The sequence below is a fragment of the Blautia sp. DFI.1.216 genome (assembly GCF_020594215.1).
GTDB lineage: Bacteria > Bacillota > Clostridia > Lachnospirales > Lachnospiraceae > Blautia_A > Blautia_A wexlerae.
In genome coordinates, this window is the sequence record NZ_JAJDML010000003.1 from 1 (window position 1) to 57671 (window position 57671).

Annotated in this window: 45 protein-coding genes, 1 tRNA gene and 1 pseudogene (1 of these 47 running past the window's edge); 10 read left to right on the forward strand and 37 right to left on the reverse strand. The window is 42.2% G+C overall.

Features of this window, described 5'->3' with window-relative positions:
* On the reverse strand, positions 1-709 hold a 709-nt coding region (locus LJE11_RS01705; protein ID WP_227295404.1), incomplete at its 3' end, for a transposase.
* 350 nt (positions 710-1059) lie between these two features.
* On the opposite strand from LJE11_RS01705, the pseudogene LJE11_RS01710 reads away from it, so the two are divergent.
* Positions 1060-1509 (forward strand): annotated as a pseudogene (locus LJE11_RS01710) (ABC transporter substrate-binding protein); the annotation flags it as partial.
* 132 nt (positions 1510-1641) lie between these two features.
* Here the strand turns inward: LJE11_RS01710 and LJE11_RS01715 are convergent.
* From LJE11_RS01715 to LJE11_RS01725, 3 genes are all read right to left on the reverse strand, one after another.
* Positions 1642-2670 (reverse strand): Abi family protein, encoded by a 1029-nt coding sequence (locus tag LJE11_RS01715; protein WP_227295406.1) that lies wholly within the window; start codon positions 2668-2670, stop codon positions 1642-1644.
* A 168-nt stretch (positions 2671-2838) separates the two neighbouring features.
* On the reverse strand, positions 2839-3300 hold the full coding sequence (locus tag LJE11_RS01720; RefSeq protein ID WP_020993481.1) for a DUF6773 family protein: 462 nt from the start codon (positions 3298-3300) through the stop codon (positions 2839-2841).
* Positions 3281-3502, reverse strand: a complete 222-nt coding sequence (locus tag LJE11_RS01725) for a helix-turn-helix transcriptional regulator (protein ID WP_008706078.1) — start codon at positions 3500-3502, stop codon at positions 3281-3283. Before LJE11_RS01725 ends, LJE11_RS01720 begins: the two co-directional genes overlap by 20 nt.
* 224 nt (positions 3503-3726) lie before the next feature.
* Between LJE11_RS01725 and LJE11_RS01730 the strand changes: the two genes are divergently transcribed.
* The 3 genes from LJE11_RS01730 (at position 3727) to LJE11_RS01740 (ending at position 7444) form a co-directional block, all read left to right on the forward strand.
* Positions 3727-4680: an ABC transporter substrate-binding protein gene (locus tag LJE11_RS01730; protein WP_428845678.1), complete on the forward strand. Its 954-nt coding sequence runs from the start codon at positions 3727-3729 to the stop codon at positions 4678-4680.
* 418 nt (positions 4681-5098) lie between these two features.
* Positions 5099-6211: an ABC transporter ATP-binding protein gene (locus tag LJE11_RS01735; RefSeq protein WP_055059814.1), complete on the forward strand. Its 1113-nt coding sequence runs from the start codon at positions 5099-5101 to the stop codon at positions 6209-6211.
* Between the two features lie 144 nt (positions 6212-6355).
* On the forward strand, positions 6356-7444 hold the full coding sequence (locus LJE11_RS01740; RefSeq protein WP_055059813.1) for a PucR family transcriptional regulator: 1089 nt from the start codon (positions 6356-6358) through the stop codon (positions 7442-7444).
* 190 nt (positions 7445-7634) lie between these two features.
* Here LJE11_RS01740 and LJE11_RS01745 read toward each other — a convergent pair whose 3' ends face one another.
* The 3 genes from LJE11_RS01745 to modA are packed head-to-tail and all read right to left on the reverse strand — an operon-like array spanning position 7635 to position 10290.
* Positions 7635-8693 (reverse strand): sulfate/molybdate ABC transporter ATP-binding protein, encoded by a 1059-nt coding sequence (locus LJE11_RS01745; RefSeq protein ID WP_227295408.1) that lies wholly within the window; start codon positions 8691-8693, stop codon positions 7635-7637.
* The gene (gene modB / locus LJE11_RS01750) at positions 8693-9388 is read right to left on the reverse strand and encodes a molybdate ABC transporter permease subunit (RefSeq protein WP_020993484.1); all 696 of its coding nucleotides are present in this window, start codon (positions 9386-9388) and stop codon (positions 8693-8695) included. The genes LJE11_RS01745 and modB overlap by 1 nt, the downstream gene beginning before the upstream one ends.
* Positions 9389-9390: 2 nt before the next feature.
* Positions 9391-10290: a molybdate ABC transporter substrate-binding protein gene (gene modA / locus LJE11_RS01755; protein ID WP_020993485.1), complete on the reverse strand. Its 900-nt coding sequence runs from the start codon at positions 10288-10290 to the stop codon at positions 9391-9393.
* Between the two features lie 379 nt (positions 10291-10669).
* Here modA and LJE11_RS01760 point away from each other — a divergent pair, with 379 nt between their 5' ends.
* The gene (locus LJE11_RS01760) at positions 10670-10882 is read left to right on the forward strand and encodes a TOBE domain-containing protein (protein ID WP_008706085.1); all 213 of its coding nucleotides are present in this window, start codon (positions 10670-10672) and stop codon (positions 10880-10882) included.
* On the forward strand, positions 10875-11813 hold the full coding sequence (locus LJE11_RS01765; RefSeq protein ID WP_055059812.1) for a substrate-binding domain-containing protein: 939 nt from the start codon (positions 10875-10877) through the stop codon (positions 11811-11813). Before LJE11_RS01760 ends, LJE11_RS01765 begins: the two co-directional genes overlap by 8 nt.
* An 89-nt stretch (positions 11814-11902) precedes the next feature.
* On the opposite strand, the gene LJE11_RS01770 is transcribed toward LJE11_RS01765, so the two are convergent.
* The 3 genes from LJE11_RS01770 to LJE11_RS01780 all read right to left on the reverse strand — a co-directional run bounded on the left by LJE11_RS01770 (position 11903) and on the right by LJE11_RS01780 (position 17383).
* The gene (locus LJE11_RS01770) at positions 11903-12811 is read right to left on the reverse strand and encodes an undecaprenyl-diphosphate phosphatase (RefSeq protein ID WP_055057630.1); all 909 of its coding nucleotides are present in this window, start codon (positions 12809-12811) and stop codon (positions 11903-11905) included.
* Positions 12812-13091: 280 nt separating this feature from the next.
* Positions 13092-16307 (reverse strand): carbamoyl-phosphate synthase large subunit, encoded by a 3216-nt coding sequence (carB, locus tag LJE11_RS01775; RefSeq protein ID WP_055057581.1) that lies wholly within the window; start codon positions 16305-16307, stop codon positions 13092-13094.
* Positions 16307-17383: a carbamoyl phosphate synthase small subunit gene (locus LJE11_RS01780; protein ID WP_022380222.1), complete on the reverse strand. Its 1077-nt coding sequence runs from the start codon at positions 17381-17383 to the stop codon at positions 16307-16309. The genes carB and LJE11_RS01780 overlap by 1 nt, the downstream gene beginning before the upstream one ends.
* Positions 17384-17794: 411 nt before the next feature.
* Between LJE11_RS01780 and LJE11_RS01785 the strand changes: the two genes are divergently transcribed.
* Positions 17795-17878, forward strand: a tRNA-Leu gene (locus LJE11_RS01785).
* A gap of 52 nt (positions 17879-17930) precedes the next feature.
* Here LJE11_RS01785 and LJE11_RS01790 read toward each other — a convergent pair.
* From LJE11_RS01790 to LJE11_RS01835, 10 genes are all read right to left on the reverse strand, one after another.
* Positions 17931-19058: a fibronectin type III domain-containing protein gene (locus LJE11_RS01790; protein ID WP_226852738.1), complete on the reverse strand. Its 1128-nt coding sequence runs from the start codon at positions 19056-19058 to the stop codon at positions 17931-17933.
* 155 nt (positions 19059-19213) lie between these two features.
* A complete protein-coding gene (locus tag LJE11_RS01795) occupies positions 19214-20719 on the reverse strand; it encodes a fibronectin type III domain-containing protein (protein ID WP_055059809.1) in 1506 nt (501 codons plus the stop codon).
* A gap of 138 nt (positions 20720-20857) precedes the next feature.
* Positions 20858-21445 (reverse strand): DUF7575 domain-containing protein, encoded by a 588-nt coding sequence (locus tag LJE11_RS01800; RefSeq protein ID WP_055059808.1) that lies wholly within the window; start codon positions 21443-21445, stop codon positions 20858-20860.
* Between the two features lie 55 nt (positions 21446-21500).
* Positions 21501-22919 (reverse strand): ATP-dependent Clp protease ATP-binding subunit ClpX, encoded by a 1419-nt coding sequence (clpX, locus tag LJE11_RS01805; protein WP_008706095.1) that lies wholly within the window; start codon positions 22917-22919, stop codon positions 21501-21503.
* A gap of 213 nt (positions 22920-23132) precedes the next feature.
* Positions 23133-24548, reverse strand: coding sequence for a S1C family serine protease (locus LJE11_RS01810; RefSeq protein WP_195280146.1), 1416 nt, complete (start codon positions 24546-24548; stop codon positions 23133-23135).
* Positions 24549-24744: 196 nt separating this feature from the next.
* The gene (locus tag LJE11_RS01815) at positions 24745-25689 is read right to left on the reverse strand and encodes a glycosyltransferase family 2 protein (RefSeq protein WP_055151054.1); all 945 of its coding nucleotides are present in this window, start codon (positions 25687-25689) and stop codon (positions 24745-24747) included.
* 88 nt (positions 25690-25777) lie between these two features.
* Positions 25778-27193 carry an LCP family protein gene (locus LJE11_RS01820; RefSeq protein ID WP_144137270.1) on the reverse strand — a complete coding sequence of 472 codons (1416 nt, stop codon included), beginning with the start codon at positions 27191-27193 and terminating at the stop codon, positions 25778-25780.
* A 17-nt stretch (positions 27194-27210) separates the two neighbouring features.
* Positions 27211-28614: an undecaprenyl-phosphate glucose phosphotransferase gene (locus tag LJE11_RS01825; RefSeq protein ID WP_055151057.1), complete on the reverse strand. Its 1404-nt coding sequence runs from the start codon at positions 28612-28614 to the stop codon at positions 27211-27213.
* Positions 28615-28697: 83 nt separating this feature from the next.
* Positions 28698-29654, reverse strand: a complete 957-nt coding sequence (locus LJE11_RS01830; protein WP_008706107.1) for a glycosyltransferase family 2 protein — start codon at positions 29652-29654, stop codon at positions 28698-28700.
* On the reverse strand, positions 29636-31543 hold the full coding sequence (locus LJE11_RS01835; protein ID WP_195280147.1) for a glycosyltransferase family 2 protein: 1908 nt from the start codon (positions 31541-31543) through the stop codon (positions 29636-29638). Before LJE11_RS01835 ends, LJE11_RS01830 begins: the two co-directional genes overlap by 19 nt.
* A gap of 164 nt (positions 31544-31707) precedes the next feature.
* Here LJE11_RS01835 and LJE11_RS01840 point away from each other — a divergent pair, with 164 nt between their 5' ends.
* Positions 31708-32988 carry a D-alanyl-D-alanine carboxypeptidase family protein gene (locus tag LJE11_RS01840; protein ID WP_227295411.1) on the forward strand — a complete coding sequence of 427 codons (1281 nt, stop codon included), beginning with the start codon at positions 31708-31710 and terminating at the stop codon, positions 32986-32988.
* A gap of 106 nt (positions 32989-33094) precedes the next feature.
* Here LJE11_RS01840 and LJE11_RS01845 read toward each other — a convergent pair whose 3' ends face one another.
* From LJE11_RS01845 to LJE11_RS01900, 12 genes are all read right to left on the reverse strand, one after another.
* Positions 33095-34555 (reverse strand): ArnT family glycosyltransferase, encoded by a 1461-nt coding sequence (locus LJE11_RS01845; RefSeq protein WP_227295413.1) that lies wholly within the window; start codon positions 34553-34555, stop codon positions 33095-33097.
* 18 nt (positions 34556-34573) lie between these two features.
* Positions 34574-37018 carry a glycosyltransferase family 2 protein gene (locus LJE11_RS01850; protein ID WP_022380234.1) on the reverse strand — a complete coding sequence of 815 codons (2445 nt, stop codon included), beginning with the start codon at positions 37016-37018 and terminating at the stop codon, positions 34574-34576.
* A 1-nt stretch (position 37019) separates the two neighbouring features.
* Complete coding sequence (locus LJE11_RS01855; protein ID WP_227295415.1) at positions 37020-39527, reverse strand: glycosyltransferase family 2 protein; 2508 nt, start codon at positions 39525-39527, stop codon at positions 37020-37022.
* Positions 39528-39529: 2 nt separating this feature from the next.
* Positions 39530-41722: a class I SAM-dependent methyltransferase gene (locus LJE11_RS01860; protein WP_118614126.1), complete on the reverse strand. Its 2193-nt coding sequence runs from the start codon at positions 41720-41722 to the stop codon at positions 39530-39532.
* 55 nt (positions 41723-41777) lie between these two features.
* On the reverse strand, positions 41778-43058 hold the full coding sequence (locus tag LJE11_RS01865) for an ABC transporter ATP-binding protein (RefSeq protein ID WP_022380237.1): 1281 nt from the start codon (positions 43056-43058) through the stop codon (positions 41778-41780).
* A 272-nt stretch (positions 43059-43330) separates the two neighbouring features.
* Positions 43331-44146, reverse strand: coding sequence for an ABC transporter permease (locus LJE11_RS01870; RefSeq protein WP_022380238.1), 816 nt, complete (start codon positions 44144-44146; stop codon positions 43331-43333).
* Positions 44147-44158: 12 nt separating this feature from the next.
* Positions 44159-44713 (reverse strand): dTDP-4-dehydrorhamnose 3,5-epimerase, encoded by a 555-nt coding sequence (rfbC, locus tag LJE11_RS01875; RefSeq protein ID WP_008706119.1) that lies wholly within the window; start codon positions 44711-44713, stop codon positions 44159-44161.
* A gap of 76 nt (positions 44714-44789) precedes the next feature.
* Positions 44790-46082: a D-alanyl-D-alanine carboxypeptidase family protein gene (locus tag LJE11_RS01880; protein ID WP_227226651.1), complete on the reverse strand. Its 1293-nt coding sequence runs from the start codon at positions 46080-46082 to the stop codon at positions 44790-44792.
* 85 nt (positions 46083-46167) lie between these two features.
* Positions 46168-47298 carry a dTDP-4-amino-4,6-dideoxygalactose transaminase gene (rffA, locus tag LJE11_RS01885; protein ID WP_055057590.1) on the reverse strand — a complete coding sequence of 377 codons (1131 nt, stop codon included), beginning with the start codon at positions 47296-47298 and terminating at the stop codon, positions 46168-46170.
* Positions 47291-48589 carry an ATP-grasp domain-containing protein gene (locus tag LJE11_RS01890; RefSeq protein WP_022380241.1) on the reverse strand — a complete coding sequence of 433 codons (1299 nt, stop codon included), beginning with the start codon at positions 48587-48589 and terminating at the stop codon, positions 47291-47293. Before LJE11_RS01890 ends, rffA begins: the two co-directional genes overlap by 8 nt.
* Complete coding sequence (locus tag LJE11_RS01895) at positions 48586-49548, reverse strand: hypothetical protein (RefSeq protein ID WP_055059801.1); 963 nt, start codon at positions 49546-49548, stop codon at positions 48586-48588. The genes LJE11_RS01890 and LJE11_RS01895 overlap by 4 nt, the downstream gene beginning before the upstream one ends.
* Positions 49548-50483, reverse strand: coding sequence for a glycosyltransferase family 2 protein (locus LJE11_RS01900; protein WP_008706126.1), 936 nt, complete (start codon positions 50481-50483; stop codon positions 49548-49550). The genes LJE11_RS01895 and LJE11_RS01900 overlap by 1 nt, the downstream gene beginning before the upstream one ends.
* A 196-nt stretch (positions 50484-50679) precedes the next feature.
* On the opposite strand from LJE11_RS01900, the gene LJE11_RS01905 reads away from it, so the two are divergent.
* Together LJE11_RS01905 and LJE11_RS01910 are read left to right on the forward strand one after the other, a co-directional pair.
* Positions 50680-51030: a hypothetical protein gene (locus LJE11_RS01905; RefSeq protein ID WP_008706128.1), complete on the forward strand. Its 351-nt coding sequence runs from the start codon at positions 50680-50682 to the stop codon at positions 51028-51030.
* On the forward strand, positions 51023-51361 hold the full coding sequence (locus tag LJE11_RS01910) for an EamA family transporter (RefSeq protein WP_022380121.1): 339 nt from the start codon (positions 51023-51025) through the stop codon (positions 51359-51361). Before LJE11_RS01905 ends, LJE11_RS01910 begins: the two co-directional genes overlap by 8 nt.
* 91 nt (positions 51362-51452) lie before the next feature.
* Here LJE11_RS01910 and LJE11_RS01915 read toward each other — a convergent pair whose 3' ends face one another.
* The 5 genes from LJE11_RS01915 to cdaA form a co-directional block, all read right to left on the reverse strand.
* A complete protein-coding gene (locus LJE11_RS01915; RefSeq protein ID WP_118587391.1) occupies positions 51453-52910 on the reverse strand; it encodes a glycoside hydrolase family 25 protein in 1458 nt (485 codons plus the stop codon).
* Positions 52911-53109: 199 nt separating this feature from the next.
* The gene (locus tag LJE11_RS01920) at positions 53110-55695 is read right to left on the reverse strand and encodes a L,D-transpeptidase family protein (RefSeq protein ID WP_022380119.1); all 2586 of its coding nucleotides are present in this window, start codon (positions 55693-55695) and stop codon (positions 53110-53112) included.
* Positions 55696-55765: 70 nt separating this feature from the next.
* The gene (locus tag LJE11_RS01925; RefSeq protein WP_022380118.1) at positions 55766-56029 is read right to left on the reverse strand and encodes an HPr family phosphocarrier protein; all 264 of its coding nucleotides are present in this window, start codon (positions 56027-56029) and stop codon (positions 55766-55768) included.
* 52 nt (positions 56030-56081) lie between these two features.
* A complete protein-coding gene (locus tag LJE11_RS01930; protein ID WP_118617087.1) occupies positions 56082-57404 on the reverse strand; it encodes a CdaR family protein in 1323 nt (440 codons plus the stop codon).
* A protein-coding gene (cdaA, locus tag LJE11_RS01935) for a diadenylate cyclase CdaA (RefSeq protein ID WP_022380116.1) crosses the window boundary here: on the reverse strand, positions 57379-57671 show its end. Its footprint extends 598 nt past the window's final position; only the last 293 of its 891 coding nucleotides appear in the window; its start codon lies beyond the right edge, outside the window — the gene reads right to left on this strand; the stop codon is at positions 57379-57381. The genes LJE11_RS01930 and cdaA overlap by 26 nt, the downstream gene beginning before the upstream one ends.

Here is a 57671-nt window from a genome sequence, read left to right on the forward strand (position 1 = left end):
CAACCTTTTTCTTCTGTTTCTGATAGTTACGGCTGCCCTTTTCACATCTGGAAAGCTTTCTCTGTTCCCGGGCGAGTTTTTTCTCCGCATTCCGGTAAAACATGGGATATCCGGCCCTTTCACCGGTGGAAAATACACACATTCCATGCATGGCAAAATCAATCCCCAGGAATTTTTCCGCCTGTCTTTTCTCCGCTGTTTGGTTTTCACAGTCGAACAGCAGGCTGGCAAAATATTTCCCCGACGGTTCCCTGCTCACAGTCACCGCTTTCAGTTTCCATCCCTCTGGGATCATACGGTGGAGTTTTATTTTTATCGGCTGCATCTTTGGCAGTTTCAGGAACCTGCCTTGCAGACAGATATTCCCATTTACCATATTTGTTGTATAAGATTTCCGCAAGTGCTTTTTTGATTTATAATGCGGAAAGCCCACTCCCGGTTTCTGGAAAAATTTCCGGAAAGCCCCTTCCAGATTTAACTGTACATTCGCCAGCGCAAGAGAATCTACCTCTTTCAGCCATGGATATTCTTTTTTATATCCGGCCGGCGTATTTTTCAGCATCTTTTTTTCTTCCTGATAATAACGGATCTTATCCGCAAGCATCCGGTTATAAAGAAAACGACTGCAGCCGATTGTCTTCTCTATCTGGGTTATCTGTTCTTTATTGGGATAAATCCTTATTTTTACTGCCCGGTTTATCTTTCTCACCCTGACTTTCTATATACTAATGGATTGTTCCAGCAGGTGCTATATTTCAAAGATTTCTTTTGCTCTCTCTAACATTTTATCGTCCAGCATCTTTCTGCTATATTTCATAACCATGATCGGCTAACAACACAGAATGAGAATTATTATGTACACTCACTTATTGCTTATTTCGACCGTCCAATTTTCAAGAGCATATTGTTCTTTTTTTCTATTATAATATATTTATTGTATCAGAACAAGTGTTTTTGTGATTTTTTATGAATTTGAGCAGACATGCTCGAATGTGCAATTCATCCCATCACCTATAGAGGTGAGGGAATTCTTGCTACGGTTGTTAAAGGAGTATCTGCATGAAAAATAAAAAATGGATCACACTGGCGACAGCAGTCGTTCTGGCGGTGACTGCACTGCCTCTGGGAGTGTTTGCTGCAAAGAAAGATGAGGCGAAGCTTGCAAAAGTTACCTTAAATGAAGTAGCCCATTCCATCTTTTATGCACCGCAGTATGTGGCAATCGAAGAGGGATATTTTAAAGATGAGGGGCTTGATATGACGCTTATAACTGGCTTTGGGGCAGATAAAACTATGACTGCCGTCATATCCGGCGAGGCGGATATCGGATTTATGGGAGCAGAAGCATCTATCTATGCCTATCAGGAAGGAGCTACTGATCCTGTTGTGAATTTTGCGCAGCTTACCCAGCGAGCCGGAAATTTCCTTGTGGCAAGAGAAGAAATGCCGGATTTTAAATGGGAAGATCTGAAGGGCAGGAAAGTCCTTGGCGGCCGCAAAGGTGGCGTACATATATCAATGTAAATTATGAGACGATTGTGATTTTGTGTAATTGGGTGGATGGGTTGAATAGTACGAAGAAATCGCAGAAAATAGAATAGCTTTAAATATAAGTGGAAATATTTTTGCTAATATCTCCACTTATATTTTGCGAAATTTTGTTATTTCTTTCCAGTTACTAGGAAATCCCATATATTCAAAAAGATCATTCAACTTCAAATTTGAATTCTGCTTTTCATATCGGTCAAAAATATGCAATAGTTGCTTTTTAAACAGTAAAAAATCGGTCTTTGGAAGTAGATAACGAAAAGTAATGACTACACTAAACAAGTCATTTTTTCCATATATGTATTTTGAACCGTTTTTAGAAATGCTTAATTTTTCATGTAACAATGTATCTGGAATATCAATATATGTGTGATAGAAAAACAATCTTTCGTTATGAGCACATACATTTCGGTACAGCGTTAATACCTTTAAATATTTTATCATCTCATTTTTCTTGACATCTCCAAAATCCTGACAAATTGCTCCCTGCATATTTTGAGGTAAAAATTCAAACATTTTGGATATCTGACCAAAAGTAAGGGTATTCATAATCACCCATAACGGAATATTATGATATTTGTTACGCTGGTAAACAAGATATTCGTGATCCTTGTTTTTGTTCGCCATCATATCTAGCATTTTGATTAATTTGATAATTCCATTTTTATTTTTGGGAATATTGCCGTAATTATTGGAGTTGAGATATTCTTCTTGACGTTCTCCATGTTTTTTACAGAAGTGATAAGAAATGGACGAACGCATTTTTCTTTCTACGCGACATAAATATTTAAAGAATATTCCACGTAACTCTTCATCAAATTCATAAAGAGCAACTATATCTTCAAAACATGCTTCATTAATGTATTTGCGGGTATGAATATCAATAAAAGGATGTTTGTATCCGCCAATTAATGCATAGTAACTGATATTCTGCAGGGATTCTACCGCAAAATCATCATCTGTAATAACTAGATTTTTTTCATTTTTCAGTTTTTCAACTTGTGCGGTATATGTAATAAACGGTTTGCTCATATGTACCTCGCTGCAAAATGTTCCAGATAAAGAAAAAGGAGAGGGGCCTCGGCACCCTCCCCCGATCGCAGGCTTCTCAAGTTTCTGCAATCTGATCACTAAAGATAATATAACTGATATAACTAAGAAAGTCAATCAGAAATCATCTTTGTTTTAAATTATATTCGGCAAGGACATTTTTATACATTGACCAAGGACCAAGGGGGACGGTGTTTGATGGCTCAAATACAGTCCCCTCTGGCTTTTCCCCAGGTATCATCATTCATCCTCAGAATCATCTTCAAGCTTTTTCAGTCTTTTTTTATAAATTTTAGAAGTAAGCGTTAATGCAAGGAAACATAAAATCTCTATAGAAAAAAACATAATAACTCCAGTTGCAATGGAACCGACGAGTTTGTGATAATTCCGATAAGAAATGATAAACCACAAAATCCCCATAACAACTGCGGCGATGCTACTGGCCATGATATTGTTCTTAAAATTTGGTTTCAGCTTTCTGTCCCAGATTCCGTTTCTTATGCATCCTACTGTAAGATATAAAGCAAGGCACATAAATACGATCCATTCTCCGGAAAGATCCTGTTTGCTGTCATTTCCTATGGCTATCTGGGTCAGTATTACAGCCAGCAATCCCCAGAAAGCCAGCCAGCATCCATTGTGCTCAATCTTCAGAAGTTTCAGTTCCTGTAATTCATCCAGATTACTTTTCGTTTTCTTCATCCTCGTCATCCTCCCAAAATAAATCATCCAGACTCTTATCCAAGATACGGCAGATTCTTCGGCATAGCTTGATTGTTGGATTGTATTCACCCTTTTCGATTGCATTCATAGTCTGCCGCGAAATACCGGCAGCCTCCGCCAATGCCTTCTGCGTCATATCCTTTTGTGCTCGTGCTACTTTGATAGCAATATTCTTTGGCAAGCTTGCTTCACCTCCCTGATGACTATAAGATATCATTTATTTGTATAAAAGTCAATTATATTTTACTTTTAGAAATATATAAATGAATTATCAAGAAAAAATGCACCATTTTTGAGTTGAGGGAATATCCTAACAGCAGAAGTCTCAAAAGGAGTATCTGCATGAAAAATAAAAAATGGATTTCACTAGCGGCAGCAGTTATTCTGGCGGTGACTGCGCTGCCGATGACAGCTTTTGCTGCAGAGAAGGATGGGGGAGAGGAAAAACTTACGAAAGTTACGTTGAATGAAGTCGCACACTCAATCTTCTATGCGCCACAGTATGTGGCAATCGAAGAGGGATATTTTTCGGAAGAAGGTCTGGATCTGACATTGATAACTGGATTCGGTGCGGATAAAGTTCTGACTGCTCTGATTTCCGGTGAGGCAGATATCGGATTTATGGGAGCAGAAGCATCTATCTATGCCTATCAGGAAGGAGCTACTGATCCTGTTGTGAATTTTGCGCAGCTTACCCAGCGAGCCGGAAATTTCCTTGTGGCAAGAGAAGAAATGCCGGATTTTAAATGGGAAGATCTGAAGGGCAGGAAAGTTCTTGGCGGCCGCAAAGGTGGCATGCCGGAAATGGTATTTGAGTATATCCTGAAAAAGAATGGTCTTGACCCTGAGAAAGATCTGTCTATTGACCAGAGCATTGACTTCGGCGCTACTGCTGCTGCCTTTACCGGAGATGATTCAGCCGATTTCACCGTAGAATTTGAGCCGTCTGCTACTGCTCTTGAAAAGCAAGGTGCCGGGTATGTTGTGGCATCCCTGGGCGTTGACTCCGGCTACGTACCATACACCTCCTACAGTGCCAGAACCAGCTATATGGAAAAAAATCCTGATATCATGCAAAAATTTACTGATGCTCTGCAAAAAGGTATGGATTTTGTCCAGAGCCACACTCCTGAAGAAATTGCAGAAATCATCGAGCCTCAGTTCCCTGAAACAGATCTGGATACCATCACAGCCATCGTAAAACGTTATTACGATCAGGATACCTGGAAAGAAAATCTGGTGTTCGGGCAGGATGGATTTGAACTGCTGCAGGATATCCTGGAAGACGCAGGAGAACTGAAGGAACGTACACCGTATGCAGAACTGGTCAACACAGAATTTGCGCAAAATGCTTCCTGATGATTTGCTTTCTCTGATCCACCTGTAATTTTAGCCCGATATCCGTATTCTCCCATCCGTTCCTTCATATTGTCAGAGATTTTTGACTTGATTCAGTCAAACCATAATCTTGTATACACTTTGTGTAACAGGTGGTAAAAAGAACTATGTTTACCAGGACTGCTATAGTTCCAATTTTGAAAAACGCAGACAGAATTTCGTCATTTTGTCCTGCGTTTTTCTCATGCCTTTTGACAGTTTGACGGAATCCCCGAATACTGATTCCGGCTTTTCGTCAGAATGACAAGAAACGAAAAAAATCTTTGTACGATTCTTCCCTAGCCATCCCCCCTCCTTTTCGCTATACTGTCTACAGATGAAAAAAACGAGTAATCAATCAGCAAAAACAATATGAAATAATTTTGGAGGAATAATAATCATGGCAAGCTTATCATTACAGCACATTAACAAAACTTACCCAAATGGTTTCCAGGCAGTTAAAGATTTCAATCTGGAGATCGAAGATAAAGAATTCATCATTTTCGTAGGACCTTCAGGATGTGGTAAATCTACTACACTTCGTATGATTGCCGGTCTGGAAGAAATTTCCGGCGGTACATTAAAGATTGGTGACAAAGTTATGAACGATGTAGAGCCTAAAGACCGTGATATCGCAATGGTATTCCAGAACTACGCTCTGTATCCTCATATGACAGTATATGATAACATGGCATTCGGACTTAAACTTCGTAAAGTTCCGAAAGACCAGATTGATAAAGCAGTTCGTGAAGCTGCAAGAATCCTTGACCTTGAGAAACTTCTTGATCGTAAACCGAAGGCTCTTTCCGGTGGTCAGAGACAGCGTGTTGCTATGGGACGTGCTATCGTACGTAATCCTAAGGTATTCCTTATGGATGAGCCTCTTTCCAACCTGGATGCTAAACTTCGTGTACAGATGCGTATCGAGATTTCCAAGATCCACCAGAGACTGGGTGCTACAATCATCTATGTAACACATGACCAGACAGAGGCTATGACTCTTGGTACCAGAATCGTTGTTATGAAAGACGGTGTTGTTCAGCAGGTAGATACACCTCAGAACCTGTATCAGAAACCAGGCAACTTATTCGTTGCAGGATTCATGGGATCTCCGCAGATGAACTTCCTTGACGCTGTTATCTCCGAAAAAGGCGGCAACCTTATCGCTAAAGTTGGCGATCATGAACTGGCTATCCCGGCTGCTAAAGCAAAAGCTCTTAAAGATGGCGGCTATGTAGGTAAAACAGTTGTTCTCGGTATCCGTCCGGAAGATATCCATGATTCCCAGATGTTCATCGAAGCTTCTCCAAGCGCACCGATGACATCCGTAGTTAAAGTTTACGAGCTTCTCGGAGCTGAAGTATTCTTATACTTCGACGTAAACGGAACTCAGGTTACAGCACGAGTTGATCCTCGTACAACAGCTAAGACCGGTGATCCGATCAAATTCGCATTCGATATGGAAAAATCTCATTTCTTTGATAAAGAAACAGAACTTACAATCTGCAACTAATTTTCAGGAATCTTTAATAAACCCGGGGAGTTTTCCCCGGGTTTTTATGTTATAATATAGAATTGGCTGCCTGATTACTTCGATCAGACAATTTGCAAGGATTGCTATAAGCTGATTCATACCCCAAAAGAAAGGATTGACCTAATGAAAATACAACAGATTTTACAGAAATGCCTGACAGACTGGAAGAATATCAGCCAGATTGATTTCTGTCTGCTGGATTCTGATAACCATATCTTTCTCTCTACCTGCGATAAAAAACTTCCTGCAGAATCAAAACTGGAAGAATTTCGCCAAAGCAGTGCCCTGTGTGTTTCCAATACAAGCTGCTGCCTGTATAAGATCATGGAGAACCATTCCATCTCCTATATTCTGATCGTATGGGGAAAAGCAGAAAGTACTGCTACCATCGGAGAGCTGGCCGTATGCCAGGTACAGAGTCTCCTGGCTGCCTATGCAGAGAAAAGCGACAAGAATACCTTTATGCAGAATCTTCTCCTTGGTAGTTATTCCGATGTAGATGCCTTTAACCGCGCCAAGAAACTGCACATTGCAACTTCTGTTCAGCGTGCCGTATTTCTTGTGGAAACCAAACAGACCAAGGATGAGAACGCTCTCGCTACGATCCGGAATATTTTCTCTGCCCGTACCAGAGATTTCATCACAGCTATTGATGATACAGGGATTATCATCATCAGAGAATTACAGTCTACAGAAACTTATGAGGATCTGGAATCAATTGCATATATGCTTGTAGATATGTTAAATACAGAAGCAATGACTTCCGCATGGGTTGCATACAGTAATCTGGCAGAGGATATTTCCAGGCTTCCAGACGCATACAAGGAAGCACATACAGCCCTTGAAGTAGGCAAGATTTTCTACGCAGATAAAAATGTATTCGGATATAACCAGCTTGGAATCGGCAGACTGATCTACCAGCTTCCTGTTTCCATATGTGAAATGTTTATCGACGAGATCTTCAAAGAGGAAACTCTGGATTCTATTGACGAAGAAACCCTGATCACCATCCGTACCTTCTTTGAAAATAACCTGAATCTCTCCGAGACCTCCAGACAGCTTTATGTACACAGAAATACTCTGGTGTACCGCTTTGAGAAGCTGCAGAGAAAATTCGGACTGGATATCCGTGCATTTGAGGATGCATTAACATTTAAACTGGCGATGATGGTTGTGGACTACATAAAATATTCTAAAAATCATCCGTCATAGATTTCTCAGACAATTTGATAACATCCATCTGCGTGATCAAACCGGCAGACTCTTACAGCTACGTGGCTACGCGATTCTACACCGAATAACTGGCTCCGCAGGGACTTACTTGATTCGGTTAAAAAAGCGTTATATCTTCACCAGAAATCTCTGTTGAAAATACAACGCTTTTTATTATTTCTTATATATTCTATTTCGCTTCTTTCAGCAGCATCAGATGCTCTTCCGGAAAATGAATATATTTCGGAACTTTTGCATGCGGATCTTCCTCAAAATTTCCTTTGGGGCACATCCACCAGACCGGCTGACAGTCTCCACCTTTCTTGTTCTTCAGTAAATACTGATGTTCAAAGGTCGTTTCAATATATTCCATAACTTCCACTTCCATGTGGTTCTCTCCGCCTTCAGATGCACCTTTCATCCAGTGACCGCGGATTCCCACATGCGTAACATCATCCGGCACCACATCTTTGGTCTGCAGCATCAAATCCCAGTCCACTGCATAAATACTGTGTTTTCCCATTTTCTGTACAGTTGAGAAATTTTTACACCCTGTCAGTTTGGCTGCCTGCAGAATACCGGGTCGTTCAAAGAGTTTCTTGGTTTCTCCTGTAGTAAGTGCCTGACCGCTGTCCAGAATTGTCAGATGTCCGCAGAACTTGTAAGCCTCATCGCGGCTGTGAGTGACCAGAATCATATCACCTGTGTACTCATTAAGAAAGTTCTGCATATCACGCTGCATGATATCTTTCAGATATCCATCCAGTGCTGAGAACGGTTCATCCAGAAGGATGACTTCCGGTTCTCCGATCATCATTCGTGCCAGTGCGACACGCTGCTGCTGACCTCCGGAAAGCTGTCCCGGATAACGTTTCTCCAGCCCGTTAAGCTGATAGCGCTCTATGTAATCTGCCACTTTTGCCTTAAGATGTTTCTTATCTCCTCTGTATCCGCATGCGATATTCTTCTCTACAGTCATGGTAGGAAAAAGTGCATAGTTCTGAAAAAGATAGCCGACCTTCCTCTCCTGCGGTTTAAGATTGATTTTCTTTTCTGAATCAAAAAGAACTTTATCATTTACAACAATTCTTCCTGAGTCCGGTGTCTGGATTCCTGCAATACAGCGCAGAGTCATACTTTTTCCGCTTCCGGATGCTCCAAGGATCCCCATTGGAGAACCATCACTCTCCAGCTTTACTTTCAGAGTGAAGCCATGAAGTTTCTTCTCAATATCCACACTGACTGCCATTACATCCACCTGCCCATCTTCATTCCCTTACCGGAAACGATATTGATCGCCGCAACGATCACAAATGAAATGATCAAGATCACAACTACCCAGAAACCGGCCATGCCATAATTTCCTGCCGCAGTCTCCGAAGCAATGGCAACGGAAACGGTTCTGGTCTTGCCAAGAATGTTTCCTGCGAGCATGGATGTAGCACCGTATTCTCCGATTGCTCTGGCAAAGGCAAGGACTGTACCGGATGCGATTCCGGGTCCTGCTGTCGGCATGACAACTGTCCAGAAGATTCTTCTGTCACTCATGCCAAGTGTCTTGCCTGCTGCGATTAAATTCACATCCACCTGTTCAAATGCAGCGCGTGCATTTCGGTACATCAGTGGAAACGCAATTACAGATGCTGCGATCACGCAGCCCTTCCAGGTCTGTACGATCTTAATATCAAAATTATCCAGCAGAAATGCCCCGAACGGACGTCTCAGACTGAACAGCAAAAGCAGAATGAAACCGGCCACTGTCGGGGGAAGTACCAGAGGCATGGTCAGAATACCATCCAGTATGCCTCTGGAAAAAGGTTTCATCTTCATTACCAGTCTCGCAAAGAATATTCCCAGAAAGAACGCGATCACAGTCGCTGTGAAACCTGTTTTCAATGAAATCCACAAGGGACTCCAGTTTATTTCTGCCAGAAATTCACTCATTCTTATTTAGCTTCCTCTGTTGTCTCTGTCTCAGCATTTGTTTCTGTGTCATCTGCTTCTTCTGTTGCTTCTGCATCTTTATCATCTGTTTCGGAAGCATCATCTGCTTTGTATGCTGTGAATCCGTATTTCTCGAATACTTTCATAGCGTCGTCAGATTTGATGTACTCAAGGAATGCTTCTGTAGCTGCTGTATCATCTTCAGATGCCTCTTTGTCTTCGATAAGGCCTACCGGATAGAGAACAGGTGTCTTCAGTGCATCTGCCGGAGCTTCTGCGATAACGTCTACTTTATCTGCAACGGAAGCTGCATCTGTAGCATAAACGATACCGATCTCATTACTTCCTTCACTTACTGCAGCAAGAACTTCAGATACATTTTTACCTTCATTGATTTCCATCTTATTTACTTCATCTGTAATTCCAAGATTGTCGAAAATTTCTCTGGAATACTGTCCAACAGGAACGCTGTCACCTGCAAGTGCGATGTTGGCCGCATCTGTGATGTTCTCGAATCCTGTAACTTTTGTTTCTCCATCCTTAGGTTTGATCAGAACGACTTTGTTCTCAAGGATATCTTCTACCGTATCTTTCTTAGCCAGATCTTCGTCTACCAGAGCGTCCATCTGCTTGTCAGCTGCTGAGAAGAAGATATCGCAGCGTGCGCCTTCTTCGATCTGTGTCTGTAATGTGCCTGAGCTGTCTGCATTGTAGAGGATTTCAACATCAGGATATGTCTCATTGAAGTCTTTCTGGATTTCTTCCATTGCATTGCTTAAGCTTGCTGCGATGAATGTGTTGACTTCACCTTTTAAGTCTGTACCCGCTGCGAAAACTCCTGTGCTGAACATTCCTGCACTCAGTACTCCTGCCATCATTGCTGCAATTAATTTCTTTCTCATATTTTTACCGCCTTTCATTTAGTTTCGTTTTGTTTTATTCAGTTTTGTTTCCTTTTGTATCTATTGTACAAAACTTTTGTATTCTTGTCAATTTTATTTGTATATGTTATCATGTAAATGATAAAAGGTCGAAAGCCTTATTTTTACTGCCATAAACAACTTTCCGGCCTTTGATCGGGTATCAGATAAATCGTTACTGTTCACTCCGTTCTCAGTAACGCAGCCAAAATTCATTCCAGATTGCCTGTGGCAATGGAATTTTGGCTTGTATGTCTCGGGATTTTGGCATATCCATGCCAAAACACCTCGCGGGATAGTGGAGTGTGAACAGTAACGATAAATCTATAGAAAAAAAATAATAAACAGTGAGGTAATTATCATGAAATTAAGTGCACGCAATCAGTTAAAAGGGAAAGTAGTAAGTATCAATAACGGAGCTGTAAACTCCATCGTTTCTATTGATATCGGCGGTGGAAACATTATCACAGCAACCATCTCCTGTGCAGCAGTTGAAGAATTAAACCTGAAAGTAGGTTCTGATGCTTATGCAGTGATCAAGGCTACTAATGTCATGGTAGGTATTGATGAATAAACTTTACACAGCTCAGGAGGTCGCAGACCGTCTAAAGATCAAAAAGACAACGGTCTATGAACTTATCAAGCGCGGTGAGCTGGAATCTTCCAAAATCGGAAAACAACTCAGGGTCAGCGAAGATCAGTTGACACAGTATCTTAACAGAAGCAGTTCCGGCAATTCCGAAAGCGGGCAGGATATTCCATACACTTCTGTTAATTTTGAACCTGAGAGCTCTCTGCTGAAGAGAGATTATCTGCTTCATTCCAGTGGTATCATTTTAGGCGGCCAGACTTCTGCCGCCCTGGAGCTTCTTCTCGGCAAAATGTCCGCTCATCCTGATGGCCTTCCTGTCCTGCAGTCTCATATGAATGACTATAACGGACTTTATTCCCTGTATTTCGAAAAGGCACATATCGCTGCTACCAGTCTGGATATAGATGATATCCGTCACCTGGTTCCCGGAATCCCGCTGATACTTCTTTCTTTATATAAATACTCTGTCGGCTTCTATGTACAGGCCGGAAATCCTGAAAAGATTTCTTCTGTGGAGAACCTGACGGATCCGAAAGTTGTTTTTATGAATCGTGAAAAGGGAAGTGCCCGCAGGGTTTATCTGGACCGTCTGTTAAAAGAACGGGGAATCTCTTCTGAAAAAATCAGCGGATACAGAAATGAAGCTGTCTCTGATATGTCATCTGCATCTGCTGTTTTTGAGCACAGAGCGAATGTTGCTTTTGGAGAAGAAATGATCGCACGTTACTTTCCGGGACTTGATTTCGTCCCTGTGACTGATATGCAGATGTATCTGGCAATTCCTGCGGAATCTGTGAGAAAGCCGGGGTTCTCTGTTCTTGTGGAAATTGTACAGTCTGAAGATTTCAAAGCTGAGATTCATCATCTGACAGGTTATGATACCTCTTATACCGGCGAAATGATCTGTATATAAGAAACCTGTAACATAATAAAAAGCCCTGCTGTCCGGGATATACGCTTATGACGTACATGCCGCTTATACAGCAGGGCTTTTCTTATACATTATTTACAACCAAGAAGTGTTTTTCCGATAAAGTATCCAAGCACCAGAATACCAAGTGCGATTCTGTACCATCCGAATGCCTTAAAGTCATGTTTCTTTATGTATCCCATCAGGAATTTGATCGCGATAATGGAAACTACAAATGCCACTACCATTCCCACGATCAGGATCATCACCTCTGTTCCTGTGAAAGAAAAACCGAATTTCAGGATTTTCAGAAGACTGGCTCCGAACATGACCGGGATTCCCAGGAAAAAGGTAAATTCTGCTGCTACTGTACGGGAGGTTCCTGCAAGAATACCTCCGATAATGGTGGAACCTGAACGGGATGTACCCGGAACTACGGAGAGTACCTGGAACAGACCGATGATGAATGCAGTCTTAAATGACAGATTTTCCAGATTTGTACAGGTTGGTCTTCTTCTCTTGTTATAATTCTCAATGACAATGAAGAGGATACCATATACAATCAGTGCAATGGCAACTACTACATAGTTATTAAATTTCTCTTCAATGACATCATTAAACGGAAGCGCGATAACAATCGTCGGTATACAGGCTACTATAATTTTAAACCAGAGTACCCATTTCTCTTTATCACAGAACTTCTCCACAAAAGTAAGAATTCCTCTGGATACTGCACCATGCCTGTTAAGCACTGCCTGCTGTTTCTTTGAAATTGGTCTGATATAAAACGGCCACAATTTGTTCCAGTAGAGAACTACAACCGCGAGGATCGCGCCAAGCTGAATCACTACGAAAAACAGATTCTTAAAATCCTCTGTCACATTCAGTTTCAGGAACTCATCCACCAGGATCATATGTCCGGTACTGCTGATCGGGAGCCATTCTGTGATTCCCTCTACGATCCCAAGGAAAATGACCTTTAACAGTTCAATAAAATCCATAATCTTTCCCTTCCTGTTTTCTTTTTTGTTGTTATTCTTATTTACAACGATTTTCAACCGGATCAGACAGGTTTCTGCCAGATAATAAGTAATGCAAAAGACCCACATATATCTATCTGACTCACTGTAAATACTCATATGATTATATTACACACCATGCCACTGATACAACTGTAATCTGTATTTTTCCTGCTGATTCTATAAGATAAAAACAGCCGCCTTTTCTCCGACAGAGAAAATTACGGCTGCTTTTCATCATTTCATATTATTTATCAGTTCTTTATCTTCTTGCAATCGTAGCAATATCAATAAGAGATAAATTGTTCAGGTCTGTATTCTCAAGGCTGGTTGCCAGTGCTTCTGCTGTATCCAGAGAAGTAAGGACATTGACACCTGTCTCGATGGCGTTACGTCTGATGACGAAACCATCTTTCTGATGCTCTACACCCTGTGGTGGAGTATCGATGACAACGTCGATCTTATGACCAAGGATAAGATCCATAAGGTTCGGTGCAGGCTGCTCCAGCTTATTTGTACGGATAACTTTGATTCCGTTTTCTTTGAGGACTTTTGCAGTTCCCAGTGTAGCATAGATTCTGTATCCAAGTGCTTCGAATCTTCTTGCGATCGGGATGATATCCTGTTTGTCTTCGTCTTTAACAGTGATGATCATGTTTTTATGTTTCGGAAGACGGATACCTGCTCCGATAAATGCTTTGTAAAGCGCTTCATTGAATGTCTCAGCAATACCAAGGCACTCACCTGTTGACTTCATTTCCGGTCCAAGACTGATATCAGCACCGCGGATCTTCTCAAATGAGAAGACAGGCATCTTGATCGCATAGTGTTTTGCTTCCGGCTGAAGTCCCGGTTCATAGCCCATGTCTTTCAGCTTGTATCCAAGGATTACCTTCGTTGCAAGAGGAACGATCGGAATTCCTGTTACCTTGCTGATGTACGGTACAGTACGGCTGGAACGAGGATTAACCTCGATCACATATACATCATCTCCAAGAACAATGAACTGGATGTTGATCATACCGATAACATGCAGTGCTCTTGCAAGACGTCTGGTGTATTCTGCAATTGTCTCTTTTGCTTTCTCGCTGATGGTCTTAGCCGGGTATACGGAAATACTGTCACCGGAGTGGATTCCGGCACGCTCGATATGTTCCATAATACCAGGAATCAGGATATCCTCGCCATCGCATACAGCATCTACTTCGATTTCCTTACCCATCAGGTATTTATCAACAAGGATCGGGTGCTCCTGTGCGATCTGGTTGATCACACCGATATACTCTTCTACGTCCTCATCGCTTACAGCGATTCTCATGCCCTGACCACCAAGTACATAGGAAGGACGAACCAGAACAGGATAACCCAGCTCATTTGCTGCTTTCTTAGCTTCCTCAGCAGTAAATACTGTCTGTCCCTTTGGTCTCGGGATCTCGCATTTTTCAAGAATCTCATCAAAGAGCTCACGGTCCTCTGCTGCATCTACGTTCTCCGCAGATGTTCCGAGAATCTTAACGCCCATCTTTGTCAGTGCTTCTGTTAATTTGATAGCTGTCTGACCACCGAACTGTACAACTGCTCCGTCCGGTTTCTCGATATTTACTACATTCTCAACATCTTCCGGTGTCAAAGGCTCGAAATACAGTTTATCTGCAATATCAAAGTCTGTACTAACTGTTTCCGGGTTGTTGTTGATGATGATGGTTTCATAGCCTTCTTTTGCAAATGCCCATGTACAGTGTACGGAACAGAAGTCGAACTCAATACCCTGGCCGATACGGATCGGACCGGAACCAAGTACCAGGATTTTCTTTTTATCCGGTGTTGCTACTGCTTCATTCTCTGTGCCTTCATCGCCGTATACAGAATAGTAATATGGTGTTGCTGCCGCAAACTCTGCAGCACAGGTATCAACCATCTTATATGCCGCTTTAATCTGATATTCTTCACGAAGAGCTTTAATCTCTTCTTCTGTCTTGCCTGTTAGACGTGCAACGATGTAGTCCGGGAATTCCATGCGTTTTGCTTCAAGGAGAAGCTCTTTTGTGAGCTTTCTGGTCTTAAGAGCATTTTCCATGCCTACAAGGATTGCAATCTTATCGATGAACCAGATATCAATCTTTGTGATGTCGTGAAGCATGGACTGTGGCATACCACGACGGATTGCTTCTGCAATCTTCCAGATTCTGCGGTCATCTACGATTTCCAGCTCTGCAAGGAGTTCCTCGTCTGTAAGCTGTGTGAAATCATAGGACATCAGGCTGTCTACGTGCTGTTCAAGAGAACGGATGGCTTTCATCAGGGCACCTTCGAAGTTATGGCAGATACTCATAACCTCACCTGTTGCCTTCATCTGAGTAGTAAGGGTTCTCTTTGCAGTAATAAATTTATCAAATGGAAGTCTCGGAATCTTAACTACGCAGTAGTCAAGCATTGGCTCGAAACTTGCATATGTTTTTCCTGTGATCGCATTCGGAATCTCATCCAGTGTGTAACCCAGGGCAATCTTTGCTGCAACCTTTGCGATCGGGTAACCTGTTGCCTTACTTGCAAGTGCAGAGGAACGGCTTACACGCGGGTTTACCTCGATTACACAGTATTCAAAGCTGTCCGGTTTCAGAGCGTACTGAACGTTACATCCACCTGTGATTCCAAGTTCTGTGATGATGTTCAGGGCTGAAGTACGGAGCATCTGATATTCTTTATCTCCCAGTGTCTGAGATGGAGCAACTACGATAGAGTCACCTGTGTGGACACCAACCGGATCAATGTTCTCCATGTTGCAGACTGTGATGCAGTTTCCTGCACTGTCACGCATTACTTCATATTCAATCTCTTTCCATCCTGCGATGCAGCGCTCTACCAGAACTTCACCTACACGTGAAAGACGAAGACCATTCTCCAGGATTTCACGAAGTTCATATTCATTATGAGCGATACCGCCGCCGCTTCCACCGAGTGTGTAAGCAGGACGGAGAACTACCGGATAACCAATGATGTTTGTAAATGCAAGACCATCTTCTACTGTTGTAACAACCTTGGATGCTGCGATCGGCTCACCGATCTTCTCCATGGTATCTTTAAATTCCTGACGGTCCTCCGCTTTCTTGATTGTCTGGGCAGTTGTACCGATCAGTCTTATATTGTGTTCTTTGAGGAAACCTTTCTCATCCAGCTCCATGGCAAGGTTTAATCCCGCCTGGCCGCCCAGTGTAGGAAGGACGCTGTCCGGTTTCTCTTTCAGGATAAGCTGTTCTACTACTTCTACTGTCAGAGGCTCGATATAAACTCTGTCAGCGATATCTTTATCTGTCATGATGGTTGCAGGGTTGGAGTTAAGAAGAACAACCTCAATGCCTTCTTCTTTCAGGGAACGGCATGCCTGTGTTCCTGCATAGTCAAACTCTGCTGCCTGGCCGATGATAATCGGGCCGGAACCAATTACAAGTACTTTTTTAATGTCTTTATTTCTTGGCATTATTTATTTCCTCCCATCATATCCATAAATCTGTCAAACAGGTAACTGGAATCCTGCGGTCCCGGGCATGCTTCAGGATGGAACTGTACAGTAAAGATATTCTTTCCTTCGTATGCCATACCTTCGTTTGTGCCGTCATTGACGTTAACGAATGCAGGTTTTGCAATGTTTTTCTCTTCAAGTCCCTCAGCATCTACTACATAACCATGGTTCTGGGAAGAAATGTAAACACGTCCTGTTGCAAGGTCTTTGACCGGATGATTTCCGCCTCTGTGTCCGTATTTCATCTTATGAGTATCTCCACCTGTTGCAAGAGCCATAAGCTGATGTCCAAGACAGATTGCAAAGATCGGAACTTCAGAATCATATAATTTTTTTATTTCCTTTATAATAGAAGTACATTCCTTTGGATCTCCAGGGCCGTTACTTAACATAATGCCATCCGGATTTGCCTCCAGAATCTCTTCCGCAGGTGTCAGTGCCGGATAAATTGTAACCTCACATCCTCTTTCATTCAGGGAACGTGCAATGTTTCTCTTTGCTCCCAGGTCAAGAAGTGCTACTTTCGGACCGTCGCCTTTTAAAATCTCTTTCTCGCGGCATGTTACCTTCTCTACTACCTTACCTGTTGTATATGCTTTTAACTGGGGGATAATTGTATCTAAATCATAATTTTCATTGACGGTGATCATACCGTTCATGGTACCTTTCTCACGAAGGATCTTCGTTAAGGCTCTGGTATCAATTCCGGCAATACCTGGAATATCATGCTTTGTTAAGAAATGCTGAATCGTGTCCACGCTTCTGAAATTACTTGGGACACGGGATAATTCGCGGACAATAAAGCCGTCCACCCATGGCTTTGATGACTCCTGGTCATCATAACAAATTCCGTAATTCCCAATGAGGGGATAAGTCATACATACTGCCTGTCCTGCATAGGAAGGGTCGGTCATTACTTCCAGATAACCGGTCATGGAAGTATTAAAGACGATTTCGCTGATAACGTCTCTCGTTGAACCAATGCTTGTACCTTTGAACACATGGCCATCTTCTAATATCAGAAATGCTTTCATACAATCTCCCTTTCTTATCTTTATATTGTGTCTATCACTTATTTTTTCCTAAATCTTCAAGATTGTATCACAGCAAAGTGCTTTTTTCAACCTTATAAGGTACTAAAAATAATTAAGTTGATATTAAAAACTTTTTTGTAATTTCAGGCAGATCCAATCACATGCATTCACTGCTTTCTCACATCCAAATACCTCTATAAAATTTAAATCATCCTCTTCTCTGTGCAACTCTACACCGGATAACTGCTCCGCAGTTTATCAGAAGAAGCTTACACTTCTACGTAACAAATTGTGCGTTTTGATGATACTGTAAAAAAAATTAAAAAAATTTCAAAAAAGCTATTGACTTTTATCCATACATCGGTTATTATAAATGAGCAGTCGCGAGAGAGCGATTGATAAATAAGAAATGCAGAAGTGGCGGAATTGGCAGACGCGCAGGCTTCAGGTGCCTGTGGTAGCAATATCGTGTGGGTTCAAGTCCCATCTTCTGCATTATTTTTTTACTCAAAAAAGGAAACTGATACAGTTTCCTTTTTTTCTGTTCTTATGACACAAAAGACATCAGATAACGGTAAATCTTCCATGTGGTTTCATTATCGTAATGAGTTCCGTCTGTTGTCTTATATCCCTGCTTTTTCAGATAAGAATAAAGATCTGCATATTTCGCACCGGCAACTTCTTTTTTCATTCTGGCATTGAAATCTTCGATTTCCTCATTTGTTACATAAGGATCTTTGGTTACCTGTCCCACTGCCACAATATAGGCATCCGCTCCCTGCGCTTTCCATTTTGGAATCTCCTCATTCAGCAGACTGATATAATTTGAAATATTGTATACATCATTAACACCAAGCCAGACAAAAATATCTTCATTTCCTTTCATCTGCTCCTGCAAGGTCTTCAGGGCAGTATCTCTAAGCCATTTATACCCCATTCCAACCTCACATATCCATGTGATGTTATCGTTCTCCACAACATCTTTCATCATATCTGTTCTGGAATCTCCGATCATAATAGTCTTTCGCATTACCGCCTCTGCCGGATCACTCAGTTCAGAATATACAACATTTCCCTGATTTCGTACATATGCCCGTATTCTGTAATAATAAGTCTTTCCTGAAACAGCACCTGTATCTGCATAACTGAATGTTGTATTGCCGGAAACTATATTGATTCTTTTATATCCTCTGTCCTCGGATTCTGACCGGAATATCTGATATCCTTCTGCAGTTTTGATTTTTTTCCATTTGATCAGGGTTCCGCTTTCTTCTCTCACTCTTATCCGGGTGATCACAGGTTTTCCGGGAGCTGTTTTTATCTCCAGTGCTTTCGATGATGGGCTGTACAGAGTTTTGTTTCCCTGTTTCAGATAAGAACGTATCTTATAAGTGTAGAGCTTATCTTCAGAACCTGTCAGTGTAAAACTGGTAATGTTCCTGTTCTTGATCCTTTCCACGCATTTGTATTTTCCGTAGGCTTTATAATACAGAAAAATCTGATAGCCGGAGGCCTTCTTTACTTTATTCCAGTTCAGAGTCACTCTGTTTCCGGCTGCTGTTCCGGACAATACCGGTGTTTCCGGTTTTGCAGATGCTGCGGATGCCGATACTGTTCCAAACAGCATTACCGCTATCAACCAAAATAAAAAGAAACTCTTTCTGATATATTTCACATGACATTCCTCCCATCTATAACAATTCATCTATAGCAATACCGGACTGTCCACAGTATTTTACGGAATTGCCATAATCAAAGAGCCGGCTCTGTAAAAGATATCTGCTCTCACATCGCCGGCTTGATTTTATACTGTTCTCAATTATTTTTGTATTATTTGACTTTCACGCTCTTCACTGCGCTGTAACCTGTATATACCTTTGCAGATCCTACCATCTTATATGCGCGTGCTCTGAAATAATAAGTTTTACCACTTGTCAGTTTTGTCTTATTTGCGGTCAGCTTTGTAGTTCCTTTTACAACCGTACCCTTCTGGGATTTCTTGGATGATCCACAGTAAACATCATATCCGTCTGCACCTGCAACAGCCTTCCAGCTTACGGTTGCCACACCTTTTTTGGTGGACTTCACAGAGATTGCCGGCTTTGTACCTGTTGCTGTAGCTTTCACTTCTGCGGAATTTGACCAGGATCTGAGGTTCTTATTGGCATCTTTTACCTGTACAGTTGCTGTAACTCTGTATGTGTAGACTGTTCCTGTAGAAATCACATTATCTGTGTAATCTTCTCCGAACTCTGCGTCAGCCAGATCACCATTATCCCATGTTTTAACAGTTTCATATGCACCGTTGCCTGTTTTCTTCTCCAGTTTGTAAGAAGCATCATCTGTACTGGAACCAACGTTTACCACGATCTGATCCCATGTTGCAGATGTGATGGATGCAGTTGCCTTCAGCATTTTGACCTTGGATGAAACCTTTGCATCACAGCTGAACTGCTGAGGTACGGCAATCCATTCCGGTGTAAAGTCAATAGAAGGTGTCTTACTCAGTGAGTTTCCGTCAAGGTATAAGGAAACTACCTGAGATCCTTCCTTGCTGTTTTCCAGTTTCAGATTTGTGATCTTATTGTTTCTAAGATCAAGGATTCCCTGAAATCCGGCACAGTTAAATGAAGTGATGGCATTATTGGAGGCATTGACTTCTGAAAGACTCTTTACATAATCAGTATCTCCGATGTTCAGTCCTGCATTTGCCTGTGTGGTAAATTTATTGGAGCTTGCATCTACGAAATCCAGATTCTTCAGATATTTCTTGGAAGGCATTACTACCTTTGTCAGTTTATTGCTTCCATACTTCACTACACGAAGATTTGTGCATTTGCTGAGATCCAGAGTTCCTGCAAGACTGTTATTACTCAGATTCAGATATGCAACTTTTGTATTCTTTGTAATATTTACAGAAGTAAGTTTGTTATTTGCCGCAAACAGATCTGTCGCATAGGTAAAACGTTCAATACCTTTCAGGTTGGAAATTCCAAGTCCTGAAACATCAATCGTCTTGGCTGCTTTGATCTCTGCCGCTGAAAGTTTCTTATCCTTGTCTGTATCAATATTGTCTAAAACATACTGGCGGAACTTTGCATCCGGGAAGTTCGCTGAACTGACTGCTACTGCTGATGATGCTTCAGCAGCATCGGACTGAAATTCAGATCCGTCCTCTACCTCCGGAGCTTCCTCTTCTGCTGAGCCAACAGACTGTTCTTCTACTGTTGATGTATCATCACTAAAATCAGCAGCCTGAACGCTGATACCAGAAGTCATCATAGCTGCACTGATCATTCCTGCGACTAATAACTGATTTAATTTTCTGTTTTTCATCTTTCCCTCTCCTGTTCGTAATTTTCATACCTTTTGATACGATATAAAATTATCATATTCCATATCAATTTGCAACATATTTTTAATTATACTGTAATTATCTGGTAAATCTGTAAAAATAATTTACCCTGCAGTTACTTACTTCTCTTCCATTGTTTCTTTTTCCACTGGTGTTTCTTCCACCGGCTGTTCCTGTGCTGGTTCTGTTTCTGCTGTTTTCTCTGTCTCTGGTTCTTCCGGCTGTAATTCTTCTGCCGGTGTTTCTTCCGGCTCATTACTCCCATCTTCATCTTCATCTGAAGATACAGTGTCATTTTCCACATTCTTCGCCGGTTCCGGAGTCGGGCATGACGTTCCGCAATACGGACAGAAACTTACATTAATATCTACCTCCCGCTCGCAGGACGGGCAGATTTTCTCTCCTTTCAGGTTCGCAGCATTATCCTTATACTCCCTGATTTTCAGATAATGCTGATCAATCTCCTGACATAAAGCACTTAACTCACTATCAATTCCATCACCCTGAGAATGTCGTCTGTAAACAATATCACCGATATCAACTTTGATTTTCTCAATAATGCGCTCTTCTCCTGTGATTTTACTTCTTATCTTCTGTGCCTCGATCGTCTGCTCTGCGCGGGCACCTAATTCTCTTGTTGTCTTTCCCAGTTCCTTCGTTGTTTTTGAAAATGTCTTAACTAATCCATCAAAAAAATCTGTTCCCATAATATTTACTCCCTTCCATTATTGTCCTCATAATGCAAGAACAAAACTATTTTAATTAATGACTACCCTCCAGCAGGATCGGCTCCTGTCCGCGAAGAAGGATCTTCGGACCACCGTTTCCTTCTATGTATTCTCTTGTGATCACAACCTCTCCTATGCTGTCATCTTTCGGAATCTCATACATGATATCCAGCATATACTCTTCCAGTATCGCGCGAAGTGCCCTGGCACCTGTATCTCTCTCCAGTGCTTTCGCAGCAATTGCATGAAGCGCCCCGTCTTCAAATTCCAGTTTCACTTCATCCAGTGCAAGAAGTTTCTGATACTGTTTAAGAATCGCATTCTTCGGCTCCTGCAGGATCTTCACAAGCATATCCTCATTCAATCCGTCCAGAGTAAAGATGATCGGAAGTCGTCCGATAAATTCCGGAATCATTCCAAAACTGCGGATATCCTCCACTGTTACTTTCTGAAGCAGATGAGGATCATTATCATATTTATCCTTCAGGTCTGCATAAAAACCGATAGATGCCTGCTTGTTCAGCCTTTCTTTAATGATATTCTCCAGATCAGGAAAAGCACCGCCACAGATAAACAGAATATTACGTGTATTAACAGTTACAAGCGGTACCATTGCGTTTTTGCTGTTTGCACCTACAGGAACTTCCACCTCACTTCCCTCAAGAAGCTTCAGCATTCCCTGCTGCACTGCCTCACCACTGACATCTCTCTGGTTGGTGTTCTTCTTCTTGGCAATCTTATCAATCTCATCAATGAAAATAATACCATGCTCGGCACGCTCCACATCATTATCTGCCGCCGCCAGAAGTTTGGAAACAACGCTCTCTATATCATCGCCAATATAACCGGCTTCTGTAAGAGAAGTGGCATCTGCAATTGCAAGCGGCACATCCAGAAGTTTCGCCAGGGTTTTAACCAGATAGGTTTTACCGCATCCGGTTGGTCCGATCATCAGCATATTAGATTTCTCAATTTCAATCTCATCCATTGTATCTGTTGCCACACGTTTATAGTGATTGTAAACCGCTACAGACATTACTTTCTTGGCTTTCTCCTGACCGATCACATACTGGTCAAGGGTTTCTTTGATCTTATGGGGAGCAGGAATATTTTTCAGATCCAGAACCGGTTTTTCCTGTTTCTTTTTCTTTTTTTCTTTCTTTGGCTGCTGCACCGGATTCTGGAAGCTGCCCAGATCGATCATGCTCACATTCGGCATATTCAACAGGTCAGAATAATTGAACTTACCCTCATTAAACTGCTGATTCATAGAATTAAAGCTCTTCTGCATACAATCCGTGCAGACATGTATGTTATTGGGAAGTTCGATCATCGGACCGGCCTTGCTCTCAGGTCTGCGGCAGAGAAAACAGAATTTTTCGGATTTGTTTCTCTTTTTCTCTGTATCTTCGCTGCTGTCTATTATTTCATCATCATTATAGTTCTCGCTCATAATGACTCCTTTCTATATCCTCTTATTCGTAACAGTACAGTGCTCCTGCAGGATAGCAGGCTGCTGGATCATTACGCTTATTTAACTGAATTATATCATACAATTCCCTTATAACAAAATGAAAGTTTTATAAACACAAAAAGAATCCTGCCTGGGTTACTGTTCACTGATAATATTATAAAAGACACCGCCGCATGGGCGATGTCTTTTGTTTTATTCATTGTCCGGTCTGGTGCCGAGAGTCAGCTCTATAGTATTTTCTTCATATTCCCCATTAGTGGCTCTTGCAATAACTGCCTCAATCTTCTCTCCCGATTTATAATACTGCAGTTTATCCAGCAGATCATCACCATCACTGACTTTCTGTCCGTCGAATTTTACGATGATGTCGCCTTTACAGATACCTGCCTCCTGTGCCGGAGAATCATCCTCCACACTTCTTACAAAAGCACCTGTGGGCATATTATACATCTCAATTGCCTCTGTGGTCAGATTTGCAAGACTTACTCCCAGATATCCTTTTTTGCTGCTGTCTACTTTCTCCCTGGTCTCACGATTCATCAGTTCTTCCAGAATAGGCTTTGCCTTGGAAATAGGAATGGCATATCCCATACCTTCTACAGCACTGTCTGCGTATTTTGCAGAATTGATGCCGATCAGCTCGCCTTTCATATTCAAAAGTGCACCACCACTGTTACCCGGATTGATCGCCGCATCCGTCTGGATCAGCCCTGTACTGTTCGTTCCGTCATCTGTAGAAATCGTCCGGTTCAATGCACTTATCCAGCCTGATGTTACAGACTGACCATATCCAAGCGCATTACCGATTGCAACCACCTGCTGCCCTACTGCCAGATCATCCGAACTTCCTATCTGAGCAATCTTAATCTGATTTAAAGTGTCCTCAGGGATATCCGATTTCTTCACCGCAACTACTGCCAGATCATTATCAGCATCTGTACCCTTAATCTTGGCACTGACCGCATCCTCTACATTCAGATCTCCATTATCTCCCGCATTCACAGTCTCTGTCTCTGCATTTGCCACATCATCCCCGATAAAGCAGACACTCAGAGTTGTAGCTCCATCCACCACGTGATTATTCGTTGCGATCAGAAGCTCATCATCATTATCTCCAACGATAATTCCTGAACCTGTTGACGCACTCTTATATTGGCGGGAACTATATCCGAAAAAGCTTGGTATTTCCTGAACACTGACCGTAGTGATCGCAACTACAGAAGGCATGGAAGCCTGAGCCACTGCTGCTACTGTTCCATTCTCAGAGTCAGACAGCACCTTATCGGCAGTGCTGTCATCTGATGCCGTTTCCTGAAGATCCACACTGTCTGTAGTTTTAATCTGCACCGAAGACTTACCTGTATTCAGGAATCTGTCTGCTGCAAAATTTGCCGCCTGAAATACAACTGCCGCCACCAGGCCAAAGATCACAGCCAATGCGATTGTCGCCCCTGCTTTTTTCTGAAAAGAATTCTGATTTCTTCTGTGTCCAGAGGGACCGGATGGTTTCAAAACAGTTCCCTGTTCTTCATGGAACTGATAATGTTCATATCTGGGCTGCTGACCGGAATCATCTGTTTTTTCACCCAGGTTTCTTTCATCATTCATGTAATCTGCTCCCTTCTGTTCCTGTATTACTGTTTATCGGAACACTCCCCGAAATAAACAATGATCTGTAACTGTTTTATTTCTGCACAGTTACAGCAATTCTTCTCCTGAACTCTGGAATCAGTATATCAATTAATTGTGTTCAAAATGTGACAATTATCGTAAATTGGCGTGTCTTAAGGTTATCCTCTTACCTTTATTTTCTGTTCCAGTAATATGGACTCATGGTACATGCAAGAACAACTTTCCGGGGAAGTTTTCTGTATCTTTTCCCCAGGAAATATCCTGCATATTTCATTCCGCTCTGCCAGATCAGCTGAGGAATCAGCCAGAAGTGTCCCGTCCTTATCAGATAGCCCAGGCTTCTTTTTACCAGACGGATTCCCTCTCCCTCAGAAGGTACTCCTTCAAAAATTTCCGGATGCTCTGCCTGGGATACTCCCAGATCGAAGTTTCTGTGAAACTGCTGTTTTCCGGAATAATTATGGGAATGATATACTCTCGCATCTGCCGCATAGACAACTGAATAGCCTTTCTGAATCATTGTTCCGGCACAGATCATATCTTCATTGAAAATCGCCCGCTCTGTAAAACCGCCTGTTTTCTGATAAATCCCTTTATCATAGGCCGCACACACATTAGAACAGAAATAGGTCTTGATCCCGTACTTATCAATATCAGCCAGCGACTTTACCGAGGACTGCTCCGGATAATTAAAAGAACGGGTATAACGTTCCAGAAAGCGACAGTCTGCCCTGGGTAATTGTCTTGCATAGGCTGCTCCTGCACCCGGATTTTCACTGACAGCACAGACAAGATTTCCAATTACTTTTCTGTCAGCAGGGAGAGCATCCTGTGTCATAAAGATCATAATATCTGCATTCGAAAGTTCTGCTGCCCTTCTTCTGGTTCCGCCATGATCAAAATCCTTCTGTTCCAGGTGATGAACCTCAAGGATCGGACATTTCTCCCATTCTCTGTTCCAGTACTGCTCTCCCGTATTCATAACCAGAATCCTGCGGGGACGGTATTCCTGTTCTTCCAGCCTGTGCAGCAGTTCTCCAAATTCTCTGCCGGGACGATAGGCAGGAATGATTACATCAACTGTCGCAGTGTCATTATATTTTTCCTTATGCGTCATCCTCAACACTCCTTATCTGAAAAGAGGACCATCCTTTCCAACAGATGGTCCTCTTTTCTATTATTTATATTTTTATAGCAGTTCCCTGTTACTGTTCTTCAGAACTTGCTCCGGAATCTGCTGCTGAATCATCGCTGAATCCATCGTCGCCGCCGGTCTCATCTCCACCGGTGTCATCGCCGCCGTCGTAGTCTCCACCACCAGTGTCACTGCCGGTGTCATCGCCGCCATTATCATAACTGCCGTCATCACCACTGTTATCATAATCGCCACCGCCGCCATTATCATAACCGCCATCATAACCACCGTTATCATAATCATTGTCATAATCATAATCGCCGCTGTTATCCGTACTGCCGGAGGTATTATCGCCGGACCATACAAAAGTGTCATTTGCATTTGTGGTATCAGTGTCCTGTGTCGTAGTCTTGGCTGCATCATCCAGCTTACTTTCTCCGCCGACGATCTCAAGTATCTTATTACTGCGGGCCACTACCTCAGAAGACGGAGTATAATCCTGATCATCATACAGGAACTTGTGAAGTTCAACTACATTGTTCTCAAGATCAGTAGGAACAATAATACTTCCCTTGATATTGGAGAATTTAAACTTCTGCGGGAATCCCGTGCTGTCTGTAAATTTATATCCGATCAGAGTCGGAATAAGTCCCAGAATATCCTGTTTTGAAAGAGATGTTGTAACCATCGGGAATACATCATCCATAATCTTAAAAATAGAAGAAAGACCCGCTATCTTCGCCTTGTCAAAGAGCATTCCAAGTACTCGTCTCTGACGCTCTGTACGTCCCATATCAAGACTTGCAGTATAACGGATACGGCAATAGGATGTCGCCTGTACACCGTTCAGATGATAAGTTCCTACAATGGCTTCCTCATCTTCCGGCTTTGGCTCCGGTTTCTCGATTGGAGTGTAATCTTTCCCTGTCAGCTTGGATGTTTCCACGCAATAGTTATTCATATGTTCAATTTCCGCATAAGATAACGGAATATCAAGACCGCCAAGATCATCTACCACTTCTACAAGTGCAGAAAAATCGGCCGTCGCATAATCGGAAATATCCAGATCCAGGTTTGTATTTAACATAGTGATCGCCTGTTCCGGACCACCCAGCGCATAGGCTGCATTTGCCTTCGTATAGGTATCATCTCCAACATTGAGAAGTGTATCTCTGTATACGGAAACCATACGCACTTCTTTTGTATCGTTGTTTACACTCACAATGATCATGGTATCACTGTTCTGTGCAGAATACTGGGAGCCTTCCCCTCTGGTATCAATACCAAACAGCACATAGGTCTTGTAGCCTGTCATCTTTGGTGCTTCCTGGTTTACGACTATTTTTTCCTTTTTCAGTTCCGGCTGCTCAATCTTATCCAGCCTGGAAGAAATCTGTCCATACACATACAGCCCGCCAATAAACAGCAGCAGTACAATGATTTCAAGCACAAACAGTACTTTTTTCTTTTTTCCTGGTTTAGCCATGCCTTTTTCCCCTTATCTTAATATGCATTTTTGTTTATAAATCCCTTGAAAAATGTAAGGAATATAATCTTGATATCCAGCCCTATGCTCCAGTTTTCAATGTAATAAAGGTCATATTCGATTCTTTTTCTTATGGATGTGTCTCCGCGGTAACCATTCACCTGAGCCCAGCCGGTAAGTCCCGGGCGAACCTGATGTTTCACCATATATCTCGGGATTTCTTCTCTGAATTTCTCTACAAAAAACGGCCGCTCCGGTCGTGGTCCCACAAGACTCATGTTACCCTTCAGTATGTTGAAAAGCTGTGGCAGTTCATCAATACTGGTGTGACGCATAAACTTTCCGATGGGTGTTACTCTTGGGTCATTCTTTACTGTCCATGCCTTCTTCTCTTCCGATTCCGGCTGTACTTCCATGGAACGGAACTTGTACATCCGAAAAGTCTGGTTATGAAGTCCAACCCTCTCCTGTTTATAGATCAGTGGTCCCGGTGATGTCAGCTTAATGATAACACACATTAACAGCATCAGCGGTGAGGTTACTATGATTCCAACAATAGATCCTGCAATGTCCATCGCCCGCTTGACCAGTGCATTGAATGTATTGTTCAACGGTACATAACGGATATTGATAACCGGAAGTCCCAGTATGTCTTCTGTATATGGTTTTGTCGGAATGATCTTATTATAATCCGGGATAAACTTGGTGTGTACTCCGGATTTTTCACACAGTGCTACAATCTCTTCCAGGCGGTAATATTCACTTAAGCCCAGAGTGATCGCTATTTCATCCAGCCGGTTCTCCGGAAGTATTATATTCAGATTGGCAATCCTTCCAAGAACTTTGATTCCCTTGTACTCTGTTCCTGCCGGAACATTGTCATCCAGTATTCCGCGGATCACATATCCCCACTGAGGATTGGCAAGAACTCTGTCAATATATTCCTCTGCTGCGCGGCTGTATCCCACACAGATCATCTGTTTCTGATTCAGTCCCTTCTCTCTCATATTTCTCAGAAGAGCGAAAATCAACATTCGGGCACACCACTGAAGCACAATATTGATTACATAAAACATAATATAAGTAGAACGGGAAAAATCGCTCTCATCTATCATGTAAAATGTAAACATCAGAATAAGGAGCCCAAGCGAGTTGGCCTTTACAATATTAGCCAATACAAGCCGACGCCCCTGCATCCGCATGGGAGTATACAATGTGAAAGCCTGATACAACAACAGATAAACCGGTACAATAAAAACCAGCATCAGCATATACTGCTGAAAGCTTCTGGTTCTGACTGCTGTTGCTGCCATAGGACCAACAAAACGGATCAGCCATGCCAGAAAATATGACAGTACCAGTACAATTGCATCAATGATCATATGGAGACGACTGAAATTCTTTTCATTGTCCTTTAGCAATCTTTTGTCACCTCATTTTTTTATCGTTTCTATATTATAATAGTTGTTTTATAAAAGCAATAAAAATTTATCTTTCTTTCTTATCATCCGCACAAACGCCTGAAGATATTCACCCACAATTCAACTTGAATCCTAAAATAGTTTGACAGATTTTGAAATTTAAAAGGTATTTTATGATTTTTTTTACTGATCTGGAATCCATTCTTAATTCCCGCAATATACTCTCTTCCGAATCCTTTCAGCGTAAAAAACAGAATTTTGATTCCAAATCCTGCGACAAGAAACGGAAGATTGATAATAATCTGTAACACCGGCATATTTTTGTATATCAGATAAATATTATTTCTGGAAGAATACCGGATCTTGAACTGATTATATCTGGATCCGCTGGTACCGCTTCCCACATGGTATACCATGGCATCAGGTGCATACCAGTTTTCATATCCGTAGATCCTGGCCCGGTATCCCACGTCCATGTCCTCCAGATATGCAAAATGTTCTTCGTCAAAATATCCCAGTTCATCAAAGATCTTCTTTCTGTAAATAGCAGCTCCTGCGCAGGAAGCAAAAATCTTCTCTTCCTTTTCATAGGTATGGATATCTTTCCCTTTACCTCTCGCATAAGCCCATCCAAGAGCGCAGTAATAGTTTCCTGCATCATCCAGCCTGTCCCTGTCATGAAACTGAATCATTCTGGCAGCACAGGAGAAAGCTTTGGGATGCCTTTTGATGGCTGACAGCATTTCTTCTATAAAATTCTCCGTTACTTCAATATCATTGTTTAAAAGCAGTACATAAGGTGAGCGTGATGCTCTGATCCCTTCATTGACCGCTTTACAGAATCCGAAATTCTCCGGCAGTTCGATCAGATGGACCCATGGATACCTTGCAGCAACAAAAGCACAGCTTCCGTCATTTGATCCATTATCCACAAGAATTACATCAAAATTGCTTACAGTCTGACACTCCAGACCTGCAAGTACGCCATCCAGATAAGCCATCCCATTAAAATTCGGAATGATCACTGATACTTCCTGCATGATTTCCTCCCTGTCTTCTCTTTTTTCTGTCCTGCTTCTGTCTCCATTCCCAGGATTGGCTTCAGAGAATAATTCCATTTGGTAAGAGACAGGTTTTTGTTATAACAGGGATCTCCGTTTTTGAGAATGTCTATCCAGTGACATCGCATATATTCAATCTCCGTCTGAAAACGGCGCACTTTCTCCTTGCTGTCCTCAGCTCCTCTGGTCTTTGATTCCATATGATAAAGCTTCGCATAGGGATCATATACGATCAGATAGCCGTTTTTTCTTACTTTCAGGCAAAGATCCACATCATTAAATGCCACAGCCAGTTCTTCTGTAAATCCTCCTGCCTGCTCAAAAACCTCTTTCTTCATCAACAGACAGGCGGCAGTCACTGCACTCATATCCTGAAGAAGGGATGCCTTATGCAGATAGCCAGTACGGTCCGCAGGCATATCTACGAACATATGCCCCGCAATACCGCCCATTCCGATCACACATCCTGCATGCTGGATCGTATTATCCGGATAAATGAGCTTTGCTCCGACACCGCCCACTTCCGGACGCTGACACACTCCAAGCATTTCTTCCAGCCAGTCCGGATTGATGGATTTTACATCATTATTCAGGAAAAGCAGATATTCTCCCTTTGCATGCGCCGCAGCAAAGTTATTGATGGCAGAATAATTAAATTCTTTTCCCCATCTCAAAAGATGGATCTTCCGGTTTCTGGAAAGCTCTTTATAATATCGGAAAATCTCATCAGTAGTACTGTTATTCTCCACGATTATGATTTCAAAATTCTGATAACCGGTATTCTTCTCCAGCATTTCCAGACAGGTCTGAAGAGTCTCTTTCTCGTCTTTGTTTGGTATGATAACAGACACCAGAGGTTTTCTCTGCACCGGATATTTCACCCGGTAAAAGCCCAGATCCTGTGTATGGCTTACCTCGCCTTTTGTACCTGTTCTCTCAAGATGAGCTTCTATTGCTCTCTTGCCGGCTTCAAATGCGTACATTTTACTGGCAGGATTATCTGCAGTGGAGGCTTTGTGTGTTCTCCAGTGATACAGGATTTCCGGAACATGTAAAACCTCTCCGGCATTCTCCGTACAGCGAAAGATAAAATCGTAATCCTGAGCTCCGTCGAATTCTTTTCGGAAACCTCCGGCCTTTTCTACAATACTCTTTCGCACTACAAAAAAGTGGCAGATATAATTATTGGAACGCAGGAGATCCAGATTAAAATCCGGTTTCAGATGTGGCTGAAAATGCTCGTCCAGTTCTGTTGTAACCTTATCCTCGTCTGTATAAAGCGCATCTGCTTGCGGATGATCCTGCAGTATTTTCACGATCTCATATAATGCATTAGGTGCCAGCAGGTCATCATGGTCAAGAAGCCCCACAAATTCACCTTTTGCCATTGCAAACGCGCGGTTTGTGTTCTCTGCAATGCCAAGGTTCTCTTTGAGATTGCAGAATCTCACCCGGGAATCTCCGGCTGAATATTCTGCCAGTACTTTCTGCATCTCCTCATTGTCCGGACTTGCATTTACGATACACAGCTCCCAGTTTGAATAAGTCTGAACGATCAGTGATTCTATCATCTGTCTCAAAAATTCTACAGGTGTCTGATAAGCCGGAACTGCAATGCTGATCAGCGGTGAATAATCAAATTTCTGTTTCCTCTGTGTTTCCAGTGTTTCCTCCGTCGGAATGTAAGCCCGGTACCATGGACCATATGGTACTTCTTCCGGTTCAAAACGTTCATGCAGCCTGATCCAGAATTCCTTTGGTCCATAATGCTTCATGTAGCGGAACCCTTTCCGGATCGTATAGGGGGAAAGCTTCCTGAACATTTTCGTCCACTGGATTTTTCCTCCTGCAGATGGTTTTTTACTCATATGATAACCTCGATTTTTACTATGATTTTTTATTTTAACATTGTATGATATTTTTTGCAAGAAAGGAGAGAAATGTGTTATACTGTTATTGTTTTTATGGTTACTGTTCACTTACAATGAACAGTAACTTTTCAATATTTTTATACACAGGAGTATTATATACCATGATGATAAAGAAAAAAAGAATCACTGCAGCCCTGCTGGCTCTGGGACTTGGTGCTGTCACCATGTTTTCACAGTTTCCGGTATCTGCTGCTGAAGAAACAGCCCAGAATACAGACGCCGCCGCACAGACAGCAGATCCGTCTGTCGTAGTCACCAACGGTATCGACGGATGGCCCCAGGCTTCCGATATTTCGTCTGCCGCAGCAATTGTGATGGAAACTTCCACTAACACAGTCCTGTATTCCAAAAATGCAGATCAGCCCCTTTACCCTGCAAGCGCAGTCAAGATCATGACCTGCCTGGTTGCTCTTGAGAACAGCAGTCTGGATGAACAGGTAACCATGACTGCAACCGGTGTTTCCGGTGTTACTGACGGAGGAGCCAATATTTCCTCACAGTTAGATGAGGTTTTCACCATGGAACAATGTTTATATGCCATTATGGTTGCCTCTGCCAATGATATCGCACTGCAGGTAGCTGAACATGTGGGAGGTTCTGTGGATGCTTTTGTACAGACAATGAATACCCGGGCACAGGAGCTTGGCTGCACCAATACTGTCTTTACCAATCCTACCGGTCTTCCTGATGAGAACCAGCATATCACCGCCCATGATATGGCTCTGATCATGGAAGCAGCTATGGCAAATGACACTTTCCGCACCATTGCAGCAACTACTTCCTATACACTTCCGGCAACAAATGTTTCCGGCGGTGAACGTGTACTTACAAACAATTTTACCATGATAAACAGCACCAGCGACGGTTATTATAAACCCTGTATCGGCGGTAAGGAAGGGTACACAGAAGCTTCCGGAAGTACCTTGGTATGTGAAGCTTCCAAAAATAACATGAAGCTGGTATGCATTGTATTAAATGGCGCATCCGGTGTTACCAATAATGAAGCGATCGCGCTTCTCAATTATGGTTTTGACAATTTTGCACCCCTTACCATTGCAGACAATGATTTTAACCGTCTTTCCGGTGGTACAGTCATTGCACCAAACGGTGCCACAGAAGATAATCTGACCACAGAAGATACTTCTTCTGACGGACAGATCACACGCCAGTATTACTTTGGAGGAACTCCTGTAGGAACTGCTATTCTGGAAGACGCAGAGCAACAGACAAATGATGCCGCAGTAACCGGTCAGAAGAATATGGAGGCAGCACAGGCATATTCTGCTTCCCATACAACTGCTCCTTATTATATCATCGGGGCGATCGGGGCAGCATTCCTGCTGTTTTTCCTGTTCCTGATGATCAAAGTGATCAAATCCTGAAGCCTGCTTCTGAATACCAGACAGTAACCATTTCTTTGATAGATAAAATAGATAAATTTAAGGGACTTCCGCAAAAGCTTTTCATGCGGCAGTCCCTTTATTTCTTTTAAGGCAAGATTAAAAATGCCCAGCAGGCAAATGGCGAAATCACCAGCAGTACAGTCAGTACTCTGTATATCAGACTCCGCACCTTTTCATTTTTCACTGTTTTTGTCAGAATATTATTCCAGCCCAGCGTAACAAAGTACATCAGAGGATATAATGCAGGCATAAGATATCTTCCCTGTGGCTGATTATCACTGTAATAAACATAATACAGAAACAGAAATACCGGAATCATAATCAGAAATACCATCATCAAATGGAAAATACCTTCTTTATTCCACCCTCGGGATATCACCTTTGTTTTAATCTTCCATCTGTCATTTCCAACTGCTTTCCGCTGTGCAACATACATTTTTTTTCTCAGATCAAATGTCTCTTTTACAAAAAATACACTGATGATCCCAACAGCAAAGAACAGCATATACAGTTTGCTGACCGTATATGGCATATAAATTTCCATCTGTCCAAAAGTACCGATGAAACTTACACACACTGTCAGAATCCAGTTATGATACCAGCCGGGATCCTGATAAAGGATAATATCTTTCCAGTTCCATCCCAGCTTTGCAGGCGTCGGATACAGTGAAGGTCTGTAATCCTTCTGAGCATATTTTTCCGCACATTCCGCACAGGATTTCCTTCCCAGGAAATCTCCGTTATACAAAACTGCGTTACGGATGAACCACCAGCCGCAGAGAACTAAAGTAACTGCTGCGATCACTGCTCCTCTGCTGAAAAGGAAACGAACTCTCTGTGAAAAAGCTTCTTCTCTGCAGAGTAATACCGTAAAACAGAAGAAGAAAAAACTGCAGAGTATCCAACCGTATGCATTATAATAAGACAATGCACATACGGCCATTCCCACTGCAAGGAGTATACAGTTTTTCCATGTCCAGTCTTCTCTCAGATAAGAGACCCATGCATACAAGATCATGGCTGCTGCCAGCAGTGCCAGTGAGTCTGTATTCACATAAGTTCCCATAAAGATTGCCTGTGGCATAAATCCTGCCAGTGCTGCAAACAGCCATCTAACTTCTCTGGAATATTTTTCTTTCGGAAACAGTTTGCCCGAAGCTTTTACAACAAAATACACTGCACCTGTGACAAACAGTACATCTGCCATACGTGCAATTTTGAACATGGAGTATCCCGGATCTGCAAAAAGCCGGGATATTCTCATAAATAATGCAGACACCATATAAGATACAACCGGATAATATGCATAGGAAATTCCCCACACTTTATTCCTGACAGCCGGATCATCTCCCCCCGGAAGAGCTCCATGATGTTTATAAATGTAATCTGCAACATAATATCTCATCTGTTCATCCGGCCCTGAATTAAAAGGCTGTGTCATCGCCCAGGTTGTCAGCAGGATAAACGCCAGAAATACAAAAATGAAAATTTCTGTTTTTTCATTGATCTCTTTCTTTTTCTTTAACATATCTTCTTTCACATTCATTTTATAGCAATTTCATCTTCAGATTCTTTTCAGAGAAAAGTCCTGGCTCTTCAGAGTGAGATTGGGGTTATAATAAGGATCTCCGTTCTTCAGGATCTCCGGCCATTTTTTCTCAAAGGTGGCAATTTCTTTATTAAATCGTGCCACTTTTTCCGGAGTATCCTCAAGACCTCTGGATTTGGATTCATAATGGTATAATTCCGCATATGGATTATACACGATCAGATATCCCGCCTTTCTCAGCTTCATGCAGAAATCAATATCATTAAATGCAACCGCCAGTTCCTCTGAAAGTCCTCCCACTGCATCAAATGCAGATTTCTTCACCATCATGCAGGCAGCTGTAACCGCACTGTAATCCTGTGCACAGATAATTCTGTGACAATATCCGGTGGTACCTCTCTTCTGCTGGACAAAACAGTGTCCTGCAATTCCGCCAAAACCGATCACAACACCTGCATGCTGGATCGTATCATCCTCATAATAAAGTCTTGCACCCACTGCGCCTACATCTTTACGCATGCAATAACCCAGGAGTTCTTCCAGACAGTCCGGATTAATGATCTCTGTATCATTGTTAAGCAGAAGCAGATACTCACCCTTTGCAAAAGATGCACCATAGTTATTAATGGCAGAATAGTTAAAGACTCCGTCCCAGTATACCATGCGGACCTTCGGATTCTCTGCCTCCAGTTTTTTGTAATATTCAAAAGTAGCAGAATCTGTACTGTTATTCTCTACAATAATGTACTCATAATTTTTGTACGTAGATTTCTGTTCAATGGATTCCATACATCTCTTCAGATCATCAATATGGTCTTTATTCGGAATAATAATAGAAATCAGCGGATCATGATCTCTGATAAACTTCGTTCTGTACAGCCCCAGATATTCACCCTTAAAAACCTCTGCGTGGATTCCTGTTCTCTCATAGTGAGCCTGTACTGCACGTCTTCCGGCTTCAAAGGCATAAAGCTTGCTCTCGGGATTCTCTGCTGTGGAGTCCTCATGGCAACGCCAGTGATACAGGATTTTTGGAATATGACAGATTTCTTCATCCTTTACTGCTTCCACACAGCGTAACACAAAATCATAATCCTGTGCACCGTCAAACTCACTTCGCAGCCCGCCAACTTTTTCAATTACTTTTCGTGATACCACAAACAGATGGCAGATATAATTGACCGTGCACAGCAGATCCGGATTATAGTCCGGTTTAAAATGCGGCTGAAAGAATTTATGTCCATCCATAGACATCTTATCTTCATCTGTGTAGATCACCAGTGTCTGCGGTTTCTCATTTATTGCTTTCACACATTCAAATAATGCATTCGGCGTCAGCTCATCATCATGGTCTGCAAAGGCAATGAAATCACCTGTTGCAATTTCAATGGCACTGTTGGTATTCTCTGAAATCTGAAGCGGCTCCTCATGAGAAACGTATTTAATTCTGTTATCCTTCGCTGTCAGTTCTTTTAACAATTCCGTCAGCGGTGACTGTGCGCCGCTTCCGTCAGAGAAACAAAGTTCCCAGTTTGAATAAGTCTGTTCCTGAAATGATTCTGTCAGTCTTCTGAGATATTTCTCCGGTGTCTTATACAGCGGTACTACAAAAGAAAGCTTGGGTCTGTATCCAAAGGATGTTTTCTTCTGTTTCTCCAGTTCGTTCCTGTCCGGCAGATGATGTCTGATCCATTTCTGATAGGATGGCGGTCCCTGACGCACATTTTTAACCTTTGTCACTACCTTCTCAGCAAGAGCCGCCGCACCCTGAGATTTCCAGTAGCGGATTCCTTTTTCTACATATTTGTCTAATTTCTTTGCCAGAATATCAGCTTTTCTCAGAGGAACCACATGTACAGTTTTCTTCTCGCCTGCATAAAACACTACATACAGGCATTTTCCCGAAACGTTGGTGATCTCAGAAAAGAATCCTGTCTTTCCCGGATCCTGTGCTTCTTCAAACAGCTGGTTGACATCCACCCTGTCTGTTCTCTGGATTTCAGCGGCAACCGGCTTTTTATCCGCATCAAAGATACGGACAGTCACAGGCTTGGGTGCAATGGCCCACCCTCTGATCCGTACAGTTCCCTGTTCTGCACTCTCTTCTTCAAAATATACCTGCGGTTTATCTCTTTTTTTATCCAGTTCACCGGCAGTGATGGAAAACCAGACATGTTTTTTATCCGGAAACTTCTCATAGATCACAAGCTTATGATACCCCTCCAGATTTTCCGGTATCTGAACAGTTGCCGTAATCTGTATTCCCTGCATTTTCTCCGGATCTTTAAAACGTTCCAGTGCACTTACATTTTCATTTTCTTTCACAGACACCTTCAGTTTGTGCTGATCCAGATATGCCTCCATCACCGCATCTTTCGGCCAGTGTCCCTGCACAATATACTGTGTCCTGTCTGATAAATGAAATCTTTCTCTTACTACTTCAAATATTTCCTTAGGCATGTTAATCTCCGTTCTTCTCCTGTTTTCTCAGAGAACAGTCTGTGTTGTTTAATGTCAGATTGGGATTATAATAAGGATCTCCTTTCAGGAGCTCTCTTTCCCATTTTCTCCGGAAACAGTTTACTTCTCTGGAAAAACGCAGCTGTTTCTCCGGTGTATCTTCCATTCCTCTGGATTTGGATTCATAATGATACAGTTCTGCATACGGTGTGAATACAATTTTCACTCCATATTTTCTCACTTTCATACAAAGGTCAATATCATTAAATGCAACCTTCAGCTCCTCGTCAAATCCTCCGACTGCTTTAAAAACAGAAGTCTTTACCATCATGCAGGCGGCAGTGACTGCACTTATCTCCTGCACACAGCGCAGACGTCCCATATATCCTTCCGCATCCCGGGGAAGTTTACATAATACATGGGCAGCAACTCCACCAAGACCAACTACCACTCCTGCATGCTGAATGGTATCATCCGGATAATACAGTTTCGCACCGACCATTCCCACGTCTTTTTGCTGACAAAGCTGAAGCATTTCTTCAAGCCAGTTCTCTGTAATGATTTCCACATCATTGTTAAGAAACAGCAGATATTCTCCCTGCGCCTCTCTTACTGCAAAGTTATTGATCGCAGAATAATTGAATTCTTTTTTCCATGTAAGGATCCTTACATTTGGGTATCTGTTTTTCAGTGTCTCATAGTATACAAAGGTTTCTTTTTCCACACTGTTGTTCTCAACAATAATGATCTCGTAATTCTTCCATGTTGTCTTCTCTTCTATGGATGAAATACACAGTTCCAGATCATTAATGTGATCTTTACTTGGAATGATCACAGAAATCATCGGTTCGCCGGAAATAGTCAGATGGCTTCTGTACCATCCCTTCTTGTCTGCAAGTTCCGCTGTTGCAGAAACCTCCGCCCTGCGGTAATGCTCCTCCAGTGCCTTTCTGCCTGCTTCCCAGTTTTTCTTCTCCTGTTCTTCTGTGATCAGGTTCTCTGCTTTCATGGAATGACAGAGGATCTTTGGAATATGCACAATATTCTCTGCCTGCTCACTGCATCTTAAGAGCATATCATAATCCTGTGCACCATCATATTCCGGATCAAACTTTCCGGCCTGTTCCAGAATTTCCTTCCGGATTGCCCAGAACTGTCCGATATAATTATTTTCCCTTAATCTGAACAGATTGAAATCCGGCTTGAATTCCGGCTCAGAATAATGTTTTCCGTCTGCGCTGATCTCATCTTCATCTGTATAGATCATATCCGCTTTTTTCTCTGTGATCGCTTTGACCATCTGAAAAAGTGCATCAGGTTCAGGTATGATCTCCTGACCGGCAAACAGAACATACTCTCCCATTGCAAGTTTCAGAGATGCATTAAGATTTCCCGAAATGCCGTTGTTTTCCGTAACCTTCTTGTAGGAAAGGCGGGTCTCTTTTTTATATTTTTTCCGCAGAAACTCTCCTGTTTCCTCTCCCTCACATGCATCTGCAAGACACAGCTGCCAGTTACCATAGGTCTGTTCTGTATAAGCATCGATCACACTTTTTAACCTTTGTTCATCTGTATCCGTCACCACCATCACAATACTGATCAGCGGTGAATAAGAAAAAACAGCATTTCTCTGTCTTTTTAATTCCTTTCGGAATGCGACATGATCTTTCAGCCAGTCTTCATAATCCTGATCTCCGTCCTTAAGCTGGGAATTTCTCACATAACGGATAAATCTTCCAATACCGTTTTTCTTTATATATTCCTGATTCTTCTGCCTGTTCTTCAGAGACAGCAGTTTCATCTGCTGATACAGTCCGGTATTTTCCCGTTTTATTTTTTTTACATTTACAGTATAAATTTTCTGTACATCTTTTCCCCTGAAACAGATGCAGATATTCTGATCGTTTGTATTCTCCAGATTGACAGTAATACTGAATCCCAGATTTCTTTTCTCTTCTTCGGAAATCCCCTTTGCCTCTTCCACGTCCGGACGTCTTTGTCTGGTGATCGTACATTCCAGAACCTTCCCATCTGTACCCTGTACAAATATCTCATCCGGCTCCAGCTGGTTTACAACCCAGCCTCTGACTGTCAGGATACTCTCCTGTGTGATCTGTTCCTCATCAATATGATATTCAATAAGACTTTCCTCACAAAAGTCCTTCACTTCTGCAGCTGTGGCTTCCCAGATGATTTCTTTTTCATCTCCCGCTCTCAGCGCAAGCTGCAGTTTCTCATGTTCTTCTGCAAGTTTTATAATTTCCGGTATCTTTACTGTGAATCCGACATTTCCCACTTCTTTTATATCTTTTGTTTCTTTTAAATCTTTGGCAACATCCGCTCTTTCACAACGTGAAGGTTCAGGAACGGAGAGTTCCTTTCCCGAGCCATAAAGAATGAAATCACATTCTGACTGATCTCTGGTTATCGCCCATCCGGTAATGGCCAGAGTATGATCTTCTTTGTCACTGTATATTTTTTTATCTACACTCCAAAGTATATTTCCCATAACTAAACCCTTTTGATGGCACGATACACTTTCCATGCCTTACTGCCTTCCACCTGATCGACCAGAGCTTTCTTCTGCGCAAGCTCCTGACTCATCTGCTCCATTGCCCTTTTCTGCTCTGCGTATACTTTCCAGAATTTCTTTTCTGTGGTTTGCCGGTCCAGGATCTCCATTTCAATCTTTATGGACTTTCTGTTCTCAGGAACAGAATCTACTATGATCTGCGGATCGTCACCGCCGAAATAGAATTCTCCGGAGGACACTTCACAGCCATCTGTGTGAAACTTTACCTGACTTTCATCTTCCCATGTCAGCTTTACAATTTTAAGTCCCTTGGACATTTCGCCCGGGTCAAGGCGAAGCATTGTGGTATTCTCCGGAAGTTCAAACTCCGTCTGAATTTTCCCGTTTCTGAACAGATATCTCACAGAATCAGCCTCATTAAAGCTCTTTCCGTTATCCCAGAAAATCTGAAGCATTTCCAGAGATTCCTGTTTCTTTTCTCTGTAATAATCTTCTACTTCCACCCGGCCCGGAGAGATCTGGGCATACATATTTCTCATTGCTGTATGCTCACCCAGAATATACTGCTGGAAATTATGTTCCATCTCCACATAAACTTCTATATCTTCAGGCAGGATTCCTGCTTTCTCATAGAAATCCCGTTCTTTAAGTATTCCCCGTTTGTCATTCAGTTCCAGATAATAAAAGATCATCCTGTAAACCAGAAACTGTGAAGGTACAGGAAATGTAAAGGTCCACTCATAGTCAATCACAGATACTTTATTCTCAGAGAGGATAATATTTGCAGGAACAAAATCAATATTGGATATTTCTGTACATTTCAGATCAGAACGCAGGTTTACATTTCCAAATACCCTTACAAATTCCGGTGTTTTCTCAAAGGGTTTCTTCTCGTGAATATTCTTTACTTTCTTTATATAAGAGAAGAATAATTTCTCCAGTTCCTCTGTTCTGCCTTCTTCCAGAAGATGATCCAGCTTATCTTCCAGGGTGATACCTGTCAGATATTCCAGCTGCGCACAGTCACCTTTGATCCGGCAGCGGTTTACTTCAATTTCCTCTTCTTTATACATTCCGGTCAGTTCTTCGCAGATAGTTCCCAGATTCCGTACATGAGCTGCCGCTTTCTTCTGCGACGGTACTTTCTTCACAGTCAGCTGCCCATCTGTTGCTTCACTGATTTCCGTATAAATGGAGAGCTTTTGATCTCTCTCATTGGAAAACTTCACATAAACCGGTGCTGTCTGTGGCTGTTCTTTTCCGATCACAAGAAGAAAGGAATTGGCAAACTGCGGGTAAAGATCATTGCTCAAAAGTGTATTATACACCTGAGATTCCTGAAACAGGTCCAGACGGAGTCTGTCAAAATTGTAGTCCCTCATATGCAGCTCTCCGCTTGCAGGGAGATGTCTGTCTGAATGAATAGTCATTGGAAATTTGTAATCCGGATATGGATAATACCAGTCGGCTTTTAAGTTTCCTGCCTCCTTCAAAATTCCATTAAATTCTTTTCTTGAAAAAGTTTTAACCCCTTTTGTTTTGGGGTATCCCTGGATTCCTTCGAATAAAGTTCCAAAATGGTCCTCTGTACATCCGGCCCAGTATTTCAGTCCCAGTCTGTTCTCAATGGCCAGAATGATCTTTCCATCCGGCTTCAGATGCTTTGATATGATCCTGAGAAAGTCCACATAGGGATTCTCACTCCGGATATAGGATTCTCCATACTCAAATACACCGATCAAAGTGATATAGTCGTATTTCTCAGTAAGGTTTTTCTCGATCTCCTGAAAATTTCCCACAAGGATCTTAAGATTATCCTGATCCTGATGTCTGTATGCATTGATCTTACTTCTTTTCATAGAAAGCTCGATGCAGGTAACTTCCTTCGCCCTTTCACAGAGAGCTCCTGTCACAGCACCACATCCGGAACCAATCTCCAGAACCTTCTCTTCTCCTGTAAAGGGAATCCAGCTCAGAATATTCTCCCTGATATGAGAAAAATGATAAAGAATTGGCCAGCTCTTTCTCTCACTGATCACTCTGTTAAATTCTTCCGGTGCAAAATCTCTGGAAATTGCAAGCATTTCATCCTCTATCGCACCATCACTGTATAGATCTTTTCCCGGATAGCACGTGGTATCCAGAATTACTTTCCCGATTTTTTCTTCCATATATAGTCCTCGCGCTGATTATTTTTTCGCACTGATATTTGTCATCATAACTTTCTCAGACCTGTTCTTCGCACCGTACTTCCACCTTTGAATCCATATCATAGAATCCAACTGTATTTTTACTGGAAATAACTGTTATGTTACATGCGTCATAAAGTCTGTGGAATACCGTAAAATCTCCGTTTTTATACCCTGTACATCCAAATGACAGGAGATACTCACCGCCCTGAAGGTTCATGTTCTGTGTAAATGTTACAGTACATATATCCCCTTTTCCGGAGTGTTCTATCTTTGCATTTTCATACATGGTATTGGTACCTGTGATTTCCGTACCCTGAATATTTTTAAATGTGTATGCCATGATCGGCTCCTGAATCTCTTCATTAAACCGGACTTTCATACGAATTTTGAAGCAGCTTCCCTTTTCAACAGTATTGGAACATCTTCCTTTATCATCAATGACTCTGAAATCTGTGATCTCAGCAATACGACTTCCATATTCCAGCATATTGGGATTTACCTGAAAATCTCCCAGTCCTTCACTGTCCTCTGCCACAATCTGCTCTGTACTGTCAGATTCATTCTGTTTTACAGGATTCTGTCCTACCAGAAGCTGTTTGTACAGGTCGACCATCTGCTTTGGTGAACCTTCATCCATCTTTACCCCTTTGTTCAAAAGAATAACTCTGTCACAATACTTGGAAACGCTTCCAAGATCATGACTTACAAACAGGATCGTCTTTCCCTGTTTCTTAAATTCCTCAAACTTGTGATAACATTTTGCCTGAAAGAACACGTCGCCCACAGACAACGCCTCATCTACCACCAGGATCTCCGGATCAATATTGATCGCAACAGCAAAAGCCAGACGCACGAACATACCGCTGGAATAAGTCTTTACAGGCTGGTGGATAAAGTCTCCAATGTCCGCAAATTCCAGAATATCATTCAGTCTGGCATCAATCTCTTCTTTTGAAAAACCGATCATGGTTCCATTCAGGTATACATTCTCAAGACCTGAATATTCCATGTTAAATCCGGCTCCCAGTTCCAGCAGCGCGGAAATTCGTCCGTCTACCTTTACTTCCCCTGCTGTGGGAGTCAGGACACCGGTGATGATCTTTAAGATCGTGGATTTACCGGAACCGTTGGTTCCGATAATTCCCACGCATTCTCCTTCATAAATATCAAAATTTACATCATGAAGTGCATAATGCTCTTTATAAAGTTTCTTTCTGGTAAGCCCCAGCGCTTCTTTCAGTCTGTCCGAAGGCTTATCATATAATTTATACATTTTGGTGAGATCCTTCACCTGAATTACTTTCTTGTTCTCCACGTGATTTCCTTTCTGTTATGTTCCTGTGTTTTTCATCTTCCTCTGACTTATTTCACGCTTACCAGTACAGCGAAAATTAAGTTTCTGCTATATTAATATTCGCTGTACTAGTGTGCCGACAAGTTGATTCTTGAAACAATCTTGCAGGATAAATTTTTTTATTTCAAGGCGGAGGAAGGAGGCGTAGCGGTGGCTACGGCGACCGACGACAACGCGGAAATAAGAAATTTAGACGCAAGATTGTTCTAGAAATCAACTTGTTGGTACACTAGTTACAATACATCTGCAAAATGAATGCGCAGACGTTTAAATACCCAGCTTCCGAACAGGAAACACAGAATTGTAAATATCCAGAAATAGACCGTCCATCCTGCATGTTCCCAAAACCAGGTTTTCATCAGGAATGTATCTCTGTATCCGGAAACAATATAATACATCGGATTCAGTTTCAGGATCTTCATGATCACAGGATGTCCCATCAGAGGTGAAGCCTCAACGATCCACATGATCGGAGTCAGCCAGACTCCTACCTGAAGCACAATGTTGATGATCTGGGTCAGATCTCTGAAAAAAATAACGATTGCACTTGTGGCATAGGATAAGCCCAATACCAGAATGAACACACATACACTGTAATAAATAATCTGCAGATAATAGAAATCAGGAAATTTCCCATACGCTGCATACAGGATGATCGTAAACAACACAAAGAATGCATGCACAAACATGGCAGAAATGATCTTGACTACCGGAAGCACACTGATATTAAAAACGACTTTTTTTACCAGATAATTGTATTCCAGCAGAGAATTTGTCCCCCCCATCAGCGCATCCTGGAAAAAGAACCATGGCACAATACCTGCTACCAGATAAAGAACAAAAGGAACTCCCAGATCCCCTGTTCCGGAACGAAAACCTACAGAGAATACAAACCAGTATACCAGGATCGTGATCACAGGCTGGATAAACGCCCACACAATTCCCAGATAAGAACCTGCATATCTTGTTTTGAAATCATTCTTTGCAAGCTTTGCAACAAGCCGTCTGTTCTTATAAATATCCATCGGTAAAGAAAAAATTGTATTCAATCGCTCATTCTCCTATTTACGGTACTCTTTAAAGCTTCCCCATTTGGTATCTTTGTCAGAAAAGCTTAATTCCATTCCTTCCGGAATCGGCCATTCAACTCCGATATCCGGATCGTTCCAGATCAGGCCGCCCTCATCATTTGGATGATAGAAATCAGAGCATTTGTAAACGAATTCCGCATGCTCGGAAAGTACAAGAAAACCATGTGCAAATCCTTTCGGAATGAAGAACTGTTTCTTGTTTTCAGCAGAAAGTACGACTCCAAACCATTTTCCATATGTTTCTGAGCCTTCACGAAGATCTACCGCCACATCAAATACCTCACCATTTACAACACGTACCAGTTTATCCTGTGGGTAATTGATCTGGAAATGGAGTCCGCGAAGTACACCCTTATGTGAGCTTGACTGATTATCCTGTACAAATTCGACATCAATTCCTGCTTCTTTGAAATCATTGTAATTGTAGGTTTCCATGAAATATCCTCTGGCATCTCCGAAAACTGTAGGTTCTACCACTTTTAATCCCTTAATTCCACCACATTCTGTAACTTTGATTTTTCCCATTTTATTTTCCTCTTTTCTTTAGCTTTCTCTGTGTTTCTGTTATATCTGTTCGCATAAATCCACATGATATGCAGACTTAGCCATAATATCTTTTTTCCTTTTTTGCAAGTGCAATGCTCAGAATGATAATAAGAAGAAGCATTGCCGCTCCTATGATCAGAAGTATTTTTCGCAGTTCCGGCATCCCCGCAGAAGTTTTTTCTTCTCCGACAGTATCTGATTTCTCATTTTGATCCGTATTTCCTCCGGATGTATCAGAAAGGGCATCCGCTGCAGGTTCCGGTGTAGGTGTAGCTTCCGGAACTTCAACGCTTCCCAAAAGATAATCATTATAATAGTAATCATCTACTGTATTTCCATTCTGTGAATTTTCCTGAACAGTCAGGTTATCCACAGTCACTCCGTTTGGAACTGATACTTCTCCACCATTTACCTGTGCTTTTGTGAAATTCTGATAACCATAGTTGAACAGTGCTGTGGAATCCGTACTGGCAACTGCAAGGTCTGCCGCCTTCATTGTCACTGTAATATAGGTAGTTCCATTCTTCTCTGCTGCTGTCACAAGAGTGTTTCCGGCCTCACTGGTATATCCTGTCTTGCCGCCAATACAGCCATCATAATGATAGCTGCTCTCCGGGGCAAGCATCGGATGATGCGTATGCAGTACCCTTGACTCACTGTTCATGTTCGTAGGTTTGATCGTATAATCTGTAGCGCCGATGATCCTGCGGAATTTTTTATTCTTCAGACCTTCCCGCATGATCAACGCCATGTCATGTGCAGTAGAATAGTGGTCAGGATCCGGAAGACCACTGGCATTTACAAAATGTGTATTCGTGCATCCGATCTGAGCCGCACGTTCATTCATCATATCTACAAAATGCTGCTCTGTGCCGCCTACATGTTCTGCAATCTGGGCTGCGACCTCGTTTGCAGAGCGGATCACAAGTGCATAAAGGCATGCTCTCATGCTCATCACTTCTCCCACCTGCATTCCAATATTGCCGGAATCCCAACTGATATCACGTGTTCCTGTTTCCGTAAATACAACATCTTCTTTCAGGGAACAGTTCTCCACCGCCAGAAGCAGTGTCATGATTTTGGTAATACTTGCCGGATAACGGATTTCATCTCCGCCCTTGCTGTACAGAAGAGTTCCGCTGTCTGCATCCATCAGTACCCCTGTCTCAGATGTGATCTCAGGACCTGCAGGCCAGCCTGCAATCTCATTAGTTGAAATGGATACGGGTGTAACATCTGAAGCAGCAGCCTGCGCAGTTCCTTCCGCAGCAGCGCAGATCTGAACAGCAGTCATTGCAATGACTCCCGCAGCCATAACAGCCTTTAATAAATGTTTCCATTTTTTCATAATATTTCCTCTTAATATATGTCTCTGTTTTCCGTCCGATGTGCCGACAAGTTGATTCCTGAAACAGACTTGCGGCACACGATTATCAGAATCCGTCAAAAGAAGCTATGGTATCTGTGATATACTTCACATCCTCCATATCCAGATTATAAAACATCGGCAGTCTCAACAGACGTTCACTTTCCTTTGTAGTATAAACATCTTCCCCTGAAAATCTTCCAAATTTCTGTCCCGCAGGTGCAGAATGAAGAGGCACGTAATGAAATACGCTGCAGATTCCTTTTTCCCGAAGGTAAGCAATCAGCCGGGTTCTTACCTGTATATCACGCACCTTGATATAATACATATGGGCATTGTGGCTGCATTCCTCCGGCACATAAGGCTGTTCGATCTTACCTTCCTGTGCAAGATGAGCCAGATTTTTATGATAATAATTGTATATCTCCATTCTTTTGGCAAAGATCTGATTTCTTGCTTCCAGCTGTGCATAAAGATATGCTGCATTCAGTTCACTTGGAAGATAGGAAGAACCATAATCCATCCAGCGATACTTGTCAACCTGTCCGCGGAAAAACTTACTTCTGTCAGTTCCCTTTTCTCTCAGGATCTCTGCCTTCTCCACATATTCATCCCTGTTAAAAAGGATTGCACCGCCCTCTCCCATAGTATAGTTCTTTGTCTCATGGAAACTGTAACACCCAAAATCTCCAATGGTACCAAGAGCTTTTCCCTTATAACAGGCATCTACTCCCTGCGCAGCGTCTTCAACAACCTTCAGATTGTATTTTTTTGCAATCTCCATAATGGTATCCATCTCACAGGCAACCCCTGCATAGTGGACCGGGACGATCACTTTTGTTTTCTCAGTCACTGCCGCCTCGATCAGTTTCTCATCAATATTCATTGTATCCGGTCTGATATCAACAAATACAATCTTTGCTCCCTTTAATACAAAGGCATCTGCGGTTGAAACAAATGTATAGGACGGCATGATCACCTCATCACCGGGCTTAATGTCGCAAAGATGGGCTGCCATCTCCAGAGCATGGGTACAGGATGTGGTAAGCATTACATGATTTACATGAAATTTATCCATCATCCACTGAGAACATCTTTTCGTATATTCTCCATCCCCACAGAGCATTCCTCTCTGTACCGCATCACGTATGTAATCAAATTCCCTGCCTGTAAAAGCAGGTCTGTTAAAATCAATCATCTGTTTTCTTTTCCTTCTCATATTCCGGTATCTTATTTCTGTAGGCAACTTCTCTTCCCTCCGGATCCCGGATACTCATCTCACTGAAAAATTTCTCAGTCTCCAGCTCCAGCTGCCTGCGGTTTTCTGTTTCTATATAATACAATGCAAGATATGGATTCGGCCCATATTCTATCACACGTTCGCCTTCTTTATAAAAAATCCAGGGTTTTACAACGCATTTTTCTTTTGCAAGCTCACAGGCTGCCGTCTGATCTGCAATCTGAAGCTGTCGTCCCTGAAAATACAGTACAGCCCCATATTTTACCGGATGATGAATATCATGACAGTGAAACATCTCCTTTATCCGGTCTTTTTCATAAAGATAATCCAGCAGCAGTTCCTCTGTCTGAAATCCATAAACCATATCTGTCAGCTCATGTTCATATCCAAAGAAACGTCCTGCAATCTCACATACCTGAATGCCCCTGCCAGGTTTCCAGAAAAACTGCATGGATAATGCACCTTCCGTCTGTCCGGTATAGCGGATATAATTCTGCAGAATATCTGTGGCACTTTTTTCGACCTCCGCCAGGAAACGGGATGGATAAACATTTCGTGTGCTGAGCGGAAGCATTCCCTCTTCCATTTCCGTTTTCTCACGATCTGCAATACTGATCACATTGACTTTCCCATCCATTACCCATGTCATCATGTTAAACTCATAACCGTCATTGTATTCCTCAACCAGAATTTCCTGACAGTCCGTATATTCCGCTGTCTGCAGGGCTTTTTTTCTGACTTCATCTGAATGATGAATAATAAAGATTCCTCTTGAACCATATTTATCCAGAGGTTTACTGATCAGAGGATACTGCAGATTTGCAATACTCTGTTGTATTTCTTCTTCTGATCCCTGTTTCAGCAGTTCCACAGATATTTTCCGAAATCCCGGTGCCGGCAGTCCAAGCTTGTCCAGAACATCCCGGCATGCCGATTTATCCCTGTACCAGGAAAGCTGTTCCGGTTTCAGATAACAGGGCAGTCCTGCTTTATCTGCAATTTTAACCATACACTCCAGGAGCAGATCTGAAAATGATGTGATGATCCCGTCCACACCTTCTTCTCTGCACATCAGGGCAATAGCATCTACGTCTGTTACAGGAATGGTATAAGCCTTATCTGCATACGTTCTGGCAATACCATCTGCATATCCGTCGCACACAACAGTCTCATAACCTTTCTCTTTTGCTTTCTTTACCAGCTCTGTAAATTCTCCGAGCGTTCCCAGAATCAACACTTTATGTTTCATATCCGTTCCTCACATTCTCTGACAACCGAAGCCATATATTTCATATCCTCCACGCTGTAACGCTGATCGCAGGGCAACGGAAGAATATTGGCAGCCCAGGTATATTCCAGACTTTTTGTCTCAGAGTTCTCAATTATATTTTTCCAGTAAGTCGGCACAAATATCTTCTTTTCGGCAAGATATCTGCGAAGTTTCATTCCATCAGCGTGGAAATACGGATATGCAAAAGGTCCCTCCGGCACAGTCTGATTAAATATACTTTCCGATGGGAGCAGTTCTCCGAGAATCCGGTAGTTTTCTTCCCTTTTTTTCTTTGCTCTGTCATAATCCACAGCTTTCAGAAGATTCTGTGTAAGCTTTGACATCTGCCGAAGCTCCATCCCGTCATATTTTGCCGCATTTTCCAGCATATCTTTGTAGTAGGTTCCGGCATTATGCTCATAACGCCCCAGAATATGTTTCATACGCTCTGCAGAATAATCGACAGTCTTATTTTCTGTCAGGCTGGCATCTGTTGACAGATATGCGCCATCGCTGACACCCCAGAATTTTCTGCAGGAATACAGTGTATCTATCCCTTTTAATGGTTTCTGAAAAAATGCATGGGTATGGTCCACTATGATGTTTCCGTAAATCTTTTTATACTCTGATATCCGGGAATCAGACAGCTGGCCATAGTAATTAACCAGATAAAGATATTCCCCTTCCGGAAGCTGTTCTTTCGGATACAGAACTTCCAGTTTCTCATTCAGATGATAAAATTCTGTCTCTATCTGATTTTCCTGACAGGTATGCACCACTGATTCACACAGAAAATACGGTAATAGGATTTTCCTGCACCTGCGGCTCTTCAAAAGCCACAGCAGTGCGGTTCTTCCAAGATTGACCCTGTACAGGTCAGGATAATATTCCTCTCCCGGCATCTCTTCCAGCTGAAAATATCCGCCAATTTCCTTCATTATTCGTCCGTATCCTCCCGACGTATTACATAATGGGGCATTTTTTTTGCCTCATTAAGAATGTTCATTAAATAGATTCCCATAATTCCGATTGATAACAAAATCAGTCCAAAAAACGCCAGCATAACCAGCATCAGCGAAGTCCAGCCCTGCACAGATATGCCCAGTGTAAAATATCTTACCAGATAACAGACCGACAGAACTACACTTATCAGGAAACTGACAATTCCGATATTTCTCACCAGCAGAAGGGGAAATGCAGTATGTGTCGTGATATCATAAATCAGATCTTTCAGCAGTCTCTTAAAGGAATAACCGCTTTTTCCGTAAGCTCTGTCTGCATGCTGAACCGGAACATTAATAATACGGTTAGAACTCCTGATCAGAAGGTTTCCAATCTGTGGAAGATATGTATTTGTTTTTACCATGGCATCCACAAGGAATCTGCGGATCAGCCTGTAACTGGTGATTTGAAGATCCGGATCTTTTCCCAGCATCTTTGAAGTTGCCCATACAGAAAATTTCGTTCCCAGTTTGCGTATCGGACCATGCTTTCTTCCTTCATAGCTTGCAATGATAACATCCACATCCGGTCTCTCCTGCATGGTTCTGACCATCTTCGGAAGTTCCTCCGGCTGATGCTGAAGGTCATCATCCATTGTTACCACAAACTCTCCTTTTACATGTGCAAATCCACACAGAAGTGCCGGATGCTGTCCGAAGTTACGGGCCATCTGTATGATCCGTACCCTGTGATCCTTTTCTCTGAGTTCCGTCATGATCTCATAAGATCTGTCCTTTGATCCGTCATCTACCAGGATCAGTTCAAAGTCTTCTTTAAGAGTTTCCCGGAATACTTTCTCCAAACGGGTATATAGTTCTCCCAGTGTATGTTCAGAATTATATACAGGAACAACCACTGAATATAAGCTCATATGCTTTTCCTTTCTCTTTTCATCTTTTTGCAATCATTTTTATCATATCATTTTCAACATTTCTTTTCAAGATTCCTGCTGCACAAACCTTGACTTCCCTGCTTTTTTATGTAAAATAGTTACTGTCCGACAGCTTTCAGGCTCTTTCAGGCTATTGGACGAAATCCGTAAAATACCATTATCGCCCGGAGGTATTATGTCAAAACTCAAAGACTACATACAACTTCATCTGAATATCCTGCTGTTTTCACTGACAAGTGTTTTTTCCAAAGCTGCATCTGTTCAGTATAATAAACATGGTCTCAGCAGTCCTCTGCTTTACCTGTTCCTGTTCCTGATGGTAGCCAACTGCGGAATCTACGCCATCACCTGGCAGCAGGTCATCAAGAAATTCTCTTTGTCTACTGCCTATGCCAATAAAAGTGTTTATCTTCTGTGGTCGCAGATATGGGCAGTGCTGATCTTTCATGAAAATCTTTCCATTCAGAATATCATAGGTATTCTGGTGGTTTTATTTGGAGTATGGACGGTGCAGAGATATGAATAGAACATTTATTTTAATCATGTTGAGCGGAACATTTTTTTCCGCTGTTTCACAGATACTTCTGAAACAGAGCGCAAATATCAGATACGAAAACCGAATCAGGGAATATCTCAATTTCCGGGTGATTCTCTCATACACTATATATATGCTGATCCTCCTCCTCAATACATGGTGTTATACAAAAGTAGATATGCGCTATGGTCCTGTCATTGATACTGCCGCCTATGTGTTTGTCCTGCTTCTCTCTCATTTCATTCTGAAGGAAAAAATCACGAAAGGAAAAATCATGGGAAACCTGATCATCATTGCAGGTATCCTGATCTATACGCTTTAATTACGGCAATTTCATAAAAAGATCCCGAAGCTGTTGCAGAATTTCCATCAGTGCCACAGCTGCAGGATCTTTTTATATGTTTCAATATTTTTTACCGCTTTTTATATTGTCTGGTACACACTCCATTTCCATCAAACACAGATACAATCCTGTTGGAACTGGTCAGTGTAATGTTCTCGGCACGCGTACCGGAAAGTGCGGAACTACCTTTGTAAAAATAGTATTTTTTACCATTCAGCGTCAGCCATCCCTTATACGCTTTTCCGTTTTTCTGGAAATAATAGGTGTGTTCCCCACTTTTTTCCCTGATTTTGTACATTCCATTCTCGCAGCGTACACCGTCGCTTCCAAAATAGTAGATATCGCCGGTAGATCTGGTCACGCGGCGGTTTTTAAACATATATCCGGATTTTGTATGGAACCAGTAACATTTCCCGTCTACTTTCTTCATTCCCATCAGAGCATAACCATCAGAACTGATATAATAGGTCTTTCCATTTACAGTTACCCACTGATCTGACACACGTTCGCCATTTTCATTGACATAATAGTATTTTCCATTTTCCTGATGAAGTCCTGTCTGTTCCTGGCTTCCATCGTTGCTGCCTGTATCGGGTTTCATTGCCGGAACATAGGAATCCAGAGATTTCCATCTCGGCGTAATTTTCTTTGTATAGTCCACATAGCCAAAATCCATATCAACATCATTGCCTGCAGGGATTCCTGCTACCAGTCCGCTGGTACTGTTCAGTCCGCTTTCCCGGTTACCGTCTGTGGACTGCCATATTGTATAATTGTACCGTTCCTTATCAGGTGCCTGAATCGTGTCCCCATATCTTGCGATCCATACATCCACTCCTGATAATAAGGACCAGTCTATGTAATTATCATACCAGTTGGTATTGCAGTAAACCATTGGATAATATCCGGCCCTGCGCACTTCATTGCAGAAGGTCAGTGCCATCTCTGAGACTGTTTTTGCAGAAAGCTTACTTGCTTTTGCATACTCCAGATCATATACGACCGGATAGGAAACCTTGTAACCCTGCATTTTGCTGATGGCAAGCTGTGCTTCCTTTAATGCGGTAGTTGTCGATAAGGCTGTACTGTACACATAGGTGCCTGTGGGTACTCCGGCAAGTTCTGCATTTGTCATATTCTCATCATAGGTATAATCTTCGTGAGTCAGGCCATAGGAGATCCGGACAAACGCAAAATCTATATCAGACCTCTTTACCTGTTTCCAGTCAATATTGCCCTGCCATTCAGAGACATCCATGCCTCTGGTTATCGCACCCGGAATGATTTCACCACTTCCGTTATAGCAGACACCGTTGATCTTTTTCCATGCTTTGGAGTTCACTTTTTTTCTTGATGACTCTGTACCGGAAGTTCTTGCAGAATAAATAAATTCCTCCTCAGCCACTGTATCACGTCTGTCATAATGCGGATTTGCAAAAACAGAGCTTACAGGCTGCGCTACAGCTATCGCAGCTGCCAGACAACCAACAATAAGCCTTTTTCTGATTTTTAAAAAATCTCTTTTCATCTTTCTACTCCTGTCTTCTAATAAACGTCCATTTTATTACAATACTATTAACATATTATACACACTATATTACATTTTCGCAAGATAATCCCTGATATATACCCAAAAACGGCTGCACATTTCTTGCTCTGTGCAGCCGTTTTGCATATTTCGTTTCTATAAGCAATTATGTTTATTTATCCTGGCAGAAATATCCGGATCAGACAGCCGGATCTGTAGGATCAAAATTAGCAGCTCCTCTTAACGGAGTCAGTGCTTTCTTTCCAAGAGGTCCTTTCATTGCATCATCTGCTTTATATTTACCATCAATAATACTGATCGGTGCGCCATTACAGTTCTCATAAACCCACTTCGCATCTGCCACACAGGTTCTGATACATCCATGTGATGCGGGAGATCCAAGCTTATTGTACTCTACTGCCGGAAGATTATATGAGTTTGCCTGGCCGCAGGCTACAGAATGAACAAAGATTCCTCCCTGTCCGGCACCGTCTACATGAGTTCCATACTGTCCCCAGGATGGTCCCATAAGAGGCTGCCACCTCAGGCTTCTGCTCAGTGTAAAGTTACCGGTCGGAGTTGGTGTTCCTGCTAAACCTACAGATACCCTGATCGTCTTAACAGGAATTGTTCTGGCTGAATCAGCATAAACAGTCATAACTCCGTTTACTCTGTCCACCTGAACAGAATACGGTCCTCTGTATCTGTTTGTCAGATCAGTGATACGGTATCCGTTACTGTCAAAGTAATACAGAATTCCATTAACTCTCATACTCTTATTTCTTGCAAATCCGTTTCCTGACGGATCGATATATCTCACCAGGTTTTTAGCATTACTTACAATTACCCATCCTCTTGTATATTTACCGTTTGCATCCAGATAACCGTTTACTCCATTCTTTTTCATAAACTGATTTGTCTGAACCACACATTCTTTAAGATAATAGTAATTGCCGCTGTATTTTCTCCATCCGCTCTTATACAGGCTTCCCTTAGAAGATGCGATATACCATTTCTTTTTATAGCGCACCATTGTGCTCTTATATACTTTACCTTTGTGTTCTGCGGATGTAGATGATTCAAATATATATTTCTTTCCATCGATTTCTGTCAAACCGCTTGCAAGCTTTCCTGATGGTTTAAAATAATAACCTGCGGAAGTCCACTTATCCGTATAATGATTTCCCTTGGAATCAAAATACAGCCAGCCAAGGAATTTGCCACTGGTGCTGACAAGTTTCTGCCAGCCATGTTTCTCAACAACACGACCCGGAGTACTTCCAAAGTAATAGTAATGATCGCCTGCTTTTGCCCATCTCTTTGTCCAGGTTGCCCGCTTTCCGTTTGAGCCAAAATAATATCTGAAATTGCCGTATTTTACAAGTTTATTTCTATAAATCTGGCCGTTACTGTCGGTACAGTAATATGCACCATTCTGAGCCTTCTTCATCACTGATTTCAGAACATATCCATTGGCATCCAGCAAGTAATCTCCGGTTCCTTTCTCCGGGATAGCTGTGGCAACTACGCCACGCTTATAATATTTACCGATGTCTGCCGGAACATTTCCCTTTTTAAAATACAGCCAGCGCTCTCCCTTAGTGGTATCTGAACGAAGCCATCCATTGTGGAACATTTTTCCGGGAATGTCGCTGCTTGCAGGATCAAAATAATACAGGTTTGATTCGCCGTTAACTGTGAGGGTGATCTCTCCTGTCTGTGGCTTACCTTCAGAATCAAGGCAGTAATAATCCTCATTGATCTTGAAATATCCGGTATATGTACCTGCTGCTTTTGCTTTCGCTTCAAGCTGTGCAATTGTCTCCAGATTACCATTCTCATCGTAGTACTGGAAATATGTTCCTGTCCATTTCCATACACTCTTCTCCTGCTGGCCTACTGTAGATGTATATGGAGTTATCGCTTCTCCTTCACATCCGGTATAAACAACAGCCTCATCTGCAGTTGTAAAATAAGACTGATTTGCCTGGGCTTCTGTTTCTTCCCCTGCGGCATCTTCTCCTGCTGACTGAGCTGCATCTGATGTCGGTTCTTCATCAGCTGAAGATTTTTCTTTTACCTCAGCCTGTCCAGTTACAAGGATTCCCTCTTCATCAAACAGATAATATCCTGTATGGGTTTCCCCTTTATACTCTGTGCTGATCTTTACAATTCCGTCTGCCACTGTATAAAATTCTTCATTTGTTACAGACACTGTATCCGTTGCTGCTGGTGTTTCCATTGCTGTAACCTCTGCTGTCACAGCTGTTGTATCTGTTTCAGCCACTGCTGTTTCAGATGATTCTGTCTGATCTCCTGAGAATCCGTCAGTCTCAGACAGCATCTCCTCATCGGGTAGTGCTGCTGTTGCTGCTTTCTGATCATCTGTATTTGCTGTATCCTGATTTTTTGCAGGTTTGCGCAGTTTAAAGCCATTCTCTGTGCTTACCCAGTCCTCAGCTTTCACTACAGCGGCTCCAACGGCATCCGTAGCATCTGCTGTTGACGGCGTCTCGTCCGGCAATGCAGCAGCCGTATCCGTTCCCGCTGTAAATGCGTCGTCTGTCTGTTCCTGTGATGGTACTGCTGTCCCATCATCTCCATCTGAAAAAGCGTCTGCTTCTGTTTCAGAAGTTTCTTCTGTAACATTTACTTCTTCTGCATCTGTCTGTGTGGCAACAGCCGGAGCTGTATCAGGTGAAGTAAATGCAGCAGCACCTGCTTCACTGACAGTTGCCATTGTCATAATAAGACTCAATGTAACCGCAACTAATCTTCTTTTCACAATAAGTTCCTCCTCTTTTATTCATGTTACTTTATGGTTACTGTTCACTCTGTTTGTGCACAGCAGCTTTCTACTCGCCAAGGCCGCTATCAATAGCAGCAACAAGATGATCCAGGGCTTCCTGTTCATCAACACCTTCACAGGTAAGTTCTATCTCATTTCCGCATTTTACGCATGCACCAAGTACACTCAGTACACTCTTTGCATTTGCCATGCCCCCATCGTAGACAAATGTTATCTGTGACTGGTATTTCATTGCCTCATTGCACAAAATCCCCGCAGGTCTCAGATGAAGACCTGTGGGATTTTTAACTGTCACTTTTTTACTGACCATTTCACTGTTCCTCTTATATTGTTACTACCCCTTCTGTAAGTGGAGAATTCTTTTATTCCTTGTTTTCCTTACTGTCATCAACAGCAGTCCCTGATGAAATCACTACTTCCGTAGTCACATCTTCCACTGTCTCATAACCATCCGGCAAGACTATCTCAACCGGGACTTCATAACTTCCTTCTTTTTTGCCATCCAGATCTATAGATGCCTTAATGTCTTTGTCATTATTCAGATCATCCAGATCTTTGTTATCTGATTTGATTCTCACTTCTATCTGCGCAGTCTCAAATGTTACCTGCAGATCTTTCGGTTTATTCTTAACCTCTATATTCTTAGTCGGAAATTCAAACTCTCTGCTTCCGGCCGGAAGAATACTTACAGTCACCCATACATCTTCACTGGAGTCACTGGTAAGTTTCACATTGTCCGGCAGAAGATTCGTAAGACTGATTTTTTTCTCCACATCTTCGGATTCACCGGAAATATCAATACTGTCTTCCGGTATAGTGATCACATTATTATTATCCGCAAGACTTTCAAGACCTTCTGTACTGCCTGCTACACTGATCGTATCCGGCACTGTTCTCACAGCCCCAACCTGATATCCTTCAGCCGGTGTCCCTACATAATCTGCAGATATCTGCACTCCCTGACGGATTTTCCATAATTTTGCAGTCACTGTTACTTTTGCATTATTCTCAATCCGCAATGAATTCATTTCAGAATCGGTAAGTACCTCCTGATTCTTATCAATGATCGTAAGGTTTACATCCTGTGTAAAATCCTCTGTATTCCCATCCAGTTCAATGGAAGCATTTACCTTATCTATTTTATTGATCAGCGTCTTCGGGCCTGTAATCCTTACTTTCTCCGGACTGGCAGTCAGACTTCCTACTTCATAATCTTTGCCCGGTTTCGTATCACCTCTGCTGACATTTACCACAAACTCCTGTGTCTCTTTTTCATCAAGATTTACACTGAGATTCTGAGGAGTAACTTTGATATCACTGGGAGATACCCCCGGTACAGAACAGGTAACGGTAATAGGAACCATAACCGGATTTGTATCCAGGCTTACCGCCTGCTGAAGATCAGCTACCGCAGAGATGTCTGTGACTTTGATCTTGTCTCTGATCTTCTTGGTTGCAGTGATCGCAACTTTTATGGAATCCTGGTTCTGTTCCGGCATACACATCTTACCGATGGTATCTGAAGATTCCACATATTCCTTGTTGATCAGTTCCACATCATTGAGCGTATAGTAATTGGTTCCTGTCGGATTATCTATGTTTACAACGATCAGCCATAGCACAACAGCTATTGCGACAGACATGATTTTCAGAGGTATATTATCTGTTATTTTTCGCTTCTTCATGCTTCACTCTTCCTTTCAGTAAATGGCGAAGTTTGCTGTTGTCTACAACCTGCTTATTCTGCGCTCTGACCAGGATTTCTCTGAGTTTTGCACTGTTTACACTTCTGGTCAGCTTTCCTCCCTGCGCTACAGATACCTGACCGGTTTCCTCTGATACAATGATCGTAACAGAATCTGTCTGCTCACTGATCCCCACACCTGCCCTGTGCCGCGTTCCAAGCTGTTTGCTCAGTTCCATATTATCAGACAGTGGAAGATAGCATGTTG

Bases quoted from the DNA above. Each gene is read 5' to 3' on its own strand.
- LJE11_RS01820 (WP_144137270.1), bottom strand. From the start codon at position 27,193: ATGGCTAAACCAGGAAAAAAGAAAAAAGTACTGTTTGTGCTTGAAATC.
- rfbC (WP_008706119.1), bottom strand. From the start codon at position 44,713: ATGGGAAAAATCAAAGTTACAGAATGTGGTGGAATTAAGGGATTAAAA.
- modB (WP_020993484.1), bottom strand. From the start codon at position 9,388: ATGAGTGAATTTCTGGCAGAAATAAACTGGAGTCCCTTGTGGATTTCA.
- LJE11_RS01900 (WP_008706126.1), bottom strand. From the start codon at position 50,483: ATGAGCTTATATTCAGTGGTTGTTCCTGTATATAATTCTGAACATACA.
- LJE11_RS01800 (WP_055059808.1), bottom strand. From the start codon at position 21,445: ATGGGAACAGATTTTTTTGATGGATTAGTTAAGACATTTTCAAAAACA.
- LJE11_RS01740 (WP_055059813.1), top strand. From the start codon at position 6,356: ATGAAAATACAACAGATTTTACAGAAATGCCTGACAGACTGGAAGAAT.
- LJE11_RS01720 (WP_020993481.1), bottom strand. From the start codon at position 3,300: ATGAAGAAAACGAAAAGTAATCTGGATGAATTACAGGAACTGAAACTT.
- rffA (WP_055057590.1), bottom strand. From the start codon at position 47,298: ATGATTGATTTTAACAGACCTGCTTTTACAGGCAGGGAATTTGATTAC.
- LJE11_RS01915 (WP_118587391.1), bottom strand. From the start codon at position 52,910: ATGAAAAGAGATTTTTTAAAAATCAGAAAAAGGCTTATTGTTGGTTGT.
- LJE11_RS01855 (WP_227295415.1), bottom strand. From the start codon at position 39,527: ATGGGAAATATACTTTGGAGTGTAGATAAAAAAATATACAGTGACAAA.
- LJE11_RS01930 (WP_118617087.1), bottom strand. From the start codon at position 57,404: ATGAAGAAGCGAAAAATAACAGATAATATACCTCTGAAAATCATGTCT.
- LJE11_RS01810 (WP_195280146.1), bottom strand. From the start codon at position 24,548: ATGAATGATGAAAGAAACCTGGGTGAAAAAACAGATGATTCCGGTCAG.
- LJE11_RS01765 (WP_055059812.1), top strand. From the start codon at position 10,875: ATGAATAAACTTTACACAGCTCAGGAGGTCGCAGACCGTCTAAAGATC.
- LJE11_RS01770 (WP_055057630.1), bottom strand. From the start codon at position 12,811: ATGGATTTTATTGAACTGTTAAAGGTCATTTTCCTTGGGATCGTAGAG.
- LJE11_RS01845 (WP_227295413.1), bottom strand. From the start codon at position 34,555: ATGAATGTGAAAGAAGATATGTTAAAGAAAAAGAAAGAGATCAATGAA.
- LJE11_RS01905 (WP_008706128.1), top strand. From the start codon at position 50,680: ATGTCAAAACTCAAAGACTACATACAACTTCATCTGAATATCCTGCTG.
- LJE11_RS01895 (WP_055059801.1), bottom strand. From the start codon at position 49,548: ATGAAGGAAATTGGCGGATATTTTCAGCTGGAAGAGATGCCGGGAGAG.
- LJE11_RS01925 (WP_022380118.1), bottom strand. From the start codon at position 56,029: ATGGTCAGTAAAAAAGTGACAGTTAAAAATCCCACAGGTCTTCATCTG.
- carB (WP_055057581.1), bottom strand. From the start codon at position 16,307: ATGCCAAGAAATAAAGACATTAAAAAAGTACTTGTAATTGGTTCCGGC.
- clpX (WP_008706095.1), bottom strand. From the start codon at position 22,919: ATGAGCGAGAACTATAATGATGATGAAATAATAGACAGCAGCGAAGAT.
- LJE11_RS01760 (WP_008706085.1), top strand. From the start codon at position 10,670: ATGAAATTAAGTGCACGCAATCAGTTAAAAGGGAAAGTAGTAAGTATC.
- LJE11_RS01730 (WP_428845678.1), top strand. From the start codon at position 3,727: ATGACAGCTTTTGCTGCAGAGAAGGATGGGGGAGAGGAAAAACTTACG.
- LJE11_RS01840 (WP_227295411.1), top strand. From the start codon at position 31,708: ATGATGATAAAGAAAAAAAGAATCACTGCAGCCCTGCTGGCTCTGGGA.
- LJE11_RS01860 (WP_118614126.1), bottom strand. From the start codon at position 41,722: ATGGAAGAAAAAATCGGGAAAGTAATTCTGGATACCACGTGCTATCCG.
- modA (WP_020993485.1), bottom strand. From the start codon at position 10,290: ATGAGAAAGAAATTAATTGCAGCAATGATGGCAGGAGTACTGAGTGCA.
- LJE11_RS01890 (WP_022380241.1), bottom strand. From the start codon at position 48,589: ATGAAACATAAAGTGTTGATTCTGGGAACGCTCGGAGAATTTACAGAG.
- LJE11_RS01780 (WP_022380222.1), bottom strand. From the start codon at position 17,383: ATGAAAGCATTTCTGATATTAGAAGATGGCCATGTGTTCAAAGGTACA.
- LJE11_RS01815 (WP_055151054.1), bottom strand. From the start codon at position 25,689: ATGACGCATAAGGAAAAATATAATGACACTGCGACAGTTGATGTAATC.
- LJE11_RS01735 (WP_055059814.1), top strand. From the start codon at position 5,099: ATGGCAAGCTTATCATTACAGCACATTAACAAAACTTACCCAAATGGT.
- LJE11_RS01850 (WP_022380234.1), bottom strand. From the start codon at position 37,018: ATGCCTAAGGAAATATTTGAAGTAGTAAGAGAAAGATTTCATTTATCA.
- LJE11_RS01880 (WP_227226651.1), bottom strand. From the start codon at position 46,082: ATGAAAAAATGGAAACATTTATTAAAGGCTGTTATGGCTGCGGGAGTC.
- LJE11_RS01795 (WP_055059809.1), bottom strand. From the start codon at position 20,719: ATGAAAAACAGAAAATTAAATCAGTTATTAGTCGCAGGAATGATCAGT.
- LJE11_RS01830 (WP_008706107.1), bottom strand. From the start codon at position 29,654: ATGCAGGAAGTATCAGTGATCATTCCGAATTTTAATGGGATGGCTTAT.
- LJE11_RS01745 (WP_227295408.1), bottom strand. From the start codon at position 8,693: ATGGCAGTCAGTGTGGATATTGAGAAGAAACTTCATGGCTTCACTCTG.
- LJE11_RS01910 (WP_022380121.1), top strand. From the start codon at position 51,023: ATGAATAGAACATTTATTTTAATCATGTTGAGCGGAACATTTTTTTCC.
- LJE11_RS01835 (WP_195280147.1), bottom strand. From the start codon at position 31,543: ATGAGTAAAAAACCATCTGCAGGAGGAAAAATCCAGTGGACGAAAATG.